The organism is Marivibrio halodurans (assembly GCF_017963645.1).
GTDB classification, from domain to species: domain Bacteria; phylum Pseudomonadota; class Alphaproteobacteria; order UBA8366; family Aestuariispiraceae; genus Marivibrio; species Marivibrio halodurans.
Map to the genome: position 1 here is coordinate 860,976 of NZ_JAGMWN010000001.1, position 56,577 is coordinate 917,552.

Consider the following 56,577-nt stretch of genomic DNA (forward strand, 5'->3'; position numbering starts at 1 on the left):
CACTACCGCGCATCTTCGGGGGAAAGGGATACAATGACCATGGCGCATGACGACTTGGAATTCACCCGCGCGCCGCGGGAGAACCTGCGAACCTATGAGCAGGTGAAGCGCACCATCGCGATGGCGGTCGTCGCCGTCGTGATCCTGCTGCTGATGATGGCCGCCTTCCTGGTGTAGCCGCCGCGTGCGGGCGCGTACGTAACCGCGGACAAAGAAAAACGCCGCCCTCCCGATGGAAGGCGGCGTTTTCATATCCGGGTTCTTGTCCGGCCGGGTATCCCGACGCGGCGGATGCCGTCAGCCGACGATCTCGGTCCCCGCGAAGAAATAGGCGATCTCGATCGCCGCGTTTTCCGGCGAATCGGAACCGTGAACCGAATTCGCCTCGACCGACTCGCCATAGAGCTTGCGGATCGTGCCCTCATCGGCATTGGCGGGGTTCGTCGCGCCCATGACCTCGCGGTTCTTCGGCACGGCGCCCTCGCCCTCCAGCACCTGGACCACGACCGGGCCCGAGGTCATGAAGGCGACCAATTCATTGAAGAAGGAGCGCTCCTTATGGACGGCGTAGAAGGTCTCCGCCTGCTCCTTGGTGAGCCAGAGCCGCTTCTGCGCGATGATGCGCAGACCCGCGTCCTCCAGCATGGCGTTGATCTTGCCGGTCAGGTTGCGCCGCGTGGCGTCCGGCTTGATGATCGACAGGGTGCGTTCGGTGGCCATCGTTCTCCGTATCCCGTCAGTCTTGCTATGATGCCGATTGGCTAGCGTTCGAAAATCGCTGAGGGATGGCGCCGGCCTAATGCCGGCCGCCCCGCCCCCCGGTTGAGCCGCGCGCCTTATAGACGCCGCGCCCCAGTGGGGCAAGCCCTGCGAGCCCGAACCGCCAACCGGCCGGGCGTGGCCGGCGGGCGCCGCGCAGGATGCTTCTCAAACCGGGGCCAAGCTGCTATCTCCCGCCGCATCATGCTGATCTTGCGCGACATCACGATGCGGGTGGGCGGCCGTGTCCTTCTGGACGGCGCATCGGCCCAAATTCCGGACGGCCACCGGGTCGGTCTCGTCGGCCGGAACGGGACCGGCAAGACGACTCTGCTTCGCCTGATCCTGGGCGAGATCGCGGCCGACGGCGGTGATATCCGCGTCGGCAACCGCGAGACCGTCGGCACCGTCGCGCAGGAAGCGCCGGCGGACGACCGCACGCCGATCGACCATGTGCTGGCTGCCGACCGGCGGCTGGCGGAACTGACCCGGGCGGCGGAGACCGAAACCGACCCCAACCGCATCGGTGAATTGCACGCGCGCCTTGCCGATCTCGGCGCGCACCGGGCGGAAGCGCGGGCGGCACGCATCCTGGCCGGGCTCGGCTTCGACGACGCGGCGCAACGCCGCCCCGTCTCCACCTATTCCGGCGGCTGGCGCATGCGCGTCGCGCTCGCCGGCGCGCTCTTCGCGGAGCCGGACATCCTGCTGCTCGACGAACCGACCAACCATCTCGACCTGGAAAGCGCGCTGTGGCTGGAGAGCTATCTGCTCAGCTATCCGCGCACGCTGATCCTGGTCAGCCACGATCGCGGGCTGCTCAATCGCATCCCGACGGAAATCCTGCATCTGAATGAGCAGCGGCTCGCCCTCTATACCGGCGGCTATGACGATTTCGAGGCGTTGCGGCGCGAGCAGCAGGCGCATCAGCGCGCTCTCGCCAACAAGCAGGAAGCCCAGCGCCAGCATATCATGAGTTTCGTCGATCGCTTCCGCTACAAGGCCTCCAAGGCCCGTCAGGCGCAATCGCGCCTGAAGATGCTGGAGCGCATGCAGCCGATCGCGCTGGCGGCGGAGGACCCGACCATCGCCTTCAACCTGCCGAAGCCCGACATCCTGCCGCCGCCGATCCTGACGCTGGAGGATGCGAGCGCCGGCTACGACCCCGCGAATCCGGTGCTGCGCGCGCTCAACCTGCGCATCGACATGGACGACCGCATCGCGCTGCTGGGCGCGAACGGCAACGGCAAGACGACGCTGCTCAAGCTCTTCGCCGGCAAGCTGAAGCCGCTCGACGGGCGGGTGCGGAAATCCTCGAAGCTGGAGGTTGGATACTTCGCTCAGAACGCGACGGAGGAGTTGGACACGCATCTCTCCGCCCTGGAGCAACTTCAAGCGCTGGAGCCGATGGCGACCGAAACCAAGTTGCGGGCGCATCTGGGCCGCTTCGGCTTTCCCCAGGCGATGGCGGATACCCGCATCGCCAAGCTGTCCGGCGGGGAGAAGGCACGTCTCGCGCTCGCCCTCATCTGCCGGCGGAGCCCGCATCTCCTGCTGATGGACGAGCCGACGAACCATCTGGACATCGACAGCCGTCAGGCGCTGATCGAGGCGCTGGCCGCCTATGAAGGCGCCGTCGTCATCGTCACCCATGACCCCTATCTGGTCGACGCGACGGCGGATCGGTTGTGGATCGTGCGCGACGGCGACTGCCGGCCCTTCGACGGCGACACCAACGACTATCGCCAGATGCTGGAGCGGGAGCGTCGCTCCGCACGCGCGGCGGAGAAATCCGCCGCCGCGAAGCCACCCTCCCCGTTGTCCGAGCCCCCCCACCCCACCCCGGAGCCTCCGAAACGGGACCGGCGCGGCCGGGCCGAGCAACGTCAGAAGGTCGCCCCGCTACGCAAGGCCGCGAAGGATCTGGAAGGCAGGCTCGAGAAGCTGTCGGCGGAAAAGGACAGGATCGACGCCCGCCTCGCCGACCCCGCCACCTATGAGGGGGAAAGCAAGGCGATCGACGAGCTAAACCGCCTCTCCGCCGATCTGGCGCGCGCGATCGAGAAGACGGAAGAGGCATGGTTCGCCGCCCAGGAGGCGCTGGAGCAGGCGAACGGCGGCGCGGCGGCGCAATAGCCACCGCCCCCCCTCACGCATCGCTCGCGGATATTGACATCCGCGCGAGACGGCCGATTGCCGCTTGGCCCGATGCGGAAGGCGCGCGAAACTCCTTCCTTCAAGAAACCCCGCCGAAGCGAGGACCCCATGACGACTGTCGCGATACCTATTCGCCTTCTGGCCGGCGTGCTGGCGCTTTCCTGCCTGATCCTCGCCCCGCCCGCCGCCCGGGCCGACAAGGTCAATCAAAGCCTGTTGGGCGGCGTTGCGATCGAGGGAACGGACCCCGTCGCCTATTTCACCGAGAGCCGCCCGGTCGAAGGGTCGAGCGATTTCAGCGTCGAATGGAACGGTGCCGAATGGCACTTCGCCAGCGCCGAGAACCGCGCCCTGTTCGAGGCCGACCCGGAGAAATACGCCCCCGCCTATGGCGGCTATTGCGCCTGGGCGGTGAGCCAGGGCAAGACGGCCGGCATCGATCCCGAGGCCTGGAAAATCGTCGATGACCGCCTCTATCTGAACTACAACGAGTCGGTTCAGAGTACTTGGGAGGAGGATATCCCCGGCAATATCCGCAAGGCGGACGAAAACTGGCCGGTGATCGAGAAGGACCTCTGACCTCCGTTCCCTTGCAAGCCGTGCGGCCGATCAGAAGGCCAGCAACGCATCCGCCTCGGCCGCTTCCTCCGCCGTCCATTGGCGCACCGGCGTCGGCGCGGCCGACCCGTCCAGCGGGATGAACGTTCCCTCCCCCGGCGCGTCGAGCGTGACGGAGCCGAACGTGTTCGTCACCGCGATCGCGCCCGCGCGGATCTGAAATCCGATATGCGAGGTGCCGGGCGGCATGCCGACGGTCAATTCACCGCCGACGAACTCCGTCCCCCGAATGCCGATGGTCGCCACCGGCGTATTGCCGGTGAACCCGCCCGGGTTGGACGCGCCGGATGCGCCCGATATGAACTTGTAGACGCCGGTCAGGAAATTCAGCGCCTGCCGGTTTGAGGCCGCCGCGCCATCCTCCGCCGAGTAAACGAATTCGTCGATGACGACCGTTGCGTTCGCGCTGAGAGTCAAACGAGAGGAATCGGTGAAACGAACGAGCACGCGCCCCGCCTCCCCGGTCTCGATCCTGTCCCCCACATAGATGACGGCGCCCCGCGCCAGGGTCTGCACCGCGCCATTGCCGCCGGCGCGGGTCACATCGCCCGCCTGACGCTCGATCACGCCGGCCACCTGCTGGGCACGCGCCGGCACCGTGCAGAGCGTCAAGACGATCGATACAAGGGCGCAAATAACCGCCGCCACCCGAACCGCACCATGCACCCGTGGCAAGAGCGCCTCCCATTTCCCACCGCGCGACGCTCCCAGCGCGCCGACACGGGTAAAGCAAGAATTCAACGCGGCCCAGGCTTTTCACCCGTATCCGCCCGGTACGACAAACCCCTCTTCCCGGAAGAAGAGGGGTTTGCGCACGGTAGATCGAATCCGCACGGAACGAAACCGACGTCCCCGCGAAAATACCCCTTTAGCCGAGCATCCGGTTCCACCAGCCCTTTCGCTTCGGCCGGTCTTCCTTCTTCTCGCTGCCGTCGGAGACGATGTACTGCTCCATCGGATCAGAAGCCGCATCCTTTTCGGAAGCGGGCTCCCGGGTGGAATCGGGGCCGGCCTCGGGAGTAGCCTCGGGAGCCGGAGCGACAGGTTCGGCCTCGGCCTCCGAAGGCGGCGTGGAGTCGGGTGATGAATCGGCGACCTGATCGTCCGTGGCGCCGACATCCCCCGCCTGTTCGGCGGCGGGCGCCGGTTCCGGCTTCGCGGCGGGCGCCTTCTTGCGCGCACGGGCTCGTTTCGCCTTCGCCTTTCCCTTCGCCTTCTTGGCGGCGGGTTCCGGTGCGTCGGCGACCGCGGCATCATCGGAGATTCCCTCGGACGCGCCGTCTCCCTCGGAACCGTCTCCTGACGAACCGTTCTTCTCGGCAGCGGGCTCGGCAGCCGCATCGGACGGGGCCGCCTTGCGGGATCGGCGACGGCGGGGTTTCGGCGCCTCCTCGGAAGCGGCGGTGAGCGCATCCCCGTTCTCTTCGGTTCCCGCGCCAGGCGTACCCACGGCCATGCCATCAGGCGGAGCGGCCCCATCGCCCGCGGCCTGGGTATCGGCATCCGTCCCGGCCACTTCCTCGCCCTCGGGTTTCGTGGCGGCGCGGCGTCCGCGCGGCCGCTTGGCGCGCGCCTTGCGCGGCTTCGGCCTTTCCTCGGACTCGCCGGCGGACTCGCTGTCCTCGCGCGGTTCGATCGACTCCGGCGTCTTGGATTCCTCCGTCACATGACTGACGGGCTCCTCACTCGCGGAGTCATCCCGCTCCATGGCATCGTCCCGGTCCGCGGCGTCGTACCGGTCCGCGCCTTCATCACCGCCGGTTTCCGAGTCCTGACGCTGATCCCCGTCCTCCGGGCGCCGGTTGCGACGACGGCCACCGCGACGGCCGCGCTTACGGCGGCGACGGCCGCGATCGCCGCCATCCTCGTCCGAAGCGCTTTCACCCCCGCCGCCACCGGAGCCGGTGTCGTCGGAATCCTCTTCCTGCGCCGCGACGGCATTGTCGTTGGAATCGCGTTGATCGCGCTCCTCCTCCTCGCGGCCGGAGCGGCGGCGGCCACCCCGTCGGGGCCGGCGTCGCCCGCCCCCTTCGTCGCCGCCGACGGGTTGCTCCCGGCTTTCCTCGACCGGATGCTCCGGGGCGTCGTCGTCCTCGCTTGCCGTGCGGGTGAGTTCGTATTTCGGCGGCAGCAGATCGGAATCGGCCTCGATCGTGACGCGCATGCCGAACTGCTGCTCCATCTCCGTCATGCTGGCGCGCTTGTGATTCAGGATATAGAGGGCGACATCGACCGGCACCCGCGCCTTCACGATGGCGGAGCGGCGGCGGAGCCCCTCCTCCTCGATGGCGCGTAGACAGATCAGGGCCGCCGTCTCGGTGGAGGCGATATAGCCGACACCGCCGCAGGTCGGGCAGGGCTGACTCATTGCCTCGATCAGGCTGGGCCGCAGACGCTGGCGCGACATTTCCATCAGGCCGAAGGCACTGATCCGCCCAACCTGGATGCGCGCGCGGTCCCGCCGCAGGCTTTCCTTCAACTTGCGTTCGACCTGACCGATATTGCGACCGTCGTCCATATCGATGAAATCGATGACGATCAGGCCGGCCAGATCGCGCAGACGGAGTTGACGGGCGACCTCTTCCGCCGCCTCCAGATTGGTCTTGAGCGCCGTCTCCTCGATATGCCGCTCACGCGTGGCGCGGCCGGAGTTGACGTCGATGGCGACCAGCGCCTCCGTCTGGTGGATGACGATCGTCCCTCCGGAACGCAACTGCACCTGGGGATCGTGGATCTGGGCCAGTTGCTGTTCCACCTGATAGCGGTGGAAGAGCGGAATGCCCTGATCGTCCTTATAACGCTGCACCTTCTTGGCGTGGCTCGGCACCAGCGCCTTCATGAAGTCCTTGGCGGTCTTGTAGGCCTCCTCGCCCGAGACCAGGACTTCCTCGATATCCTTGGAATAGAGATCGCGAATTGACCGCTTGATCAGATTCGCTTCCTCATGGATCAGTGCCGGCGCGGTCGATTGCAGCGTCTTCTGCCGGATATCGTCCCACAGCTTCAGGATATATTCGAAGTCGCGCTTGATCTCGGCCTTCGAGCGCTCGGCCCCCGCCGTGCGCAGGATGACGGCCATGCCCTCCGGCGTTTCCAGCTCCGACATCACGGTCTTGAGCCGCTTGCGATCCTGGGCGTTCGCGATCTTGCGGCTGACGCCACCGCCACGCGAAGTGTTCGGCATCAGCACGCAATAACGTCCGGCGAGGCTGAGATAGGTGGTGAGCGCGGCCCCCTTGTTGCCGCGCTCTTCCTTCACGACCTGCACCAGCATGACCTGCCGGCGCTTGATCACCTCCTGGATCTTGTATTGCCGCTTCAGACGGGGGCGGCGGCGCTGGGCCTCTTCGACGGCTTCGTCCACCGCCTCGGCGCCCCCCATGTCCTCGACCGGCTCACCGTCGGCGCCGCGCGCCTCGTCGTCACCGTGGTCCTCGTCGCCGTTATGGTGCTCCTCCACCAAATCCTCACGGTCGGAGACCGGGATCCGGTAGTAGTCCGGGTGAATTTCCCCGAAGGCGAGGAAACCGTGCCGATTGCCGCCATATTCCACGAACGCGGCCTGCAGCGAAGGTTCAACCCGCGTTACCTTCGCGAGATAGATATTCCCCTTCAGTTGCGCCTTGGTCGTGGTCTCGTAGTCGAATTCCTCAAGCTTGTTACCGTTGACGACCGTGACCCGGGTCTCCTCCGGGTGGGTCGCGTCTATCAACATTCTGCGCGTCATTAACTCCGTCCTCTGGCCCCCTGCGGACACGCGCGAACGCGCCGACATGGAGGCCGTTTCTCTGCGCGAGGCCGCTCGCCGACGGCACGCGCGCCGCGCCGCGCCGGGAAGGCGCGACGGCGTTGCGGCTCGTCGTTCGGCGAAGGCGCACGTCCGGATCGACCGAATGCCCGGGGGCGTCGGTCATCGGGAACGGCATGCGGCTCGCAATTGGCATTGCTTCAATCAGCCCAATTCAGGACGGGCCGCACGGATGGCGGGGGTTCCGCGGAAAACGGTCGAACGGACCGGGACCGCGCGCGTCAACGCCCGGCGCCGGATCCAAGGGCGCCCCATGGTCCCAATGGGACCCGGACCCCCGATGGTTCGGACATCGGTCGGGCCGCCAGTGGGGCGCCCAACCCGCCGAATTCCGTGTCGATCGCAACCGCGGCCCAAACCGGCCGGACGGTCCGACTCATCGTCTTCGTCATGTCGCCTCCGAGCCCGGAACGCCCGCGCGTCCCGTACGCGCCCGGTGGCGAAAACCATGGGCATCCCGACCGGCAGCGCCGCCCGAACCACCCTGCCCTTGCGCGCCATCCTCGAAGGCGCCGCGCGGGCCGAAATCCCCCTCGTCCGCGACACGGTCGAACGAACCCGTTCCCCCGATCCCGAACGCGCCAAGCCGGCCTTTGGCCGGCCGGCCCAGGAAACGACATAGCGCTCCCCTCGCCCTGTCGTCCCCGTTCGGCCGACCATCCGGCCGGCCCCGTCCGTCACGTCCGGACGGCAAGCATCCGGAACGGCACGCGCCACCTGCGAAGCGTCCGGACGGTTTCCCATCCGGCGGCGCCGCCGCACCGCGTCCCCACTCGATCATGCGCTCGACGACGCCGTGTGCTCGATCGACAAATCGACCAATCGCTCGGCCGGATTCAGGGGGGCGGAACGTCGCGCCATGCGCGCCAACCCGTCGCGAGCCCCATGCGCATCCGGCGACGCGGTTCCCCACAAGGATGGTGCCCTTGGGCGAATCCCCGCCGACCGGCGGGCACGGAGTCCGTGCGGTCGTACTGTAATCGTTTGCGGGCGGCCGATACAAATGATTTCATTGGCCCCCATCCGCATATCCGGTTATCGCCTCCGACGCGCTTGGGAAAGCGCCGGGGGAACCTATATCGCGCGCCACGCGCCGGATTCGCTTCGGATGCGATCGCCTTTGATCGATGCCGGCAAATCTGCCATATATCTAGTGTTTGAATTGGGAACGCGACGCAAGATGTTCTGGTCACGCCCCTTCCTCCTCCATCCTGGCGCCGGACGCGTCCGGTCGGTTCCGCGCGTCCGGGCGACTCTCGCCCTAATCGTGGGCGCCCTGCTCGCGGGTATGGCAGGCATGTCGACGCCGGGGCTCGCCCAGACGATCGTCGATGTGCGCACCGGCGTGCATGCCGACAAGACCCGTTTCGTCATCGAGCTAGACCAGGCGCAGCCCTACCGCGCCTTCGTCCTGACCGATCCCGACCGGGCCGTGATCGATTTGCCGGATGTGAAATGGTCGGGCGAGCCGGCGCACGAGGTGGGCGGCGTCGGGCTCGTCGGCAATCTTCGGTACGGCCTGTTCCGGCCCGGCATCTCGCGCGTGGTCATCGACCTCGAGGGCCCGGCGACCATCGCCAATCATTTCGCGCTCGACGCTGGCGGCGGCTCCGGTCCGCGGATCGTGGTGGATCTACGGTCGGCGACGGCCAGCGAGGTGGCGAGCGCGAAACCCGTCGAATCGGGACGCTGGGCCGACTATGCCCGGACGCTCTCCCGCTCCTCCAGCACGACGGCGAGCCTGGAGGCACCGGAAGGCGTGGGCGAGAAGCGCGTCGTCGTGATCGATCCGGGCCATGGGGGCGTCGATCCCGGCGCGATCGGTGTTTCCGGCAAGTACGAGAAGGGCATCGTCCTCGAAGCCGCCAGGACGCTTCAGAAGACACTGGAGGCGACCGGACGCTACGAGGTGGTGCTGACCCGAGACCGCGACGTCTATCTGCCGCTGCGCGAACGCTACCAAGTGGCCCATGAGGTGGATGCGGGGCTTTTCATCTCCCTCCACGCCGACAGCCACCCGAGCCGGTCGCTGCGCGGCGCCTCAGTCTATACGCTGTCCGACACGGCCTCCGACAAGGAGGCGGCGGCGTTGGCGCGGAAGGAGAACAAGTCCGATGTCATCGCGGGGGCCGATCTCAGTGGCTATACGCCGGAAGTCTCCTCGATCCTGATCGATCTGGCGCAGCAAAGCGTCAACGAGAATAGCTGGCATTTCGCCGAGATGCTGGTCGACAATCTGGCCCGCGAGATCAAGGTACTCAACAATACCCACCGCTTCGCCGGCTTCGCGGTGCTGAAGAGCCCGAACGTCCCCTCCGTTCTGGTCGAACTCGGCTATCTCTCGAACCGGCAGGACGAGCAGGTGCTGTCGAGTGAAGGCTTTCGCCAGCGAATCTCCACGGCATTGACCAAGGCCATCGACCGCTTCTTCGACCGTCAGGAACGGCTCAGCCGGTCGTGATCGAAAAACCGCGCCGACGCCTTCCGGAACAGCCATGGGATGGTCGCTTTTTCGCCGTCAATTCGCTATAGACAGGAAGCAAGGCTGATATCCTGGGCGCGAAGCCGCGCGCGGTGGCCATGCGTCCGATTTCCACGCGCTTCGCGATCGAGGTTCACTGAATGCGCGCATTGAAGTTCTTCGGGGTTCTGGTCGGCCTTTTCGTCATCGTCCTGATGCTGGGCGTCGGGGGGGCGATCTATGGCTTATGGCACTATGGCCGCGACCTGCCGGACTATAAGCAGTTGGCGGACTATCAACCGCCGACATCGACGCGGGTGCATGCGGGGGACGGACGCCTGCTGGCGGAATTCGCGACCGAAAAGCGCGTCTTCGTGCCGATCGAGGCGATGCCCCGCAAGGTCATCGAAGGCTTCATCGCCGCCGAGGATCAGAACTTCTTCCATCACGGCGGCGTGGATTTCGTGGCGCTGACGCGCGCCGTGCTGGTCAATATCCAGCATTACATGAACGACCGCCGGCCGATCGGCGCCTCGACCATCACCCAGCAGGTGGCCAAGAACTTCCTTCTGACCAACGAGGTCTCGATCGAGCGCAAGATCAAGGAGGCCATCCTCGCCTTCCGGATCGAGCGCGCGCTGTCCAAGGACCGGATCCTCGAACTTTATCTGAACGAGATCTATCTGGGCGTCGGCTCCTACGGCGTGGCGGCGGCCGCGCTCAACTATTTCGACAAGAGCCTCGACGAGTTGCGGGTGGACGAGATCGCCTATCTCGCCGCGCTTCCCAAGGCGCCCAACAACTATCACCCGACCCGCCGGACGGCGGCCGCCGTGGCGCGGCGCAACTGGGTCTTGAGCCGCATGCGCGAGGAAGGCTTCATCGACGCGGCGACGGAGCGGGAAGCCGCCGCCCGCCCGCTCGAGGTGCGCGAGCGCAGGAACGTCGACGTCTTCGCGGCCGATTATTTCCTGGAGGAGGTCCGGCGCGAGATGATCGGCCGCTTCGGCGAAAGCGGCCTCTATGAAGGCGGGCTCTTCATCCACACGACGCTCGACGCGACGTTGCAACGCTATGCGCGCGAGGCGCTGCGCGACGGGCTGGTCGCCTATGACCGCCGCCACGGCTGGCGCGGCCCGGTGACGACGATCGACATGGCGGGGCTGAACGATGGGCCGAATGCCTGGGCGCAGCCGCTCGCGGATGTCCCCAACCCGCTCGGCAATCCGGGCTGGCGGCTGGCCGTGGTGCTCTCGGTAGACCCGTCGGAGGCAACGCTCGGGCTCGTCGAACTCGACGACAGCGGGGTCGAGACCGGCACCATTCCCGTGCGCGAGCTTAACTGGGCGCGCGCCCACAACGGTTATGACGACCCGCTCGGCCCCAGCATCCAATCGGCCAAGCAGGTGCTGAACCCCGGCGATGTCGTCCTGGTCGAGAGCGTGCGCGAGGGCCGCCCGAAGGAGGAGAACGGCCCGCCGGTGGAGTATCCCGAAGGAACCTACACGCTGCGCCAGATTCCGGAGATCAGTGGCGCCGTAACCGCGATGGACCCGCATACGGGCCGCGTGCTCGCCATGTCCGGCGGGTGGAGCTTCGAGCTCAGCCAGTTCAACCGCGCGACCCAGGCGGAGCGTCAACCCGGCTCCTCCTTCAAGCCCTTCGTCTATCTGACGGCGCTAGAGAACGGCTTCACCCCGGCGACGATCATCCTCGACGCGCCCTTCGTGATCGATCAGGGGCAGGGCCTCGGCAAATGGAAGCCGGCCAATTTCAGTCACAAATTCTATGGGCCGAGCCCGATGCGCATCGGCATCGAGAAATCGCGTAACCTGATGACCGTGCGCCTCGCCCAGGCCGTCGGGATGGAGAAGATTTCGGCCACGGCGGCACGCTTCGGCATCAAGCAGGACATGGCCCCGCAACTGGCCATGGCGCTCGGCGCAGCGGCCGTGCGCCCCATCGACATGGTCAGCGCCTATTCCGCGCTGGTCAATGGCGGCAAGAAGGTCGAACCGACCCTGATCGACCGCGTGCAGGATCGACATGGCCGGATCGTCTATCGGCACGACCGCCGCGATTGCCCGAATTGCGACGCCGCCTTCTGGGACGACCAATCCGTGCCGGCGCTGCCGGATACGCGCCCGCGGATCGCCTCGGCCACCAGCGCCTATCAGATCGTGACCATGCTGGAAGGTGTGGTCCAGCGCGGCACCGGACGCAGCATCAGCACGATCGGCAAGCCACTCGCCGGCAAGACGGGCACTTCCAACGATTCCCGCGACACCTGGTTCATGGGCTTCTCGCCCGATCTCGTCTTCGGCGTGTTCGTCGGCTTCGACACCCCCAAGCCGCTTGGTCGGCAACCCTGGGGGGGACAGGAAACGGGATCGTCCGTCGCCGCCCCGATCTTCAAGGAATTCATGGAAAAGGCGCTGGCCGACAAGCCCGCGATCCCCTTCCGCACGCCACCCGGTATCCGGATGGTGCGGATCGACGCGGAAACCGGCACGCTCGCCAAGCCGTCCAGCCGCAACGTCATTACCGAGGCCTTCAAGGTGGGAACGGAACCGGGCGCCGACGCCCGCGGCACGGTATTGGACGGCGGCGGCCTGGGATCGGACGGCGATGCGACGGCCTCCGGCTCCGAATCGATCCCCGTTCCATCGACCGGCGAGGCGCCCACGGGCCTCTATTGAACCGATCCGCCTCCCCTCGGCCTACGCCGTGCGGATCGATATCACGGCCTTGCATCCATCTCCCCGGCGAATTCACGGTAGAAGTCCTGGGCACGGGCCAAAAGGTCGCGCACACGCGCGGTCTCGTCCATCTTGCTCCGCGTTTTCTCGTTGATTTTATGCCCGAAATGGGCGCGAGCCTCTTCCAACCCGAGGCCACATCCTGGGAATCCCGCGTCCAGTAGTGGGCCCAATCCTTCCTCCCGCCCCTCGAACAGGGACTCACTCGCGATCGCGAGATGAGCCCTTTCCCCCAGCGCGGTGCCCAACCCCCGCCAGAAATGTTCCGTGAAGGCGAGATACCAGCCGACATGCCGGGGTAATTCAGGGAAAAGCGCGCGGCCGTCGAAGGCGACCCCGTCCCCCTCGCCGCCCGGATCGAGACGATAGGGCAAGGAGGCGATCTGCGCCCCCGCATATTGACGTTTCGCGATCATCGAGCCGATGACCGCCTTCGGCGCGCGGCGGAGATGCAGGAACCGGGACCGCGGGAAGAGCCCCGCCAGGACCGGCGCGAAAATCGAATCCCAATGGCTGACCAGCACCGGTGTCTCGCCCCGCCGATAGGCGGCCGCCAGTTCCGCGATCCGGCAGAAAAGGAAAAGCTCGACGAAGGGACGCGCCTGCTCGGCTCCCGTCTCGCCCTCGATCAGGAAGCGCGTCATCGCCCAGCGATGTCGCGGCCCCGTTACCCAGGCATAGGAATGGAAGGGGCAATAGGGCGTCCCTTCGAGAAAATCGGACAGCGCCGTCGTTCCCGCCCGGCCGGTCGAGATCACCTGCACCGGATCGCCCGCATCCGGCGCATGCGCGGCCCGGATCGCCGCCAGGGCATCGAGCGCCCGCGCGATCTTCGGCGTGTCCTTCAAGGCCGCGACCGCATCAACCACCGCCGCGACACGCGCACCGATATCGATCGAGAAGGCATCCGTGGGCGGCGTGAACCCCGTGACGGCCAAGGGGGACTTCCGCTCCGTCAGCCTAGGTTCCGCGATCCGCCCAGGCCCCCATGGCGGCGTCGATCCGATATGCTTCGCGCGGCGCACCGCCCCCTCCCCCGGCAGGGGCAACCTCTCGGCCATCTCAGGGCTCGGCGCGCGACGGAAGCTCTCATAGGCGAGCCAATCGGGGGCAACCGTCAGCCCCGCCCGAGCGAGCAGGGCGCTCACCCCGGTCCCCTCCTCTCCATCCGTCGCCCGGAACAGAGCCTCCACCATCACGCGTTGATGCCCCGCATGCGGCGCCTCTCCTTGCGTGCGGACCAAGCGCGCCAGAAGCTCCGCCGCCTTTCCGGCTTGCCCCGCCTGAAGCATGCAGCATGCGGCATAGGCCAGCACATTCGGGCGCGACGCATCGGCCCGGATCGACACACGCCCCTGGGTCAGCAACGCGCCGTTACCGCTTTCATAAAGGGCGTACAGCAACATCGCGGCCCCCTCCTTCGGCAAAAGCGACACCGTCGGATTATCGAGCCCATCGGCAAGTACCCGGTCGAGGTCGCCCAGGACGCAAGCCGTCTGCAGGAAAATATTCAGCGCCTCCACCGGCATCTTCGCGGCGGGGCCGAAATCCGCGTGCAACGCCATCACATCATAGGGACTCTGCGTGCGAACGGCGGTCCAGAGGGGGGAGAGATCGGTCGTCATCGGACCCTCAATACCCGAATCCCGCGCCGCGCGAAATGGCGGCGGGGCCCTCTTTACGCCGACGGTCACATCGCGTATCCCCGAGCCTGTTCGGTGACGGGGTGGAACGTCGTTCGCCCGGCACCCGCTGACGAGAAGGAATTCACGAGCCATGCGTGCGGAAACCCAAGCGGTCGTCGACGAGCTGCGGCAGTCGTTGACGCTGCTGAGGAGGCATCTTTGACTGGGATGCGTCCAATAAGCGGCTGATGGAGCTGAATGCGCGGGTCGAGGACCCGACGCTCTGGGACGATCCCGAGGAGGCGCAGAAGGTGATGCGCGAGCGCGCGGCGCTCGATTCCTCCATCGGCGGGTACAAGGCCCTGGAAAAGGGCCTCGACGACAATCTGGAACTGATCGAACTGGCCGAGGCCGAGGGCGACGAGGATGTGCTCGCCGAGGCCGAGAGCGCGCTCGCCGCGCTCAAGGCGCACGCGGCCAAGCTCGAAATCGAGAGCCTTCTTTCCGGCGAGGCGGACGGGAACAACTGCTTTCTGGAGGTCCATGCGGGCGCCGGGGGCACCGAGTCGCAGGACTGGGCCTCGATGCTGCTGCGTATGTATTATCGCTGGGCCGAGAAAAAGGGCTACAAGATCGAGCTGATCGAGGAGAGCCCCGGCGAGGAAGCCGGGATCAAGTCGACGACGCTGAAGATCGCGGGCCACAACGCCTATGGCTGGCTTAAGACGGAAACCGGCGTCCACCGGCTGGTCCGGATTTCCCCCTTCGACAGCCAGGCGCGTCGGCACACGAGCTTTTCCTCCGTTACCGTCTCGCCCGAGATCGACGACAATATCGAGATCGAGATCGAGGATAAGGATCTGCGCGTCGATACCTATCGCGCGTCGGGCGCCGGCGGGCAGCACGTCAACCGAACCGATTCGGCCGTGCGCATCACCCACCTGCCCTCCGGTATCGTGGTGCAGTGTCAGAACGACCGCTCGCAGCACAAGAACCGGGCGACAGCCATGAAGATGCTGCAGTCGCGCCTCTATGAGAGCGAGTTGAAGCGACGCGAGGAAGCGGCGGCGGCGGATTACGACAACAAATCGGAAATCGGCTGGGGCCACCAGATCCGCTCCTACGTCCTACAGCCCTATCAGATGGTGAAGGATCTGCGCACGAACGTGGAAACCGGCAATCCGGACGCGGTGCTGGACGGCGATATCGACCGCTTCCTGGAAGCGGCCCTCGCCGCCAAGGTCGACGGCGGCACGGAGGACGGCGAGGTAGCGGAGGCCTGACAGCGGAGGCTTGGCGAGAGCGGTCTGGCAGGGGCGCCTCGGCAGCCCCGCCGCGCTTCCCCGCCCGTCTCCGGCTTACTTGCCGTCGATCTGATTCACGGCCTCGGCCAACAGTTCTTCCATCCGCTTACGGACGAGATGCTCCGAGGCGTCGACCCCCTTGCTGGTGAGGTCGCCGACGACCTTCTCCACGACGTCATCGTCGCCGGGACGTTGGAAATCGGCGTCGACCACCTCCAGGGCATAGGCCGCAGCCTCGTCGCCGCTCAGGCCGAGCTGTTCCGCCGCCCACAGGCCGAGCAGCTTGTTCCGGCGCGCGATGGCACGGAAATCGTGCTCCTGATCGCGGCTGAACTTCGCCTCGAAGCTTTTCTCACGGTCGTTGAAGGTGGTCATGGCTCGGGCCTCCTTATCGCTCCGGGCGGTCTATCACGGGGACGGCGTCGCGTCCGGGCCAATTCATAGCGCCGGTACAGCGCCCCTTCAACCGGCTTCACCCCACGAGGGCATACGGTTTCATGACATCATCGGGACAGACGCGCCTTGCGCTGGATCAAGCCCTGGGAGAATCGTCCCCGGTCAGTTGGTCCGCCGGTCGGCCCGGTCAGAAGACATCGCAGCGCAGCCGAACGATATCCTCCGGCATCAACGGCATCCGATCGCGGTCCATCGGGTCCAAATGATAAAGGCTTATGCCGATGACATAATCGGGCGGAGACATTCCTTCCGCTTCGCCGGCAAGCGGCATCAAAAGCCGGTGGGCTTGATAAACCGACTGGGCGCTGAGCCGTTCCCGGCTGCCGCCATAATGAATGAAGGGCGTTCCGACGATTTCCCGCCAGCGTCCGAGTATGGTCGGATGATCAGCCTTCCCAACCACTTGGCGCAATGTCATGCCGCGAATACTGTGGCCCCAGGCTTGGTTGACGCTTTCTCCCGCCAGGCGGCAGACGAAATCCCCTAGCGCGGGCTCGTAGCGATAGAGCCAGACCATCGGCAACAGGGCCGCCACGGCGAGTGGATCGAACGCCGTCTTCCGCGGTACCGGCGCACCGTCGCGTGCCGCGGCCCAGGCGTCGAGAAACGCGACCAACCGCGTATCAGCCCTATGCAGCCGGTCCAGAAAGGCTGATCGTTCGTCCATGCCACCCCACCGACACGTCCCATTGCCCCCCGGCCACCGAACCAACGACGGTGGGCAATTGTGCCAGGGCACCGCTGTTGCTATAGGGGCATGGATGGGTCCCGACCATCCGGCCGGACGCGAAACGCATCACTGACGATTGGAAAGCACAATGGCGCGCCGTAGGCAACTCTATGAAGGCAAGGCCAAGGTTCTGTTCGAGGGGCCGGAGCCCGGCACCCTCGTCGCCCACTTCAAGGACGACGCGACCGCTTTCAACAATCAGAAGCGGGGCACCATCACGGGCAAGGGGGTGCTGAACAACCGAATCAGCGAGTTCCTGATGCTGCGTCTGCATGAGATCGGCATCCCCACCCATTTCATCCGCCGGCTCAATATGCGCGAGCAATTGATTCGCGAGGTCGAGATCATCCCGATCGAGGTGGTCGTGCGCAATGTGGCCGCCGGATCGATGACCAAGCGTCTGGGCGTGCCGGAGGGAACGGCGCTGCCGCGCTCGATCGTCGAATTCTACTATAAGAACGATGAACTCGGCGATCCGATGATCACCGAGGAGCATATCACCGCCTTCGGCTGGGCGAGCCCCCAGGATATCGACGACTTCCTGGCGATGACGCTGCGGATCAACGATTTCCTGACCGGCGTCTTTCTCGGCATCGGCATCAAGCTGATCGATTTCAAGCTGGAGTTCGGCCGCATCTACGACGAGAACGGCGATGTGCGCATCGTCCTCGCCGACGAGATCAGCCCGGACAATTGCCGCCTGTGGGATATCGCGACCGGCGAGAAGATGGACAAGGACCGCTTCCGCCGCGACCTCGGCAATGTCGAGGGCGCCTATCAGGAGGTGGCCCGCCGCCTCGGCATCCTGCCCGAAGGGGCCTCTCTGGAGGCGATCGACGGCGACGCGGAATAGACGCGTGGGCGGCAAGCCCCCTTTCCTTTGGACGAGGACGCGCTAGCTCCGTCGCATCATAGGATCGATCGGACGCGCAGCCCAATGGACATGACCCTCGCCTTCCCTGTCACCGCGCTTTACGCCGGGCTTCTCGCCATTCTTCATGTGATCCTGGCGGGCCGTATCCCACCCTTGCGCTACAAGGCGAAGGTGGGAATCGGCGACGGCGGTGACCCGGCATTGACGCGTGCCATCCGTGTCCATGGCAATTTCATCGAGAACGTGCCGATCGCCCTCGTCGTCATGGCGCTGGCGGAAGCGAACGGGCTTGGCCCCTGGACGCACCTCCTCGGCGCGCCGCTGCTGATCGGCCGCGCGGCGCATGCCGTGGGCTTGGGGCGAAGCGCGGGGCCGTCCGCGCTCCGCCTGATCGGCATGGTGACCGCCTGGGGGGTCATCCTGCTGGGCGGCCTCGTCTGCCTCGCCCAGGTGCACCATCTGCTCTGAACGGGCCGCCTTTCACCCACCGTGGCGCGCGCGGCTGTCCGTCGGGGCCTCTTCCCGGTCGAACAGGCCGTAATCGCGCAACACCGCCGCGACACGCAAACGGTAATCGGCGAAAAGGCCGTCGCGTCCCCGCGCCTGCGCCGAGCGGTGGGCCTCCAAGGCACGCCAGCGCCGCACCGCCTCCTCATCCTCGAAGAAGGACAGGGAGAGGAGTTTCTCCGGGTTCGTCAGGCTCTGGAACCGCTCGACGGAGATGAACCCTTCCACCTCCTCCAAGAGGGGGCGCATCCGGGCGGCGATGGCGAGATAATCGTCGCGCCGCCCCTCGGCCGGCGTGACCTCGAAGATGACCGCGATCATGGGGCTTCTTCCTCTTTCGTGTAAGCGTGCGGGTGGGACACGCATTTCAGGAATGTCCGGTCCTCCCGCAACAGGAATTTCTCCGCCTGCGCGAACTCATAGTTCTCGCGGCCCAGCGGGTCCGCCGCGAGGCGCGCGCGATACGCCTCGTAGGCGGCCAGACTCTCGATATTATAAAGGCCGTAGGCCAGCGTGCTCGACCCTTCGTGCGGCGCGAAATAGCCGATCAGATCGGCCCCGCATCGCGGGATCGCCTGCCCCCAGGTGCGGGCATAGCGGGCGAACGCCTCCTTCTTCGTCGGATCGATATGATAGCGGATGACGCAGGTAATCATGGCGTATGTCCGTCTCCTTGATTGATGATGGACAGCCTAGCCGATTGCCCGACATCAATGCTTCGATTAACATCGAACCATGAAGGAAGGACCGGACATCGCCCGCATCGCCGCGCTGATCGGCGACCCCGCGCGCGCCAACATGTTGGGCGCGCTGATGAGCGGCAAGGCCCTGACCGCCAGCGAACTGGCGGCGGAGGCCGGAATCACCCTGCAGACCGCCAGTTCGCATCTGGCGAAGCTCGAGGGCGGCGGCCTCGTCCATCCGCGCAAGCAAGGACGGCACAAATATTTCTCCCTGACGGGATCGGACGTCGCCGCCGTGCTGGAGGGATTGATGGGCCTCGCCGCGGGTGCCGGCCATCTGCGCACGCGCACAGGCCCGAAGGACGCCGCGCTCCGCCGGGCGCGCCTGTGCTATAACCATCTGGCGGGCGACATGGGCACCCGCCTCTTCGACAGTTTGATCGCGCGCGGGCATCTGCGACGCGACGGCGGAGATTTGGTCCTGACCGAGGCCGGAGCGGTCTTCGCCCACGATTTCGGAATCGACCCGGATGGGCTGCGGACGGGCCGTGCCGCGCTCTGTCGCGAGTGCCTGGATTGGAGCGAGCGACGCTCTCACCTCGCCGGCAGTCTGGGCCGCGCCTTCATGTGCCGGTTCGAGGAATTGGGCTGGGCGCGCGCGGACAGGACCAACCGCGTCGTGACCTTCGCGCCGCATGGGGCGCGGCAATTCGCGGCCCTGATCGGATCGGCGGACGCATAACCTCTTAATCTCGCCCCCATGGAGCATGACGATGGACGCCCCTTCGCCGCATCTGACCGGTATTCTGCTCGCCTATGGCGTCTTCACCGTCGGCATCTTCAGCCCCGGCCCGAATATCCTCGCCATCATCGGCACCGCCATGTCGGAAAGCCGTCGTGCCGGAAAGGCACTTGCCCTCGGGATCGCGACCGGCTCCTTCCTGTGGAGCATGCTCGCCTGGCTCGGCCTGACCACCCTCATCGCCGCCTATGCGGACTTGATGACGACGATCCGGATCGCCGGTGCGCTCTATCTTTTCTGGCTCGGTTTCAAGGCGTTTCGATCCGCCGCCCGGTCCGGGCCGATCCCCGCCGCCGGGACGGGCGGCGCGACGACGCTCATGGGCTTGTTCCGACGCGGACTGACCATCCAGATGACCAATCCGAAGGCCGCTCTCACCTGGACGGCGACGATGTCGCTGGCCGTCACGCCGGACGCGCCGATCTGGGTCGGGGCATGCGTCGTCGTGGGGGCGACGCTGCTCTCCTTCGCCGGTCATCTCGGCTATGCCCTCGCCTTCTCCACGAAGCCCATGGTCGCGGCCTATCTGAGGGCGCGGCGGTGGATCGAGGCGGGGCTCGGCCTCTTCTTCTGGAGCGCGGGCGCGAAACTCCTTTCAGACCGCGCCTGACATTCCGACGCGTTTCCGTCGCTTTTTGGCGGTCATGCCGGGGAAGTCGTCATAGGATTGGGAAACTCCTTCGTCCGACAGCCGTCATCCGTGTCAAAGCATGGCCTTCTCCACGCCCAAAGCCGTTTTCCACCCTTTCCTCGCCATCGCCGCGATCGTCGGATCGATCACGCTGTTGCAGATCGGCAGCGGGACGCTGATCGCGCTGATGCCGCTGAAGATGGCGGCCGCCGACCTGCCGACGCGCGATATCGGTTTCGTCTCCACCGGCTACGCGGTCGGCTTCATGGGCGGATGTCTGTTCGCCACATGGTTCGTGCGCTGGATCGGCCATGTGCGCGCCTTCGCGGCGCTGGCGGCGGTGCTGGCGGCGATCACGCTGGCCTTCACCATCGGGGTCGACAGTTGGCTGTGGACCGGGCTGCGCGCGTTGATGGGCTTCTGCATGGCGGGACTGATGACGATCGCGGACAGCTGGGTCTCCGCCCAGACGCCGAAAGGCCAGCGCGGCCACGTCATGTCGGTCTATATGATCCTGAACAAGCTGGCGCTCAGCGGCGGGCCGCTCTTGCTGACCCTGGGGGAAATCGCCGGTCCCGGGTTCTTCATGGCGATTTCCGCGATCTTCTCCCTCTCCATGCTGCCGGTCGCCTTCACCCACGCGCCGCTGCCCAACCTGCCGCCCGCGGAGCGGATGGGGCTCGTCGGCGTCTATCGCACGGCGCCGGCGGCATTGGTCGGCTGCATCGCGATCGGTTTGATGAATTCGGCCGTGCTCAACCTCGCCCCGCTCTATGGCGCTCGGATCGGCCTGACACCGGCGGCCGCGGCCGGATTGCTGACGGCGTTCCAACTCGGCTCCCTTATCCTGCAATGGCCGATCGGTTGGCTCAGCGACCGGATGGACCGGCGCCGGGTCATCGTGGGCGGGGCGCTGGCGGTGGCGGCGGTTTCCTTCGCGCTCGGCATCGGCGGCGGCGCCTTCGGGCAGGGCTGGCCGCTCTTCGCGATGGTCGGCCTATGGGGTGGCTGCGGGCTTTCCATCTACGCGGTCTGCATCGCGCATGCGAGCGACCACGCGGAGCCTGACCAGATGGTCGCCCTCTGCTCCAGCCTGATCCTGGGCTGGGCCGTCGGCTCGGCGATCGGTCCGACCGCCGGGTCCTTCGCGATGGAATGGCTCGGGTCGGGTGGCCTGTTCCTCTATGCCGGCGTGGTGGCGTTGCTGATGGCGGGTTTCGTCGGCTATCGCATGACGCGCCGCCGGGCCAAGCGGCCGGAGGAACGACGGGGATTCGTCAATGTTCCGGCCTCCAGCCCCGCGATACCGCGCCTCGACCCGCGCACGCGGCGCGCCATGGCGGAAAGCGTGGACGAGGCGCTTGGCGCCGACCCGGACGGGCCGAACGGCGGAGACCAGGGAAGCGGCGACGCCGAACCACCGCGCTTCCGGCCCAGCACGCGCTGACCCGCCCGCATCACGGCGCGACCGGCATGGAAAGCGGCGGCGCCGCCCCCTCGGGTAATTCCAATTAACCGCGCCATGCTCTAGCTTCCACGCCATGGACGTCCAACGCATCCCCATCCTCCTCGGCCCGACGGCGAGCGGGAAATCCGCCCTCGCCCTGGCGGCCGCCGAGGCCTTCGACGGCACCGTCATCAACGCGGATTCCATGCAGCTCTATCGTGAGTTGCGGTTGCTGACCGCGCGGCCGAGCGTGGCGGAGGAAGCGCGCGCGCCCCACAGTCTCTACGGTATCCTGGACGGGTCCGACCCCTGCTCCGCCCATCGCTGGCGCGGCCTCGCGACGGAGGCGATCCGGGAGACGCTGGCGCATGGCCGCCTGCCGATCCTGGTCGGCGGAACCGGCTTCTATATCAAGGCGATCGCCGAGGGCCTCTCCCCCATGCCGGAAATCCCGGAGACTGTCCGCACGGCCGTGCGCCGGACGATCGAGCGGGACGGCGCGGCGGCAAGCCATGCGCGCCTCGCCGGGATCGATCCCGCAGCGGCCGACCGCATCGCGCCGGCCGACCGCCAACGCATCGCCCGCGCGCTGGAGGTCTTCGAGGCGAGCGGCCGCCCCTTGAGCGCCTGGCAGGCGGAACCGCCCGCCGGCCCGCCGCCGGGTCTGCGCTTCGCAACCGCCGCCCTGATCCCCCCGCGCGAGATGCTGGTTCCCCGCATCGAGGCCCGTTTCCACGCGATGATGGCGGAAGGCGCGCTGGCGGAGGTGGAGGCGTTGCTGGCCAAGGGCCTGCCCGCCGACGCCCCCATCATGAAGGCCGTCGGCGTCCCGGAACTGGGTGCCATCCTGACGGGCACCGCGACATGGGAGGCGGGCGTCGCCAACGCCATCACCGCCACGCGCCGCTATGCCAAGAGACAGGCGACCTGGCTGAAACGGCAAATAATTTCCGATATTTCGATAAATGAGAAATATTCGGAAAAATCAATGGATCGGTTTTTTGCATTTATTCGCTCAAATGCCTTGACCCCCTAGAACCCCGCGCCTATGGTGCGCCGCCGCAATGAGGCGGAAAGCCCCGGAAATCCGGGACTTAGCCGACCTTCACGCGGGGTCGCCTCCCCCTTCACTCGATGCTATCGTCCCGGGAGGAAGGGCAGGAACCTTTACGTTTTGGATTCGCAGGACAAGGGACTGGAACGATGGATACGACGGAAATGACGGGCGCCGCCATGGTGATCAAGGCTCTGGCCGATCAGGGCGTCGACGTCGTATTCGGCTATCCGGGCGGCGCGGTCCTGCCGATTTACGACGAGTTGTTCAAGCAGAACCGCATTCGGCATATCCTGGTCCGGCACGAACAGGGCGCCGTCCACGCGGCGGAGGGGTATGCACGCTCCACCGGCAAGCCGGGCGTGGTACTGGTGACCTCCGGTCCCGGCGCCACCAACGCGGTGACGGGCCTGACCGACGCGCTGATGGATTCGATCCCGATCGTCTGCCTGACGGGGCAGGTGCCGACGCATCTGATCGGCAACGACGCGTTCCAGGAATGCGACACGACCGGCATCACGCGCCCCTGCACCAAGCACAATTATCTGGTGAAGGACGTTAACCGGCTGGCCAGGACGCTGCACGAGGCCTTCTATGTCGCCACCACCGGCCGGCCCGGTCCGGTCGTGGTCGATATCCCGAAGGACGTGCAGTTCGGCAGCGGCACCTACGCCGCGCCCGAGGGCAAGCAGAAGCACAAGACCTATCAGCCGCAGGTCAAGCCGGATCGGGAACGGATCGACGCGGCCGTCGACATGCTGCTCTCCGCCAAGCGGCCGATCGTCTATGCCGGCGGCGGCGTGGTGAATGCCGGCCCGGCGGCGAGCCAGTTGCTGACGGAATTCGTGCGGATGACGAACTTCCCCTGCACGCTGACGCTGATGGGCCTCGGCGCCTTCCCCGCGCGGGAGCCGCAATATCTCGGCATGCTGGGCATGCACGGCACCTACGAGGCCAATTGGGCGATGCATGACTGCGACGTCATGCTGTGCATCGGCGCGCGCTTCGACGACCGGATCACGGGCAAGCTCGACGCCTTCGCGCCCGAGAGCCGCAAGATCCACATCGATATTGACCCCAGTTCGATCAACAAGAACGTGGCGGTCGATCTGCCGATCGTCGGCGATTGCGGCTATGCGCTGGAGGATCTGATCAAGGTCATGCGCGCGCGCCACAAGAAGCCGGACGAGGAGGCGCTGGCCGACTGGTGGCGCCGGATCGACGAATGGCGGGCGAAGAAGTGCCTCTCCTTCGAGACCAACGACGCGGTCATCAAGCCGCAGCAGGCGATCCGCCGCCTCTATGAGATGACCCGGGATCGCGGCGACGACGTTTACATCACGACCGAGGTCGGCCAGCATCAGATGTGGGCGGCCCAGCATTTCGGCTTCCAGAAGCCGAACCGCTGGATGACCTCCGGCGGGCTGGGCACCATGGGCTACGGCCTGCCGGCGGCGGTCGGCGTGCAGCTCGGCCATCCGGACGCGCTGGTGGTGGATATCGCGGGCGAGGCGTCGATCCTGATGAACATTCAGGAGCTTTCGACCGCCGTTCAGTACCGGCTGCCGGTCAAGGTCTTCATCCTCAACAACAAATATATGGGCATGGTCCGCCAGTGGCAGGAACTGCTGCATGGCGGGCGCTATTCCGAAAGCTATTCGGAGGCGCTGCCCGATTTCGTGAAGCTGGCGGAGGCCTATGGCCTCAAGGGCCTGCGCGCGACCAAGCCCGACGAGTTGGACGGGCTGATCGAGGAAATGCTGGCCCATGACGGGCCGGTGATGTGCGACGTGGCGGTCGATCCGACCGAGAACTGCTTCCCGATGATCCCCTCCGGGGCGGCGCATAACGACATGCTGCTCGCCCCCGTCGCCGAAGGCGAGGAGGCGATCGGCGCGGAAGGCAAGATGCTGGTGTAGGACGATGCCCGACGGAACGATTGGAAAAAGCGGCCGCGGCGGCAAAGGCGGAAAATCTTGGGGGAAACGCGCGATGGCGAAGACCGGAACGGTGGACCAGCCCGGGGCGGCCTATACCTTCGACAGCCAGGAAAAGCCGGTGCGCCGGCATACCTTCGCGGTGATCGTCGATAACGAGCCGGGCGTGCTCGCCCGCGTCATCGGCCTGTTCTCCGGCCGCGGCTACAATATCGAGAGCCTGACCGTCTCCACCGTCACCGAGGACGCGACGGTCAGCCGCATCAACATCGTCACCACCGGCACGGAGATGGTGATCGAGCAGATCAAGGCGCAGCTCCAACGCCTCGTGCCCGTGCATAATGTGCACGACCTGACGTTGGAAGGTCCGCATGTCGAGAAGGAACTGGCGCTGGTCAAGGTCAAGGCGAAGGACCATAACCGGCGCGAGAGCCTGCGGATCGCGGATGTCTATCACGCCCAGGTGGCCGACACGACGCTGGAGAGCTTCGTCTTCCTGATCCACGGCTCGACCGAGAAGGTGGACAGTTTCATCGAACTGATGGACGCCCTCGGCGAGACCGAGGTCGCGCGCTCCGGCGTCGTCGCCATCTCTCGCGGGGCGGAAATCACGCCGGTCTGACCCGCCCCCCCCCCGGCGGGAACAAGAAAGGCCCCGGACAACCTCCGGGGCCTTTCGCTATTCGTTTCGGCGGATGCCGGCGCGCCTCAGGGCGAGGCCTGCATCCGCGTCATCTCGTCCTTGAGAGCGAGCTTCTCCCTCTTGAGCTTGTGACACATCGATTCGTCCGGGTGCGGACGGATCTCCTCGCGGTGCAACATCTCATCGATCTGAGCGTGTTTCGCCTTGAGGCTTTCGATGCGATCGGTCTTGCTCATGGGATATACCCTCCGCTGGTTGCCGATGAACCGAGCGGGCCGACCCGTGGAGCCGGCGTGAACGCCGATTGGCGTTTCCTGCCGGACGCGGTCCCAATCCCCGAGCGGCGGTTGCCCGGCCTGCCACGGAGACGGCGATCGCGCCCTCAATCGGCGGGCGGTGCGCCCATGTTTTCAGCGCCGGGCCTTACGGAAGCCGACCCGATCGTCGCGTTGCTTTTCATTGCCACGCGGCCTAGTAGGATAGCCGAAGCGGCGCGAATGTGAAGGGCGAGAATATGGCAATCGACACCGTATCACGACGGATGATCGTCGGCCTGACCGGCGCGTCGGGCATCGTCTACGGGATCGAGACCCTCAAGGCGCTCCGCGCGGTCGGCGTGGAAACCCACCTGATCATGAGCAAGGCGGCGGAGATGACGCTGGCCTACGAAACCGATCTGAAGGCGCGGGACGTGCGCGCGCTCGCCGATCACAATCACGCGATCGGCGATGTCGGTGCCCCCTGCTCCAGCGGCAGTTTCGCAAATGACGGCATGATCGTCGTCCCCTGCTCGATGAAGACGCTGGCGGAAATCGCGACCGGCGTCACCCCGACGCTGCTCAGCCGCGCGGCCGACGTCACGTTGAAGGAGCGCCGCCGCCTCGTCCTGTTGACGCGGGAGACGCCGCTGACGCAGGTCCACCTCCAGAACATGCTGACGGTGACCCAGATGGGCGGCATCATCGCCCCGCCCGTCCCCGCCTTCTATGCCAATCCAAAATGCCTGGAGGACATGGTGGCGCATACCGTAGGGCGTGCGCTCGACCTCTTCGGGATCGATACGGGCGGGGTTCGCCGCTGGAAGGCGGCCGGGACGGAGATAGGCGGGGCGGAGATGGGCCCCGGAACGAACCGTTCCGGCGGCTGACACCGGCTCTTCACTTTGCAAGCCGGACATGCGTCCGATATCGTGACGCGTGAAATTCACCCGGGATGCTTTACTCAGCACCCTTTGCCCAGCATTCGGAGATATTATCCATGCGCCGCACCCGGCAGACGAAGATCGTGGCCACCCTCGGCCCCGCGACATCCAGCGCGGCGATGATCGAGAAGCTATTCATGGCGGGGGTCGACGTGTTCCGCCTGAATTTCAGCCATGGGGAGCGCGCGGACCACAAGAAGCGCTTCGATACCATCCGGCAATTGGAAAACGAGACCGGGCGTCCCATCGCCATCCTGCTGGACTTGCAGGGGCCGAAACTGCGAATCGGTACCTTCAAGGACGGACCGATCGAGTTGGAGGTCGGCGCGCGCTTCCGGTTCGACCTGGAGGATAAGCCGGGCGACGGAACGCGCGTGCGCCTGCCGCACCCGGAGATCTTCAAGGCGCTGGAGCCGGGCACCGACCTGTTGCTCGACGACGGGCGGCTGCGCCTGACGGTCGAGACCTGCGACGAAAGCCATGCCGAGTGCACCGTCGCCGTCGGGGGTGAGTTGAGCGAGCGCAAGGGAGTCAACGTCCCGGGCGTCGTGCTGCCGCTCTCCCCCCTGACGGAGAAGGACCGGGCGGATTTGGATTACGGGCTGGAACTCGGCGTCGACTGGGTCGCGCTCAGTTTCGTGCAGCGACCGGAGGACATGGCCGAGGCGGCGGAGATCGTCCAGGGCCGCGCCGGCCTGATGGCGAAGCTGGAGAAGCCGGCCGCCATCGACAAGCTGGACGAGATCGTCGACCTGTCCGACGCCATCATGGTGGCGCGCGGCGACCTGGGCGTGGAGATGCCGCCGGAGGACGTGCCCGTCCTGCAACGCGAGATCGTCCGATGCGCCCGGCGGGAGGGAAAACCCGTCGTGGTCGCGACCCAGATGCTGGATTCCATGATCGACATGCCGGTACCGACCCGGGCCGAGGCGTCCGACGTCGCGACGGCCGTCTATGACGGGGCGGACGCGGTCATGCTGTCGGCCGAGACGGCGGTCGGCGATTATCCGGTCGAAACCGTCACCATGATGAACCGCATCATCGAACGGGTTCAGAAGGACCCGTTCTATCGCGAGACGATGAACACCCAGCGCATCGCGCCGGAGGCGACGACGGCCGACGCCATTTCCGCGGCCGCGCGGCAGATCGGCGATACGATCGAGGCCAGCGCGATCGTCGCCTACACGACCAGCGGCTCCACCGCCCTGCGCATGGCGCGGGAACGGCCGGCGCGTCCGATCATCTCCCTCACCCCGCGTGAGGCGACGGCGCGTAAGATGTCGCTGGTCTGGGGCGTGCATTCGGCCCGCGCGCCGGACGCCCACGACCTTGACGACATGATGCAGACGGCCATGCATCAGGCCAGCATCGACGGTTTCGCGGGGGTCGACGACCGTATCGTCATCACCGCGGGCGTTCCCTTCGGAACGCCGGGCAAGACGAACCTGTTGCGTATCGCGCGCCTTCAGTAGAAAGATCGGACGGCGGGAACGACGGGCAGATGCCGCTCAGGCGGCGGCCGTCGCCTTGAAGCTCTCCCGCGCGGCGACCGCCGCCCACCAGGCGGTCCATCCCGGCCGCTCCGCGAAAAGATGCCGGCCCTCCGGCGTCTCCAGCAGCAGGGCGGCCATCGGGGCCGCCATGAGGTCGGCAAGGCACGGCGTCGCGCCCAGGAAGAAGGGGCCCTCCGTCGTGCCCGCCGCCACGATATCGGTGATGGCGTCGAGGACACGGGCCGCCTTCGGCACCGCCTGGGCGATCCGCGCCTCGTCCGGCGGATCGCGCTCGACCCGCTGCACATGGATATCCCACACCCAGGAGCGATAGGCGTAATTGTCCAGGATCGACTGAATCTGCACCATCCGGGCACGGGCGGCGGGCTCCGGCGGCTGCAACGCCGGTCCCTCGAACCCTTCATCCACATAGCGCAGGATCGCCACCGTCTCGTAGAGCGCGATGTCACCATGGGCGAAGGCGGGAATCCGCCCGAACGGGTGCCGACGCAGATAGTCGGCCGGCGGCCCGCCTTCGGCGAAGATATCGACGCCCTCCAGCCGATAGGGCACGCCCTTCTCCGCCAGCGCCATGCGCGCGGCGCGGACATAGACACTATAGGCGGCGCCGAAGAGAACCGTTTCCGTCATGGCTCAGAGCAACACGATGCTGGCGAGGCCGAGGAAGACGAAGAATCCGACGACATCCGTCACCGTCGTCAGGAAGACGGTGGAGGCGACGGCCGGGTCCTGTCCCATGCGTTCGATACCCAGCGGGATCAGTGTTCCCGCCAAGCCCGCGATCAACAGATTGGTGACCATCGCCCCCGCGATCACCGCGCCCAGGACCGGATTGGCGAACCAGATCCAGGCGACCACCCCCATGATGATCGCGAACAGCAGGCCGTTGATTCCGCCGACCAGGACCTCCTTCCAGACGATCTTGAAGGCATTGGCGGCGGTCAGTTCATTGACTGCCAGCGCGCGCACCGCGACCGTCAGGGTCTGCGTACCGGCATTGCCGCCCATGGAGGCGACAATCGGCATCAGCACGGCCAGCGCGACGGCCTTGCTCAACGCATCCTCGAACAGCGCGATCACCAGCGAGGCCACCACCGCCGTCCCCAGATTGACCAACAGCCAGGAGAAGCGCAGCCGCGTCGTTGAGAAGACGTCGGAGAAGAAATCGTCCGCCGACACGCCGCCCAGCTTCAGCATATCCTCCTCGGCCTCCTCGTCCATCACGTCGACCACGTCGTCGACGGTCAGGACACCGATCAGCCGCCCGCTCTCCTCCACCACCGGCGCCTCGACCAACCCGTACTGGCGGAACAGGAAGGCCACGTCCTCCTGATCCATGTCGCCGGGGATCAGCTTAGGCTCCTCCTCCATGATGGAGGAGACGGCGACCACCCGCCGCGCGCGCAGCAGCTTGGAGAGTTGCAATAGACCGACCGGCCGATAGGCCGGGCTGACGACGACGATATTGTAGAAATCGTCGGGCAGTTCGATTTCCTCGTCGCGCATATAGTCGATGGTCTGGCCGACGGTCCAGAAATTGGGGATCGTCACCACCTCGTGCCGCATCAGGCGGCCGGCGGATTCCTCCGGATAGCTGAGGCTGCGTTCGTAGAAGGCGCGGTCGGCCGCCGGCACGGCGCGCAGCACGGCCTGTTGGCGTTCCTCCGGCAGATCCTCCAGCAGGTCGACTGCGTCGTCCGATTCCAGGTCGGCGACGATGGCCGCCAGTTGCTTGACCGTCAGGACATCGACCAGATCGTCGCGCACGCCGTAATCGAGATAGGAGAAGACCTCGTAATCCAGGTCTTCCCCCAACGCGCCGACGAGGCCGACCCGCTGGTCGTGGGTCAGGCGCTCCAGAAGGTCGGCGAGATCGGCGGCATGCAGGTCATCGACCAGTTCGCGCAGACGCTCCGCCGGCTCCCCCTCGTCGACGGCGCGCGCGCAGGCATCCACCGTCTCGTCGTCGAGACCGTAAAGCTCGTCGAACGCGTCCTGATCCTCCGGTGGCTTGGCCGGCATGTCCCCGGACGTCTCGTCGGGTGGACGCTCATCCTGCTTGACGTCGGACATGGCTGGCGCCCCCGCCTTCCCCGCAATCCGCCTGCGGTGTTGCGATGCGCGCCACCGGCCGTTCAGCCGCCGGCGCGTTCCTCGTGAATTTGGGCATCGACGACCGCGAGCGCCGTCATGTTAACGATGCCGCGCGCGGTTACCGATGGAGTCAGAACATGGGCCGGCTTGGCCGCCCCGACCAGTATCGGCCCGACGGAAAGTCCGTCTCCCAGCATCTTGACGCTGTTATAGGCGATATTGGCCGCGTCCAGCGTGGGCATGATGAGCAGATTCGCGCGCCCTTCCAGCCGGGAGTCGGGGAAAATCGATTCGCGAAGCTCCGGGTCCAGCGCGGAATCCGCATGCATCTCCCCCTCGACCTCCAGGTCCGGCCGGCGCTCCCGCAGGATGGCGACCGCGTCGCGCACGCGCTTGGCGGAGGGATGATCGGAAATGCCGAAGTTCGAATGGGACAGCATCGCGATCTTGGGCGTGATGCCGAAGCGGTTCACCTCCTCCGAGGCAAGTTCCACCAGTTCCGCCAATTCCTCCGAACTCGGCTCGTAGGAAACCTGGGTGTCGGCGATGAAATAGATGCCCTTGCTGAGGATCAGCATGTTCATCGCCGACATGTCGTGGGCATCCGAACGGCGCCCGATGATATCGGCCACATGCTTATAATGCTTGGAGAATTGGCCCGTCGTGCCGCAAATCAACGCGTCCGCTTCCCCCAGATGCACCATCAGCGCGCCGATCACGGTCGTGCGCGTGCGCACCTCCTCGCGCGCGAGGTCGGGCGAAACTCCCTTGCGCCCCATCAGCCCCTGATAGGTCGTCCAGTAGGTCTTGTAGCGCGGATCGCTCTCCGGATCGCAAAGCTCCACATCCTCGTCGATGCGAAGCCGCAGGCCGAGGCGGTCGATCCGTTGCTGAACCACGCTGCGCCGCCCGATCAGGATCGGCCGGGCGATGCCGTCATCCACCACGACCTGGACCGCGCGGAGGACACGGGCCTCCTCCCCTTCCGCGAAAACGACGCGCTTGGGGTCGCGCATCGCGCGGTCGAAAACCGGCTTCATCACCGTGCCGGAGCGATAGACGAATTCCGACAGCTTCTGGCGATAGGCCTCGAAATCATCGATCGGACGGGTAGCTACACCGCTTTCCATCGCCGCCTTCGCGACCGCGGGCGCCACCTCCAGGATAAGGCGCAGATCGAACGGCTTGGGAATCAGATGCTCCCGGCCGAAACCGCCGATCTCGCCATAGGCCTTGGCGACGACCTCCGTCACCTCCTTGCGGGCAAGCGCCGCGATCGCCTTGGCGCAGGCGACCTTCATCTCCTCGTTGATCGCGGTCGCGCCGACATCCAGCGCCCCCCGGAACAGGAAGGGGAAGCACAGCACATTGTTGACCTGGTTCGGATAGTCCGAACGCCCGGTCGCCATGATCGCGTCGGGACGCACCGCTTGCGCATCCTCCGGCCAGATCTCCGGCGTCGGATTGGCGAGCGCGAAGATCAGCGGGTCCGCCGCCATCTTCTCCACCATCTCCTTCTTCAGGACGCCGGGCGCGCTCAACCCCAGGAAGACATCCGCGCCCTCGATCACCTCGGCCAGATGACGGGCCTCCGTCTCCTGGGCGTAACGCGCCTTGTAGGGGTCCATCTCGTCGACGCGGCCCTCATAGACCACGCCGGCGATGTCGCAGACCGTGATGTTCTCCCGCCGGGCGCCCATATTGACCAGCATGTCCAGACAGGCCAGCGCCGCCGCGCCCGCGCCGGAACAGACGATACGCACATCCTCGAACCGCTTTTTCACCAGTTCCAGCGCGTTGAAGACAGCGGCGGAGACGATGATCGCGGTGCCGTGCTGGTCATCGTGGAAGACGGGGATATTCATCCGCTCCTTCAGGCACCGTTCGATCTCGAAACACTCCGGCGCCTTGATGTCCTCCAGATTGACGCCGCCGAAGGTCGGCTCCAACGCCGCGACGATATCGCAGAATTTCTCGACCTCGCGCTCATCCACCTCGATGTCGAAGACGTCGATACCGGCGAATTTCTTGAAGAGGACGGCCTTGCCCTCCATCACCGGCTTGGAGGCGAGCGGCCCGATCGACCCCAGCCCCAGAACCGCCGTGCCATTGGATATGACGGCGACCAGATTGCCGCGCGCGGTGACGGTGGCGGCCTCCGCCTCATCCTCCACGATGGCGCGGCAGGCAGCCGCCACGCCCGGCGAATAGGCGAGGCTAAGGTCGCGCTGGTTCGCCATCGGCTTGGTCGCCGTAACCGACAGTTTCCCCGCCGGCGGCATGCGATGGTACTTCAGCGCCTCGTCGTCGAAATTCTCGGCCATGGCTGGTAGGCGTCCCCCCGTAACAGGCTCAGCTAGCATTGGGGCTTAAGCTATAGGGGGCGTGCGAAAAGCGAAAGACCGGGCTGCGGCAGGAACGCGACCGCGACGATAATTCCGATAAAGACGAAAAAGCCCGCCGAACGGCGGGCTTTCATCGAAGGATGGTGCCCCATCCCAAAGGGATGTCGAACCAAAACTGGAGCGCCAGTTCGACGTCAGGAGAAATGGTGCGGTCGAGAAGACTCGAACTTCCACGGGCTCTCGCCCACAGCGACCTCAACGCTGCGCGTCTACCAATTCCGCCACGACCGCATATCTTGTGACGTAGGCTCCGGATCATTGCCCATGATACGAACCATGGGCCTTGCCCCCGAGCGGTGCGATGATCTAGCAAATCGACCCCGGGCTTTCAAGCGGGGGATTGGCCCCGCCCCGCCGGTTTTTTCGAGGGATTTCGTCGATGCGGGAACGCGCCGATAAGCTCCATGACGATTCGAGCGCCGCTGGGCGTGCCCAGGGAGACACCCAGGAGGACGCCCAAGGAGACCGCCCTACGGTCGCCGGCGCGGACGCACCACGCGCGGTGGAATGGCGCGCCGGCCGCCGGCCGGTCGTCTATGAGCATGCCCTGGCCGAGATGGAGGCACGGGCGGCGGCCGTGCGCGATGCTGGCGCACCGGAACTGGTCTGGCTTCTGGAGCATCCGCCGCTCTACACGGCGGGCACCAGCGCCAAGCCCGCGGACCTGCTGACCCCCGACCGGTTCCCCGTCCACAAGACCGGGCGCGGCGGGCAATATACCTATCACGGCCCCGGCCAACGCGTGGCCTATGCGGTGATCGACCTGAAGGGGCGCGGCATCGATGTACGCGACTATGTCGACAGGCTGGAGGAATGGGTGATCCGCGCGCTCGGCCGATTCGCCGTCGTGGGGGAGCGGCGCCCGGGCCGGGTCGGTATCTGGGTCGACCGCAGCGGTCCCGGCGGCACCCCCTTCAAGGAGGACAAGATCGCCGCGATCGGCGTGCGGGTGCGCCGATGGGTCGCCTTTCACGGCCTGGCGCTCAATGTCGAGCCGGACCTGTCCCACTTCCAGGGCATCGTGCCCTGCGGCATCGGGGATGAGGGGCTGGGCGTCACCTCGCTGGTCGATCTGGGATTGCCCGTCACGATGGACGAGGTGGATCACGCCCTGGAAGACGCCTTCACGGAGGTTTTCGGCCCCTTCGACAAGCGGGAAAGCTCCGCCGGGGACACACCAAGCGGAAGCGCACCGTGACGAGGCACCGTCGGCGACCGATCGCCGCGGGGCTACTGCTGGCGCTGCTCGCCCTCGGCGCGGCAAACGCCTGCGAGCGGGTCACGTTGCAGGGTGAGGGCGGGTCCAGCTCCGACCCGAATATCGATATCGGGGTCCGATTCTAGACCGCGTAACGCGCCCACCCTAATCAAACGCGCGTCAATCCGTCGGGTGGGGGCCGTCCAGCGGATGGTCCTTACGCCGCCCTTCGATCTCGTCGCTCATCTTCCGATCCTTCCAGGGTCGTTCGTGGTCACGAGCGACCGGCCAAGTAGCCGGCCGCTTGTGATCACATATGCCCTTAAAGAAATCGCAAAAGGTGTGTCAGGAAATTGTCGCGTTTCCGACACATAGTTTAACGGACAAGCCAAACCCTTTCGGATACCGGACGAAAACGATTCGGCTCCCCCTCCCCTTTCCCAATTCGCCGGAATCAGGCCGTCGGCAGCATGTGGAAGCCCGGCGTCTCCGGCGGCTCGGCCGATGTCGTCTCGATATCGTCCACGCGGGCGAGCGGCGATCCCTCCTCGGCTGCCCTCAGCATCTGAGCGACTTGCTCCGGCGGGCCGGAGAACAGCGCCTCCACCGACCCGTCCGAGCGGTTGCGTACCCAGCCGTCCAGCCCGAGGTCGCTCGCCGTCCGCTCCGTCCAGGCACGAAACCAGACGCCCTGAACCTTACCCCGGATCATGACATGCACCGTTTCGCGGTTTTCACTCATGGCGCATTCTCCTTTTCGGTGCCCACCCGGGCGTCCATGCCATCGAGCGGCTTCATCATCGGGGTATGCACGATCCCGTTCACCATGGTGCGCGGCCCCGTCGCCGTGAAACCGAGCGATTCATAACGCGCCCGCGCGAAGTCGCTTGAATTGAGCGTGACAGCCGGAGCCTCGACATCCGCTATGAGTGCTTCCAGCAGCAGCCGCGACACCCCATTCCCTTGCCGGTCGAGCGCGACGAACATCAACCGGATATGCGCGCCGTCCCGCTCGCCATAGGCGACCGGCCGTCCATCGGACCCCTCGACCAGGAAGGCCGGACTTCCGGCCGACAGCCGCCCCGCGAGCGCGGGAGCCGTCACGAAGGCCCGGAAGGTCCGGCGCCCCGTCTCTTCCAATGTGGGAGCGACCTGCGCCTCGAAAACCGGGCGGATCAGCCGTTCGATCGCGCGGGCATCCTTCGGCGTGGCACGCCGCATGGCCGGCCCTCCGCATGGCCCTCTATTCGAATTCGAGGATCGCCTGATCGACGGCGAGGCTGTCGCCGGCTTCCGCGTGGATCTCCTTCACCACGCCATCGGCGCCGGCGCGCAGGACATTCTCCATCTTCATGGCCTCGACGACGGCGAGCTCCTCCCCCGCCTTGACGGAATCGCCGGCCTTGGCCTTCAACCGCACCAGCAGCCCCGGCATCGGCGAAAGCAGGAACTTCGACAGATCCGGCGGCTGTTTGAAGGGCATGAGGCGTTGCAGGGGCGCGTGACGCGCCTCCACCACCAGCGCACGAATCCGCGCGCCGTCATGGGTCAGAATCCAACCCGCGCCGTCCCGGTCGACCTGGAAAATACATTCCACATCGTCGATACGCGCGCGGAATAGCGGATCGCCCGGCTTCCAGTCACTCGCCACCATCAGGTCGCGATCGCCGACCGTGATCCGGTCGGCATCGGCGCCGCGACTGACGCCGACATCGTGCTCCTCCTTCTCGACCGTGCCGATAAAGACGGCATAGGCGCTCGGCTGATCCGGCTTGCCGCCTTCGAGCTGACCGGAGAGCCCACGCTCCCGCCGCTCTATCCGATCCTGGATCAGGGCCGCCACGGCGGCGAAGGGGGCCGGGTCCTCCGGTTGAAGATCGGCCTCGGTCAGGCCGTCCGGATATTCCTCCGCGATGAAGTTGGTCGTGATCTCGCCCGACTCGAAACGCGGGTGCTTCGCCACGGCCGAAAGGAAGGCCAAATTGTGCGACAGGCCGCGCACATAATAGCCGTCGAGCGCCTGACGCAGCGTCGCCAGCGCCTCCGCACGGTCCCTGCCGCCCGCGATCAGCTTGGCGATCATCGGGTCATAGTGGATCGAGATTTCGGCGCCGTCATAGCAACCGCTATCCGTACGCACCCGGCCGTCGCGCCCCGCCGGTTCGATATAGCGCGAAAGGCGGCCGGTCGAGGGCAGGAACCCGCGCTCCGGGTCCTCGGCATAGAGCCGGGCCTCGATCGCCCAACCTTCCAGCGTCACATCCTTCTGCGCGAAGGGCAGCTTCTCGCCCGCCGCGACGCGGATCATCAGTTCCACGAGGTCGAGGCCGGTGACATATTCCGTCACCGGATGCTCCACCTGAAGGCGGGTGTTCATCTCCAGGAAGTAGAAGTTGCGCTCCTTGTCGACGATGAACTCGACCGTGCCGGCGCTGCAATAATCAACCGCCTTGGCGAGCGCCACCGCCTGCTCGCCCATCTTCTCGCGCGTCGCCTGGTCGAGGAAGGGGCTCGGCGCCTCCTCCAGGACCTTCTGGTGGCGACGCTGGATGGAGCATTCGCGCTCTCCCAGATAGACGCACGTGCCGTGCTTGTCCGCCATCACCTGGATTTCGATATGGCGCGGCTGCTCGACGAATTTCTCGATGAAGACGCGATCGTCACCGAAGCTGTTGCGCCCTTCGTTCATGGCGCTCCGCAGGCCGTCGCGCGCCTCCTCGTCGTTCCAGGCCAGGCGCATGCCCTTGCCGCCGCCGCCGGCCGAGGCCTTGAGCATGACGGGATAGCCGATCTCGTTCGATATGCGGACGGCCTCCTCCGGGTCCGTCACCGGCTCCAGATGGCCGGGGACGGTGTTGACCCCCGCCTTTTCCGCCAGTTTCTTGGATTCGATCTTGTCGCCCATCGCCTCGATGGCGCCGACGGGCGGACCGATGAAGGCGATTCCGGCCTCGTCCAGCGCCTTGGCGAAAGCCTTGTTCTCGCTGAGGAAGCCATAGCCCGGATGCACCGCCTCGGCGCCGGTGTCCTTGCAGGCCTGGACGATCCGGTCGATCCGCAGATAGCTCTCGGCGCTGGCGGCGGGACCGACCAGCACGGCCTCCCCGCCCAGCTCCTTGGCGAGGCGCGTGTGCCGTGCCTCGACATCCGCCTCGGAATAGACGGCGACGGGCGTGATGCCCATCGCATGCGCCGTCCGCATGACGCGGCAGGCGATTTCCCCCCGGTTGGCGATCAGGATTTTCTTGAACATGTCGCGTTCCCTCACCCGCCGATCACAGCGGAATATTGTCGTGCTTCTTCCACGGATTCTCGAGTTGCTTGTTACGCAGCAGGCGCAGCGCCTTGGCCAGACGCCGCCGCGTTCCGTGGGGCTGGATCACATCGTCGATGAAGCCGAGCGAGCCGGCGACGAAGGGGTTCGCGAACTTCTGGCGGTATTCCTCCGTACGCCGGGCGATCTTGTCCGGGTCATCGCGGTCGGCGCGGAAGATGATCTCCACCGCGCCCTTCGGCCCCATCACCGCGATCTCTGCCGAGGGCCAGGCATAATTCACGTCGCCGCGCAGATGCTTCGACGACATCACGTCATAGGCCCCGCCATAGGCCTTGCGGGTGATCACCGTCACCTTCGGCACCGTCGCCTCCGCATAGGCGAAGAGCAGCTTCGCCCCATGTTTGATGATGCCGTTATATTCCTGCGCCGTGCCGGGCAGGAAGCCGGGCACGTCCACCAGAGTCACCAGCGGGATGTTGAAGGCGTCGCAGAAGCGCACGAAGCGCGCCGCCTTCTTGGAACTGTCGATGTCGAGACAACCGGCCAGCACCATCGGCTGATTGGCGACGACGCCGACCGGGTGGCCGTCGATCCGCGCGAAGCCGATGACGATATTGCCCGCATGATCGGGTTGAAGCTCGAAGAACTCGCCCTCGTCGGCGATCTTCGCGATCAGTTCCTTCATGTCGTAGGGCTTGTTCGGATTGTCGGGAACGAGGGTATCGAGCGACATGTCCTGCCGGTCGGCCGGATCGTCGGTCGGCCGGACCGGCGGGGCCTCGCGGTTGTTCAGCGGCAGATAGCCGAGGAACCGGCGAAGTTGCAGCAGCGCCTCCACATCGTCGGCGAAGGCAAGGTCCGCGACCCCCGACTTGCTCGTGTGCGTGATGGCGCCGCCCAGATCCTCGGCCGTCACCTCCTCGTTGGTGACGGTCTTCACCACCTCCGGCCCCGTCACGAACATGTAGGAGCTGTCCTTCACCATGAAGATGAAATCGGTCATCGCCGGCGAATAGACCGCCCCGCCCGCGCAAGGGCCCATGATGAGCGAAATTTGCGGCACCACGCCGGAGGCCAGCACGTTGCGCTGGAACACGTCCGCGTAGCCGGCGAGCGAGGCGACCCCCTCCTGGATGCGCGCGCCACCGGAATCATTGAGGCCGATGACCGGCACGCCGACCTTCATCGCCTGATCCATGATCTTGCAGATCTTGCGGGCATGCGCGGCCGAGAGCGAACCGCCGAAAACCGTGAAATCCTGACTGAAGACAAAGACCGGCCGGCCGTTGACCAGCCCGTGTCCCGTCACCACGCCATCGCCGGGCGTGCGCTGCTCGTCCATTCCGAAGTCGTGGCAATCATGTTCGACGAACATGTCCCACTCCTCGAACGACCCCTCGTCGAGGAAGAGCGCGATACGCTCGCGCGCGGTCAGCTTGCCCTTGGCGTGTTGCGCCTCGATACGCTTCTCGCCCCCGCCGAGACGGGCGGCGGCACGCTTCTCCTCGAGCTGCCGGATGATCTCCTGCATGGGTGTTTCCTCGGTGCGGCTATTGTCCTTGGGCGGCATGCCCCGAAAGCCGGCCTTCGGAAGAGCCATCGATCGGCCCCCGAAACGCCTGACCCAACGACCGTTTTATCGGGTTTGGAAGGGTCTGGCCAGACGGCCGCGCCCGCTACAGGAGCGCCAGATAGGCGGCCGCCTCGTCGATCTCGCGGGCCAGACGGTCGAGGCGTTCCCGCGCTTCGTGATCCTCGCCCCAACGTTCGGCCTGGAAGCGTTCGTCGAGGGTGGAGAGGCGGAAGGCTTCCGCCGGGGCCAACCGCCCCTCATGCACCGCGAGCGCCAGGACGAGCGAGCCCATCGCCGTCGTCATCACATGCACCGCGGCCAGCCGGAACGGGTCGAGCCGCCCGAGCGCGCGCGCGAACAGCATCAAGGCGGCATTGTCCTGGGCGACGGGCATGATGCCCTCGGTCATCACGAGCCGCGCGCCATAGGCCTCCGCCGCCCAGTCGAGGATCGGGTCCCATTCGCTCCGCTGCGCCTCGGCGAGTTCCGGCCAGTCCGCGACGCGGTAGCAGAGCAAATCGCTACCGGCATAGGTGGCCGCGTCCCCCGCGACCGCCCGTGCCTGCGGCACGACCCGGTCGAGCGCGGTCGCCGCCAGGGTCATCATCGGCATGGTCGCGGGATCGATCTTCTCCCCCTGCGCATCCCATTCCGCGGCGATGGCGACGGCCAGCGCCTCGGTCGGGACGACCAGTTGCACGCGGCTGGGCGTGCGGATCGGCTTGCCGTCCAAAAGCACGACATGACCGCCCGTTTCGGTGACGGCCGGAACATTTTCCGCCGGGGCGTGATCCGCCGATTCATAGAAGCGTTTCATGGCGCACCGGATGAAGCACAGCAGGCGCGCGCGATCAAGCGGACCGAAGAACGCGTGCATCGGGAAGGTCACGCGTGTAAAGAGGAGTCCGGTTGCTACACTCCGTTCCCGTCCAAGTATTTATGAAGCTGCACTGATGCCCCCGACCCTGCTGACATCGACCCGGTCCCGCCTGATCGCGGTCGTGTCCCTCGTCCTCGTTCTCGCCTTCCTCGGCACCAATCTCATCAGTCTTGAGATTTCCCGCCAGATCATGCGCGAAAACCTGCTGGAGACGGAACTTCCGCTTACCGGCGACAATATCTATTCCGAAATCCAAATCGATCTGGTGCGCCCGATCTTCGTCTCCTCCCTGATGGCGAACGACAGTTTCCTGCATGACTGGATTCGCGAGGGCGAACTCCACCCGAAGCCGATGATCCGCTATCTGGACACGATCCGGAAGCGCTACGACACCTTCACCGCCTTCTTCGTCTCCGAGGCGACGCGGCGCTATTATCATTTCAGCGGCGTCCCACAGGTCGTCTCGCCCGACGACCCGGAGGATATCTGGTATTTCCGCGCGCGCGAGATGGACGCTCCTTACGAAATAAACATCGATCCGAACCAGGCGCAGGACAACAAGATCACGATTTTCATCAATTATCGCGTGATGGACGATCAAGGGCATTTCCTGGGCGTGACGGGCGTCGGGCTGGAATTGGACGCGGTCGCCCGGATCGTCGAACGCTATCGGCAACTTTTCGACCGGACCGTCTATTTCGTCAACGCGGACGGTCTCGTCACGGTTCATCCGGACCAATCGCAAGTCTATCGCCAAACGCTCGGCGAGATCGACGGGCTAGAGGCGATCGCGTCGGATATCCTGGGCAAGGACCGGGGCGCCTTTCAGGTAGAGCGCGGAGACCAAACAATCCTGATGACCACGCGCTACATCCCCGAGCTCGATTGGTGGCTCGTGGTCGAAGCGACGGAATCCGACGTCATGGGCAACTATCAGGCCGGGTTCCTCTCGAACCTGCTGATCGGGCTCTGCGCGATCGTCATCACCTTGATCGCGGTCTCCCTGGCGATTAATCGCTATCAACGCCGGTTGGAGCAGATGGCGACCACGGATTCCCTCACCGGTCTCGCCAACCGGCAACTTTTCGACGATCACATGACCCGTGCGATCGGACGGGCGCGCCGGTCGGGCCGCCCGATCAGCCTGATCATGCTGGATATCGACCGCTTCAAGTCGATCAATGACCGGCACGGGCACCTCGCCGGCGACCGGGTCCTGAGCCGAATCGCGAAGCTCGCGCTTTCGACCGTCCGGCGCAGCGACATCGCCGCCCGTTGGGGCGGGGAGGAATTCGTCATCCTGATGGAGAATTGCCCGAAGGCGGAGGCCGCGCGCGTCGCGGAAAAACTGCGCGCCGCGATCGAAACGCTTCCTGTCGCCGAGACCCTCGGCAAGACGGACGCCGACACGCCGTTCCCCGACGAGGTGCTGACGGCCAGTTTCGGCGTCTCCTCCCGCATTCCCAGCCGATCGGCCGACATCGAGGACGATGCCCACGTCACCGAAGCGCTGCTCGCCGACGCGGACGCCGCCCTCTACCGCGCCAAATCGGAAGGTCGGAACCGCGTCGGTGGATAAGCGCCCGGGGCGGTGGATAGGCGGGCGGACACTGGCGCCCCCGCCCGACCCGAAACATCCGTATCCGGCCCGCGCGCTGCGCGCGCCCGTCCTCGCGCACCGTCCTCTGCAGCGTGTCCTTTCCGACCGTCCTTACTGACCGAACAGCTTGTTCAGACCGTCCGAAAGCCCCTTCACCGTACCGCCGGCGCCTTCCAGGATTTTAGACGGCGCATCCAGCACCTTCTCTCCGGCCGACTTCTCGCTTTCGGCCGCGGCCTTCTTCTCGGCCGCTTCCGCGCTCGCCATGCAGGGGTGATCGTCCGGCAGGCTGGCGGAAAGCGCCGCCACCGCCGCCGTCAGACCGCCCCCGGTTAGAAGCGCGCCGCCGATCGACAGCAACGTCTTGCCCGGGTCCGGAATGACCGAGGGGGACCCCAGCGTGCCCGTCAGCAACAGCGGGATGCTGACCACCCCGGTCTGTGGCTTCAGGCCCATGGAAAGCTCCTCGTTCTTGAGGTTGATCTCCCCATCGCCGGTCACCGTCGATACGTCGGTATCGATGAAGAGCGCGTTCGCCTCCATCAATCCGTCGGTCACCTTATAATCGACCAACGTGCAGTTCACGACCACCCATTCGCCCTGATTGCCGAACAGCACATCCGCGAGACGCGCCATTTCCGGACCCATCGCATCCTCGACCGCCTCGCGCCGCACGCGGCTATCGACGACGACCGTGCTGAAGGCACCGTTCAGGCCGGCGGCGATCTCGCGCGGGCTGTTGCCCTGTCCCTGGAGGTCGATCCGCAGGTCGAGCGGTCCTTCCAGCTTACCCTTCAGACCGGCCGCCCCGCCGAGCAGGCCGAGGTCCATGTCGTCGCCCGTGATATCGATCGACAACGGCGCCGGCGTCTTCGACGCATCCAGGCTGACCGTGCCGTTCAGGGTACCCGGCCCGACATTGGCCTTCATCGTGTCGATCGAGAAACTCCCGTCCTGCAGCGTCGCGGCGAGTTCGAAGCCGTCGAATTCCGATCCGGCCGCGATCAACTTGCCCGCCTTATAGGCGATGTCCGCATTGACCAGCTTCATCGCGTCGAGCGGCAGGGGGTCACCCGGGATCACGCGCCCGTCATCCGCGCCGGAGCCTCCAGCGGGCGATGTCCCGGCCGATGTGCCCGCCGAGCCGCCGCCGGACGACGCACCGCCGCCCGAGGACGAGTCACCCGTCAGATCGCCGGTATCGAAATGATTGGAGGAAAGCTCCGCCACGATACTCGGCACCGCCTCGCGCAGATCGGCGGTGACGGAACCCGAAAGGTCGCTGCCACCGATCTTGGCCTGGAACGGTTTCAGCGTGACGGGCTCGTCCGCGCCGGCCTTGACCGTGCCACTGACATTGACCGGCCCGATCGCCGGGACGGCCCCGCCGGTCGCCTCCCCGAGAACGCCCAGATTCGGTGAGACGAGCGTGAAGGCGAGGTCCGCGCCCGCGCCCTTGAGCGCATCGTCGACCGTGCCGTTCGCGGTCAGTCGCACCGTATCGTCGCGCCCGAAATCGAGATCGATGGTCGGGATGGAGAGCTTGTCGTCCATGCCCCCCTCTACCGACAATGTGAGGTCGAGCGGCCCCATGTCCGGCACGCCCTGCCCACCGGCATAAGTCTTGGCGAGCGTATCGAGATTGCCGACTTCCTGCGCGCGGGCGGTCACGTCGAGCTTGATTCCATTCCGCGCCAGGACATCCGCCACGCCGCCGGCCGCGGTGACGCGAATCATATCCTCCTGACCAAGCGCGAGATCGAGCCCCTCGACACCGAGCCCGTCCTCGATGCCGCCAAGTATCCTGGCCGACACATCGAGCGGGCCGAGGGACGGCACCCCCTGTCCGGCATATTCCCGCGCGATCGGGTCGAGTTGGCCGATCTGCGGACTCGTCGCCGCGACCCGGACGTCGAGACCGGAGGCATTGACCGCGTCGCCGATCGCGCCCGTGGCCGTGAGCCTGATCAGATCCTCCCGCCCGAGCGAGAAATCAAGGTCGTTGACCGCGACCTTGCCCTCCCGGCCCGGTGCCGGGAGATCACCAACCAGCCGCGCGGCGAGGTCTAGCGGGCCGAGGGACGGCACCCCCTGCCCGGTATAGGACCGCGCGATCTCGCTCAAATTGCCGATCTCGTTCGACCGAACCGCTAGGGAAACATCCAGGCCGCTGGTATTCACCACGTCGGCGACACCGCCCTTCGCCGTCACCTCGACAAGGCTGGCCTTGCCGAGCGCCGCGTCCAGGCCGGTGACCGATATACCCCGGCCGAGGTCGCCCGAAACCCGCATGGCGATATTATAAGGGCCCATGTCCGGTATGGTCTGGGCCGCGAAGCGGTCAGCGACGGGCGAGAGATTACCAATCTCCTCGCCCTCGACACCGATCTGGAGGTCGATGCCGGCGACCTTGGTGACGGAGGCGACCCGCCCGCCGACGGTGACATGGATGAAATCCGGCGCGCCGATATCGACGGTCACGTCCTCGGCCGCCAAATCTTCGTCGCTGTCTCCCTTCAGGGTCGTGCGCACCTCGAACGGGCCGACCTTCGGCGCATCGACGCCGAGCTTTCCGGCCAGTTCGGCGAGTTCCTGGCCGACCGCGCTGACGGAAAGGTCGAAGCCCCGGCCCTTGGTCGGCTCCGTGATGGCGCCCTTGGCCGCGACATCGACACCGGCCAAATCGCCGGTCACATCCACGTTCCAGGGCGTGGAGGCGTCTTGCATCGACGCCGGCGAGCCGAGCGTCCCGTTCAACAGCAGCGGCAGATCGTCGAACGCCCCCTGCATGTCGAGCGCGAGCGGGCTGTCCGCCCCCTCACCCGTCAGGGTCAGATGGTCGAGGCGGACGGTGTTCTCCGTTCCCGCCTGGGCGTTGCGAATGGTGGCGGTGATATCCTCGATCCGCACATCGCGGAGGATGGGAATGGTGATCGGGCCGCCCTCCGGCGCCTCGACCTCGCGCGGCTCGTCCGCCGGGGGTTGCTCCGTGGCCTCGCCCTCGGCGCCGGGCTTGGTGAAATCGGTGTTGGAGACGCCGGCCTCGTTGGTCTCGATCAGGGCATCGACCTGACTCAAGCGCACGCGGGTGATGTCCGGCGCGCCGAACAGCGTCGGGATCAGCCGGACCTCCGCCTCGAACGCGCCGACGGTGAGCATCTGCGGCCGGGAGCCCCAATCGGCGTTGGCGAAAGTGACGTCGCTGATCCTAAAGACGGTCTCGCTTCCGATATCCAGCACGATCGGCCCGTTGATCTTCAGCGCGCGTCCGGTCTCCTCCTGGACGGCGGCCTCGATATCCTCCTTATAGGCGTTGGCATCGATATTGAGGACATAGGCCACGGCCCCGCCAACGATCACCACAAGGACCGCCAGGACACCGATCAGGATTTTCCACGCCCGTCGCATCACTCGTCTCCCCATAGCCCGCGCAGGAGGCGCGGCAGCTCATCATAGCCGCGTGCCAGCGCATGCGCGCCGGCGCGTCTCAATTCCTCCGGCGGATGATATCCCCACCCGACACCCACCGCCTTCGCGCGGGCGCGGACCGCCATGGTCACGTCGAAGATGGTATCCCCGATCATGACCGTGTTCCAGGGCTCCGCGCCGACCTCGGCCATCGCGTCGAGCAGAATGTCGGGATTCGGTTTCCCCGGCCCGTCATCCGCCGTCTTCAATATCGTGAAATGGTGGCCGATACCGTGACGGTCCAGGGTTGATTTAAGGCCACGCCGCCCTTTTCCGGTCGCAATCGCGAGAATCACGCCCTCGCCGGCCAGTTCGTCGAGGACCTCGCGACAGCCCGGGAACAGCGGCTCGTCATGCAATCCCTCGACCCGACCGGAATGGAAGACGTCCTTGTAATGCTCCGCCAGACGGCGGTGCACGACATCGCCATGCTCGGGCACGACATTGGCGATCGCCTCGACCAGCGGCAGGCCGACCTGGTGCCGGATCGCGGCGTGATCCGGCGCGGGCAGCCCCTCCACCGCCCAGGCCGCGGTCATGGCGGCGACGATGATATGGCCGCTATCGACCAGCGTGCCGTCGCAATCGAACACGGCGAGACGAAGGGGGCGGTCTGTCATGGCGGGTCAGTCGGCCTCCTCGAACGGATCACTGGCGTCGGCGAGATCGGCGTCGAAGCCGAAGATATCGAGCGTTTCACGAAAAGGCTTGGGCGGCGCGGCCGTTATCCGCGCCCCGGCATCCGGCACGCCGGGGGGCAGCACGATCTCGCGCGCGTGGAGATGCATACGCCGCCCCGCCGCCTCCCCGTCCAGGAAGGCGCCGGAGCCGCCATATTTCCCGTCCCCCAGGATCGGCGTACCGATCGCGGCCATATGCGCGCGCAATTGGTGCGTGCGCCCCGTGCGCGGCCAAAGGGCGACGAAGGCGACCTTCGTGCCCGCATTTTCCAGCACGGCATAGTCGGTGACGGCCTGCTGTCCCCCCTCCGGGTCGGGCTCCACCCGTTCGGAACCCTTGGCACCCGCCTTGGAGAGCGGCAGCGTGATCGTCCCCGCCTTCGGCTCCGGAACACCGACGGTGATCGCCCAATAGACCTTGCGCGTGCGCCGGTCCTTGAAGGCCCGGCCGAGCTTCGCCGCCATGGTCCGATCGCGCGCCAACAGCAGCACGCCGCTGGTATCCTTGTCGAGGCGATGGACGAGGCGCGGTCGCTCCGGCGCGTCGAACTTCAGATGGACCAGCATACCGTCCAGATGACGCGTGGTCTTACTGCCGCCCTGGACGGCGAGCCCCGCCGGCTTGTTGAGAGCCAGGATGCCCGCGTTGCGGTGGATCACCAAATCCCGCGCGAAGGCCGCGTCCTTCGGGTCGGCGGCCGCGTCGTCGATGCGCGTTCCACCGGCGGTCTTTCGCCCACCCTCCGTCTTGTCCGCCGCCTGATAGGGGGGCACGCGCACGGACTGCCCGGCCTCAAGCCGGTCGGCCGCCTTGACCCGCCCACCGTCAACGCGGACCTCCCCCTTGCGCAGGGCCTTCTGCAGGCGCGCGAAGGGCATGTCGGGAAAACGCGCCTTGAACCAGCGGTCCACGCGCATGCCCGCTTCCTCGGCCCGGACGGGTACGGTCTTGACGCCCGCGCTCACGACAGCGCCCCGCCGGTCGCGAGCCGCACCAGCGCCATGCCCAGATAGAGCCCGCCGACGGCGAGCACGACGGAGCCCAGCATATAGGCGCCGGCGAGCAGCAACTGCCCCCGCTCGATCAACAGCACGACATCCAGCGAGAAGGTCGAGAAGGTGGTGAAGGCGCCCAGCATCCCGACCGCAAGGAAGGCCCGTGCCTCCGCGAAGGGGGCGCCGACGCGCGCGAAGAATTCGACCAGCACGCCCATCAGGAAGCTTCCCAGGATATTGGCGACGAAGATTCCCCACGGGAACCCGCCACCGGCGAGGCTCGACACCCAGCCGGCCAGGAAATGCCGCGCGAGCGCGCCCAGCGCGCCCCCGGCCGCGATCGCGATCACGGTCGTCATGGCCCCGGCTATAGGCCCCGGCGGATCGGCTTGCAAGGGTCGCGGGCGCCCCGTCCACGGGATGACGCATCGGAACGGTGTCAGTAGACCTTACCGCGCGCGGTGACGGGCCACAGCGCCTCCACCCGCCCATCGCGCAGGCCGACATACCAATCATGGATATTGCAGGTCGGATCGCAATGGCCGGGGACGAGGCGCAGCTTCTCGTTGATGCGCAGCACGCCGTCCGGGTCCTCGATCTCCCCATGCTCGTCCGTCGCCAGGACGTAACGCACGTCGTCGCGGCCGAAGACCGCCGGAAGGCCGCTGTCGAGCGACTGGACCTTGTGGCCCGCGTCGCAGACGGCGCGGTCCGGCTTCGCGTGGCTCATCACGGATGTCAGGATGAAGAGGGCATTCTCCCACGTCCCGGCATCCAGCCGCCGCCCCTCCGCGTCCATCACCTGCCCGTAGTCGGCGTCCATGAAGGCGTAGGAGCCGCACTGCATCTCGTTATAGATGCCGGACGCCCCCTCGAAGAGAACGCTGCCGGTGCCGGCCCCGCCGACGATATCGCACTCCAGGCCCGCTTCCTTCAGCGCCGATACCACCTCAGCGGCGATCGCGGTGACATGCGCGGCCGCGGCGCGCCGTTCCTCGAAGCGCCGCACATGCTGAAGCCCGCCGTGATAGGCCTGGATTCCGGCGAAACGCAGCCCCGGCGCCGCATCGATCGCCCGCGCGATCGCCACGGCGTCATCGGTGCCCGCCACGCCGCAGCGGCCGGACCCGCAATCGATTTCCACCAGGCATTCGATCTCCGTGCCGTGCCGATGCGCGGCGGCGGAGAGGTCGGCCACATTGTCGATATCATCGACGCAGCAGAGCGTGCGCGCGCCCAGCCTGGGCAACCGGGCGAGGCGGTCGATCTTCGCCGGGTCGCGCACCTCGTTCGAAATCAGGATATCCCGAATGCCGGCGCGCGCGAAAGCCTCCGCCTCCGAGACCTTCTGGCAGCATATGCCACAGGCCCCGCCGAGCTCGATCTGAAGGCGCGCCACATCGGACGATTTGTGCATCTTGCCGTGCGCGCGGTGACGCACGCCCATCGACCGGCAAAGCGCGCCCATGCGGCGGATATTTCGCTCCAGCGCATCGAGGTCGAGGACGAGGCACGGGGTCTGCACCTCCTCCGCCGCCATGCCGATCCGCGCCGGGACGTCGTAGCCAACCTCCAATTGGTCGAAAGTCTCAGGGACGTTCATGTCCGTTCCATCCTCCCCCCGGTCTCAGGCGGCCGCCGCCCGGACGGGCCGGTCGGCGCGATAGACCTCCTGTGCCGCGGCGACTCCCGCGCCGGGGCGGATCGGCAGGCCGAGATCGCTCATCGCCATCTCCGCCGCCGCGATCCCGCCAAGCGTCATGACGTCGGTCAGACTTCCCAGATGACCGATACGGAAAGCCTTGCCCGCCAATTGGCCGAGGCCGACCCCGAAGGCGACGCCGTATTTCGCCATGGCGTGATCCACGATGCGTCCCGCGTCGAACCCTTCCGGCGTGCGGATCGCGCTGACCGTATCGGAACAGATCTCCGGCCGCGCGGCGCAAAGCGGGAGGTTCCAGGCCGCGACCGCCGCCCGCACGCCGTCCGCGATCCGGGCATGCCGGGCGAAGACGTTGGCCAGCCCCTCCTCCAGCAGCATCGCGCTGGATACCCGCAGGCCGTTCAACAGCCCCACGGCGGGGGTATAGGGATAGCCGCCCTTGGCATAGCTCGCCGCCATATCGCGCACGTCGAGGAAGACGCGGTTCAACTCCGCCTCCTCCGTCGCCGCCATCGCCTTCGCGCTGAAGCCCAGGATGGCGAGGCCGGAGGGCAGCATGAAGCCCTTCTGACTGCCCGCGACGGCGACATCGATGCCCCAATCGTCCATGCGAAAATCCATCGAGCCGATGGAGGACACCCCGTCCACGAACAGCAACGCCGTGTGTCCCGCCCCGTCGATCGCCGCGCGCACCGCCGCAATATCCGAGGTGACGCCCGTCGCGGTCTCGTTATGGGTGGCGAGCACCGCCTTGATGGCATGGCCATTATCGTCGGCCAGCGCGTCCGCGATCCGCTCGGCCGGGATATCCTCCCCCCAGGGCACATCGATGACCAGGACGTCGAGGCCCAACCGCTCCGCCATCGCGACCCAGCGTTGGGAGAACATGCCGTTACGCACCGCCAGCACCCGGTCGCCGGAGGAGAGCGTGTTGGTCAACGCGACCTCCCATCCGGCGGTGCCGGTGGCGGTGAAAAGGAAGATTTCCGCGCTTTCGCTTCGCAGCACGGCGCGGACGTTCGCACGCGCCGGATTCAGGATTTCCGCGAAGGCGGCGGAGCGGTGATCGATCACCGGCATGTCGCAGGCCTTGCGGATCGTATCGGGAATATTGGTCGGCCCCGGGATGAAGAGGGGGTTCTGGCTGTTCATGATCGTTTCCTCCGTCCTTGGCCCAGCAATAGCCGATGCGCCCGGGCAACGCCAATACTCAGCCCCGCCCCGGAACGAGAGATACGATATGCCGCGCCACCATGAGATCGAGATGCGCGCCGCCGCCGTTCTTGAACAGCGTGACCTCCCCCGCGTCCCGTCGCCCCACGGCCCCGGCGCAGAGATCGTGGAGATCGCCCAGCAATGCGTCCCGACCGATCACCCCGGCGGCGATGGGGATCATGAATTCCCCGATATGGTCGATCGTGGTCTCCCGGCAATCGGCGAAGAGGCGCGCCTTGGCGATCAGCGCGTCGTCGGCCTCCCGCATGTCGGGGCGATAGGCGCCGACCAGATCGACATGGGTCCCGGGCCGCACCCAGTCTCCCAGCAGAACCGGCGCCGTCGCCATGGTGGCGCAGGCGACGATATCGCTTCGCCCCACGGCGGCCGGCAAATCCGACACCGCCTCCACGTCCACGGCCCCCAATCCCTCGGCCCTCAATCCCTCGGCCAGGGCGTGCGCCCGGGCGGCGGTCCGGTTCCAGATCATCACCCGCTCCAGCCCCGGCAGGACCGCGCGGTGCGCCGCGATCAGGTTGCGCGCGACGGTGCCCGCCCCGATCACGGTCAGGACCCGACTGTCCGGCCTGGCCAGAAGGCTGGCGCCCAGCGCGGAATCCGCCGCCGTCTTCCAGTCGGTGACGAGGACGCCGTCCAGGACCGCCGTCGGCGCGCCGGTCGCGTCGTCGAACAGGGTCATCAGCGCCTGGACACTCGGCCCCGGCGGGTCGGCAGCGGCATTGCCGGGGAAGACGGTCGCCGTCTTCACCCCGATGCCGAGGCCGTCGATCCAGGCGACGCGGCTCAACACCGCCTCCCCGCCCCGGGAGAGCAGACTGTCGTCGAGGCGCGGGCGCCCCTCCGCATGTCCCGCCCGCCCCGCATGTCCCGCCCGCAAGGCCGACACCACGCCCCGCCAGGTCAGCCGGTCCGACACATCCGCCGCGACGATGAAGGGAAGGGTCATCGTCCCTCTCCCATCGGCCAGGTATCGGCGATGCGATAGCCCTCGGGGAACGGGTCCTCGGGATCGAGCCAATGCTGCGTCGTGCCGGTCAGATAGGCACGCCCGGCGATTTCCGGGGCGATGGCGGGACGGCCGCCGACCGTGGCCTCGCCCAGGATGCGGCCTTCGAAGCGCGAACCGATGAGGGAGCGGGAAATCAGCCGGTCGCCCACCGCCATCTCGCCACGCGCGTGACGCACGGCCATGCGCGCGGACAAGGCGGTGCCGGTCGGCGAGCGGTCGATCTTCCCCGGCCGGATCGCGACCGCGTTGCGGATCGCGGGCACCCCATCCTCCTCCGCCGCCTCCCGATGGAACTGGCAGAAGGAGAAATGCGCCCAATCCGGATTCGTCGGGTGGGAGAAGCCGAGCTGTTCCGTCGCCGCCTCGGTGATGCGCACGCCGGTCGTCGCCAGGTCCCGCGCCTCGGAAGGGTCGAGGGCGAAGCCGAGCGTCTCCGCCTCCACCATCACGAAGCTGTCCCCGCCGAAGGCGGTATCGACCGTCACCGTGCCCAAGCCCGCGACCTCCAGCGGCACGGTCAGCCGGTCGGCGAAGGCCGGCAGGTTCGTGACCCGGACACGGGTCACGCGGCCCTCCCGGCATTCCGCCGTGACGGGGACGAGGCCGCCCGGCGCCTCCAGCGTCAGCCGCGTCTCCGGCTCCCGCATCGCGATCATGCCCGTCTCCAGCAGCACGGTCGCGACGCACAGGCTGTTGGAGCCGGACATGGGCGGGGTATCCGCCGGCTCCATGATGATGAAGCCCATATCGGCGCGCGGGTCCTTCGGCGGAACCAGCAGATTGACATGGCGGAAAACACCGCCGCGCGGCTCGTTCAACAGGAAAGCACGCAGGCCGCCATCCTCCGCGATATACCGGGATTGCGCCCACAAGGTCTCGCCCGGCGGCGGCGCGACACCGCCGACGACGACATCGCCGACCTCCCCTTCCGCATGGCATCCGACGATATGAATCTGTTTCATGCTGCGCATCGCCGCACCCTTTCTGACCGGGAAATTCGCGTGGAGATTTGGCGACCGCCTCGGGGCTTGCTAAGTTGCCGCCACCGACCTTGCCCACTCTCGAACCATAGGCGGAGGATATGACGCGCGACAACAGCGGCGCCGAAGATACCGGCATGCGAACTCTGAAGGACGGCTCGACCGACAGCGCCTCGGTCGAAACCTATTACGACGATTGGGCCGGCAGCTATAACGACACGCTGGCGACGTGGGACTATCGCGCGCCGGACGAGGCGGCGGAACGGCTCGCCCCCCATCTATCGGCGGGTTCCGCTATCCTCGATGTCGGGTGCGGTACCGGCCTTTTCGCGAAGGCGCTGAAGGCCCGGCTGGACTGCGTCCTGGATGGGGTGGACATCTCCGCCGACAGTCTCGCGATCGCGGAGGGCTCGGGCCTTTATCGCCGGGTGACCCGCCACGACCTTCAGAAGACGCCGTTGCCGGCCGCCGACGATAGCATGGATGCCGCCGCCAGCATCGGCGTCATGACCTATATCGAGGCCCCGGAGGCGCTGCTGCGCGACCTCTGCCGGATCGTGCGCCCGGGTGGCGCGATCCTCTTCACCCATCGGGTGGACCTATGGGAAAAGCAGGATTTCCAGACGATCCTGGACCGCATCGCCACGGACGGCCTGTGGCGCGCGCCGACGGTCAGCGCCCCCCGCCCCTATCTTCCCAATAATGAGGAAATGCGCGGCATCGACGTGCACCATGTGCTGGCGCGCGTCGCCGGGTAACGGCAGCGCACGGCCGCCATTGGAAAGTCGTTTAGGGAATAGTGTCGGCACGCTGCGATCCGAAGGGGGAGAGGAAACCGTTCGCCGCCGCCACCTTCCCGTCAATATGTGATCGGATAGGCACGCCGTTGAATGGCGCGAACCAAGCTCATCGCCGCGAGCGAAGAGGACTTCGTGCTCCGGGGCAGAAGACCGCAATCGAGCGTCAGCAACATCCGGCCGAAGGCACCGGCCGCGCTGACCTCATGCCGATCCTGATCAAGTCCAGGGTCGGCAATCAGGACCGCGGTCGTCTCGTCGAGACCAAGCCCCGCGAGCGCGACCATCGCGGCGACATGAGCGTTCCGCGAATAGTGCCGCACCGCATCCCGCGCCGGCCCCCGGAAATGTTCCGTCGGCTTCTCGATTTCGCCGAGATCCAACACGGTGGCCGCCCGCGTGCCCTTCCAGGCCGCCGGCGGCTTGCGCGCGGTATAGGTGACCAAATCGAGTCCGCCGACCCGCGCCGCGGACAAGGCATCGATCCCGGCGATGGAACCCGGCGCCAGCTCCAGCCGCGCCCGCCCCGCGCGGGCGGCGGTTTCCAAGCGCTCCACCAATAGCGGATCGGCCAGCGCCGCCGTCGCGAGCGACAGGATATCGAGACCCGCGGTCAGCAGCATCGGCCCATGTTCGGCAAGGCCGGCATAGCCCGAGCAATCGGCCACCAGATCGACGGCGGAGAGGTCAATCGATTCGACGGTCGTCCAGACCTTGGCCGTCGCATCGCCGCCACGGGTCAGGGTGGCGCGGGCGGCCTCCTCCCGGCCCGGCCGGGCCAGGATGCCCGCGACCCGGACATCCGGATCGGCGCCCAGCCGCTCGGCGACATAGCCTGCGACCGGGCCGTAGCCGATGAGCAATATCGATAACATGCGCCCCGCACCCGTGCCTCGCCGTATCGCGGACAGAGTGCGGCCGCGTGCCGCCGCGCGCAATTCGGGACGCCTACCGACCGTTGATCCACGCAAGGCCCCATGGGGTAATCACGCAGAGGACGGGAACCCGACCAGAACGGTCTTGCCGATCGCCCGGGCGCTTTCCTGAATCGCATGCGCGGCGCGGAGTTGCTCGGCATTGATCGGCGTCAGTTCCTGGGTTTTCGTCGCGACCAACAGCCCGTCATCCACCAACGCCGCGACCTCCGACAGCAGCCGATGCTGTTCGATCATATCCGCCGTTCCGAACATCGGACGGGTGAACATCAATTCCCAATGAACGGAAATCGCCTTGGTCTTGAGCGGCTTGATATCGAAAGCCGCCGGATCGTCGATCAGTGCCAGCCGCCCCTGCGGCGCGATGATGGTCGGGAAGATGGCCAGATTCCTATCGGAAGCGGTGAGGCTCGCGACATAGTCCACTTCCGGAACGCCAATGGCCTTGAGTTGCTCGTCGAGCGGCTCATGGTGGTTGATCACATGGTGCGCGCCCATTCGGCGAACCCAGGCCACGCTCTCCTCGCGCGAGGCGGTCGCGATCACGGTCAGGCCGGTCAGCCGCCGCGCGATCTGTATCAAGATGGAGCCCACGCCACCGGCCCCGTTGATGATCAACAGGCTGCCCTGTCCCGTCTTGCGGCCATAAGGCACGCCAAGCCGGTCGAACAGCAGTTCCCATGCCGTGATGGCGGTCAAAGGCAAGGAGGCCGCGTCCGCGAAATCGAGCGTCCGGGGCTTCAGCGCCACGATCCGTTCATCCACCAGATGATATTCCTGGTTCGTGCCGGGCCGGGTGATATCGCCGGCATAGAAGACCTCGTCACCCGGCTTGAAGAGGGTGACCTCCGGCCCGGTCTCGGCCACCACGCCGGCGGCGTCATAGCCGAAGACATGGGGCACGTCGCGCGCCGGCTCCTTGCGTCCGCGGACCTTCGTGTCCACCGGATTGACGGAGACGGCCTTCACCTCGACCAGGATGTCGCGGCCTTCCGCCTTGGGTTTGGGCAATTCGACATCGACCAACGATTCCGGATCCTCCGTCGGCCGGTATTCGTACATGCCGATGGCTTTCATCTTCTCGGTCATCCTTGCATCCTTTCAGTAACGGAATCGGGCAGTAACGGAATCGGGTCGCCTCACGCGGCCGGGTAATCGGTATAGCCGACGGCATCGCCGCCGAAGAGAGTCTCGGGGTCCAAGGTGGCAAGCGGAAGACACTCCGCCAACCGCCTTGGCAGATCCGGGTTGGCGATGAAAGGGCGGCCGAAGGCGACCAGGTCGGCCAGACCGTCCGCGATGATCCGCTCTCCACGTTCCTTGTCATATTGTCCCGCGACGATCACAGCGCCGGGAAAAAGCGCACGCAGGGAACGCCGGAAGGAGACGGGTATGGCGGGCGCGTCGTCCCAATCCGCCTCCGCGATATGGATATAGGCGAGCCCGAGAGTTCCCAATCCTTCCGACAGGCGCAGGATCGTCGCGGGCGCGTCTGGATCGTCCATGCCGCGTTGGGAGATATAGGGGGAAAGGCGGAACCCTGTGCGCTCCGGCCCCATTTCCGCCGCCACGACGCGGGCCACCGCCATGGCGAAACGCAATCGATTCTCCACCGACCCGCCATAGGCATCCGTGCGCCGGTTGGAACTTTCACGCAGGAATTGATCGATCAGATACCCGTTGGCGCCATGGATCTCGACAGCGTCGAAGCCGGCCTCCCGCGCGTTGGCGGCGGCGCGCCGGAAATCCTCGATCGTCCCCTCGATCTCGTCGATCGTCATGGCGCGCGGCTCCGGCGCCTCGACCAAACCGCCACGCCCGGCGACCGCGTCCCAGGCCCAGACCGTGGCGCCCGGCGCGATGGCCGAAGGCGCGACGGGCAAGGCGCCGCCATGGAACATCGGATGACTCATCCGCCCGACATGCCAAAGTTGCAGCGCGATCCGCCCCCCATGCGCATGAACACGTTCGGTAACGCGACGCCATCCCGCGACCTGGGCATCGGAATGGATGCCCGGGGTGAAGGAATAGCCCTGGCCTTGAGGGGATATCTGGGTCGCCTCGGTCACGATCAGCCCGGCGCCCGCGCGCTGGGCATAGTACTCGGCCATCAACGCGTTGGGGATATTGCCGGGCTGGGTGGACCGGGCGCGGGTCATCGGCGCCATGACGGTTCGGTTCGGCAGGATCATCGCACCGAGTTGGCAAGGCTCGAACAGTGAGGCCATGTAAATTTTCCTTCGGATTTCAGCGTTTCGCGGGTGTGGTTCTTGGTACAGCCACCCCGGACGGGTATGGCGCCCCGAACATATTGCCTCTGGACATTCCGTATTATCGGCCTTGATCCGAAATCATAATTCGAATAATCCGAATTATGCTGTTAGCGCAACTAACCGTCTTCCTGGCCATACTCGAACGGGGCTCCATGGTCGCGGCATCGCGGGAGTTGAGCCTCTCCCCCGCCACGGTCTCCGAGCGCCTGACCGCCCTGGAGGCGCATTACGGCGTGCGCCTTCTGCATCGCACCACGCGCTCGATCAGCCCGACCGAGGAGGGGCGCGCGCTGGTCGAGGGCGCGCAACGCCTGCTGGCGGAAGCGGCGGAAATCGACGCGCGCCTGCGGCTTGGTCGGGAACATGTCGCCGGGCCCGTGCGTCTCTCCGCCCCCTCGGATATCGGACGCAACCGGATCGCGCCCTTGCTGGACAGTTTCCAGGACAAGCACCCGGAGGTTCGTATCGACCTGCATCTGAGTGACGGCAACGTGGATCTCGCCGCGCAGGGTTTCGACATGGCGGTTCGTTACGGCGACCTTCAGGACAGTTCGCTGATGGTTCGCCGGCTGGCCGATAATGCCCGCCTGATCTGCGCCGCGCCCGCTTATCTGGAGCGTTACGGCGAACCGGAACACCCGGAGGATCTGGCCCGGCACAATTGTCTCGTCATGCGTTTCGGCGGGACGCCCGACCGCATCTGGCCCTTCGTCATCGACGGGACGACACGCCGGATCGCTGTCGGCGGCAACCGGATCGCCAATGATGGGGAGGCGGTCCGCCATTGGTGCATCGCCGGGCACGGCATCGCACGGAAGTCCGAATGGGATATCGCCGACGACCTGCGCGCCGGCCGGCTCGTCCCGATCCTGCGCGCCTTCGAGGCCCCGGCGATCGGCCTGCAGGTTGTCTATCCCAAGGGGCGGGTCGCGGTTCGCCGGATCGCGATGCTGATCGACACACTCGCGGACGCGTTCTCCCATGGACGCTACGTTGAGGAGGAAGGGGCTTGAGGCCACGGACGCGACACCCGATCGCGAGGGCGCGGACCTCCCGGCTCGCGGAAACCACTAACCGGCGCATGCCCGGGTGACATTACCGGCGCGGGAAACCGGCGCGCCCTATCACGCGCCAGGAACACACGGCCCACGTGCGAGAAAACACGGGACGTGGCGACGATTCAGGCAACAGCCCCTATTCGTCCCTCCGGGAAAGGACACGATCGAGCGTCTCGATAAGCTGCGCCGGGCTGAACGGCTTTTCCAGGATCGCGCTCGCGCCGAATGTCTCGGCATAGCGCAGCACATCCATGTTCTTCGCGACACCGCCGCCCGACAGCGCCACGATCGGCACGCCGGCCTTGGTCTTGCGCAATTGGACGATCAACTCCAGCCCGTCCATCTTCGGCATCACGATGTCCGTGACGACGACATCGAACTGACGGTCCCGCAACTCCCGCACGGCGACATAGCCGTCCTTCGCCGTCGTCACGTCATATCCGACGCCTTCCAGGGTCCTGGCGACCAGACTGAGAACGTCCGGC

At 66.4% G+C, this 56,577-nt stretch carries 51 protein-coding genes and 1 tRNA gene (1 of these 52 cut by a window edge); 22 read left to right on the top strand and 30 right to left on the bottom strand.

What is annotated here, in order from left to right:
* Positions 1 to 39 precede the first annotated feature (39 nt).
* Positions 40 to 177: a hypothetical protein gene (locus KAJ83_RS03860; RefSeq protein ID WP_210680674.1), complete on the top strand. Its 138-nt coding sequence runs from the start codon at positions 40 to 42 to the stop codon at positions 175 to 177.
* Positions 178 to 297: 120 nt separating this feature from the next.
* On the opposite strand, the gene ndk is transcribed toward KAJ83_RS03860, so the two are convergent.
* The gene (gene ndk / locus KAJ83_RS03865) at positions 298 to 720 is read right to left on the bottom strand and encodes a nucleoside-diphosphate kinase (protein WP_210680675.1); all 423 of its coding nucleotides are present in this window, start codon (positions 718 to 720) and stop codon (positions 298 to 300) included.
* 243 nt (positions 721 to 963) lie between these two features.
* Between ndk and KAJ83_RS03870 the strand changes: the two genes are divergently transcribed.
* A complete protein-coding gene (locus KAJ83_RS03870) occupies positions 964 to 2,895 on the top strand; it encodes an ABC-F family ATP-binding cassette domain-containing protein (protein ID WP_210680676.1) in 1,932 nt (643 codons plus the stop codon).
* A 129-nt stretch (positions 2,896 to 3,024) separates the two neighbouring features.
* Positions 3,025 to 3,495: a YHS domain-containing (seleno)protein gene (locus KAJ83_RS03875; protein ID WP_210680677.1), complete on the top strand. Its 471-nt coding sequence runs from the start codon at positions 3,025 to 3,027 to the stop codon at positions 3,493 to 3,495.
* Positions 3,496 to 3,525: 30 nt separating this feature from the next.
* Here the strand turns inward: KAJ83_RS03875 and KAJ83_RS03880 are convergent, their stop codons facing one another.
* Both KAJ83_RS03880 and KAJ83_RS03885 read right to left on the bottom strand, forming a co-directional pair.
* Positions 3,526 to 4,146 (bottom strand): FecR family protein, encoded by a 621-nt coding sequence (locus KAJ83_RS03880; RefSeq protein WP_210680678.1) that lies wholly within the window; start codon positions 4,144 to 4,146, stop codon positions 3,526 to 3,528.
* A gap of 256 nt (positions 4,147 to 4,402) precedes the next feature.
* On the bottom strand, positions 4,403 to 7,261 hold the full coding sequence (locus KAJ83_RS03885) for a ribonuclease E/G (protein ID WP_210680679.1): 2,859 nt from the start codon (positions 7,259 to 7,261) through the stop codon (positions 4,403 to 4,405).
* A 529-nt stretch (positions 7,262 to 7,790) separates the two neighbouring features.
* On the opposite strand from KAJ83_RS03885, the gene KAJ83_RS03890 reads away from it, so the two are divergent.
* The 3 genes from KAJ83_RS03890 to KAJ83_RS03900 all read left to right on the top strand — a co-directional run bounded on the left by KAJ83_RS03890 (position 7,791) and on the right by KAJ83_RS03900 (position 12,502).
* Positions 7,791 to 7,964 (top strand): hypothetical protein, encoded by a 174-nt coding sequence (locus KAJ83_RS03890; protein WP_210680680.1) that lies wholly within the window; start codon positions 7,791 to 7,793, stop codon positions 7,962 to 7,964.
* Positions 7,965 to 8,639: 675 nt separating this feature from the next.
* Positions 8,640 to 9,803 (top strand): N-acetylmuramoyl-L-alanine amidase, encoded by a 1,164-nt coding sequence (locus KAJ83_RS03895; RefSeq protein ID WP_210680681.1) that lies wholly within the window; start codon positions 8,640 to 8,642, stop codon positions 9,801 to 9,803.
* 161 nt (positions 9,804 to 9,964) lie between these two features.
* Positions 9,965 to 12,502: a penicillin-binding protein 1A gene (locus KAJ83_RS03900; RefSeq protein WP_210680682.1), complete on the top strand. Its 2,538-nt coding sequence runs from the start codon at positions 9,965 to 9,967 to the stop codon at positions 12,500 to 12,502.
* A gap of 41 nt (positions 12,503 to 12,543) precedes the next feature.
* On the opposite strand, the gene KAJ83_RS03905 is transcribed toward KAJ83_RS03900, so the two are convergent.
* The gene (locus tag KAJ83_RS03905; protein ID WP_210680683.1) at positions 12,544 to 14,187 is read right to left on the bottom strand and encodes a hypothetical protein; all 1,644 of its coding nucleotides are present in this window, start codon (positions 14,185 to 14,187) and stop codon (positions 12,544 to 12,546) included.
* A gap of 151 nt (positions 14,188 to 14,338) precedes the next feature.
* Between KAJ83_RS03905 and prfB the strand changes: the two genes are divergently transcribed.
* A protein-coding gene (prfB, locus tag KAJ83_RS03910) for a peptide chain release factor 2 (protein ID WP_210680684.1) occupies positions 14,339 to 15,470 on the top strand; the annotation gives its coding sequence in 2 pieces (ribosomal slippage) (positions 14,339 to 14,407 and positions 14,409 to 15,470; 1,131 coding nt in all).
* A 75-nt stretch (positions 15,471 to 15,545) separates the two neighbouring features.
* On the opposite strand, the gene KAJ83_RS03915 is transcribed toward prfB, so the two are convergent.
* Positions 15,546 to 15,866, bottom strand: a complete 321-nt coding sequence (locus KAJ83_RS03915) for a DUF1476 domain-containing protein (RefSeq protein WP_210680685.1) — start codon at positions 15,864 to 15,866, stop codon at positions 15,546 to 15,548.
* A 208-nt stretch (positions 15,867 to 16,074) separates the two neighbouring features.
* On the bottom strand, positions 16,075 to 16,614 hold the full coding sequence (locus KAJ83_RS03920) for a PAS domain-containing protein (protein WP_210680686.1): 540 nt from the start codon (positions 16,612 to 16,614) through the stop codon (positions 16,075 to 16,077).
* Between the two features lie 151 nt (positions 16,615 to 16,765).
* Here KAJ83_RS03920 and purC point away from each other — a divergent pair, with 151 nt between their 5' ends.
* Positions 16,766 to 17,530 carry a phosphoribosylaminoimidazolesuccinocarboxamide synthase gene (gene purC, locus KAJ83_RS03925; RefSeq protein ID WP_210680687.1) on the top strand — a complete coding sequence of 255 codons (765 nt, stop codon included), beginning with the start codon at positions 16,766 to 16,768 and terminating at the stop codon, positions 17,528 to 17,530.
* 84 nt (positions 17,531 to 17,614) lie between these two features.
* Positions 17,615 to 18,019, top strand: coding sequence for an MAPEG family protein (locus tag KAJ83_RS03930; protein WP_210680688.1), 405 nt, complete (start codon positions 17,615 to 17,617; stop codon positions 18,017 to 18,019).
* A gap of 12 nt (positions 18,020 to 18,031) precedes the next feature.
* Here the strand turns inward: KAJ83_RS03930 and KAJ83_RS03935 are convergent, their stop codons facing one another.
* Complete coding sequence (locus tag KAJ83_RS03935) at positions 18,032 to 18,379, bottom strand: antibiotic biosynthesis monooxygenase family protein (RefSeq protein ID WP_210680689.1); 348 nt, start codon at positions 18,377 to 18,379, stop codon at positions 18,032 to 18,034.
* Positions 18,376 to 18,714 carry an NIPSNAP family protein gene (locus tag KAJ83_RS03940; RefSeq protein WP_210680690.1) on the bottom strand — a complete coding sequence of 113 codons (339 nt, stop codon included), beginning with the start codon at positions 18,712 to 18,714 and terminating at the stop codon, positions 18,376 to 18,378. Before KAJ83_RS03940 ends, KAJ83_RS03935 begins: the two co-directional genes overlap by 4 nt.
* A 79-nt stretch (positions 18,715 to 18,793) precedes the next feature.
* Here KAJ83_RS03940 and KAJ83_RS03945 point away from each other — a divergent pair, with 79 nt between their 5' ends.
* The 6 genes from KAJ83_RS03945 (at position 18,794) to ilvN (ending at position 25,234) form a co-directional block, all read left to right on the top strand.
* On the top strand, positions 18,794 to 19,483 hold the full coding sequence (locus KAJ83_RS03945; protein ID WP_210680691.1) for an ArsR/SmtB family transcription factor: 690 nt from the start codon (positions 18,794 to 18,796) through the stop codon (positions 19,481 to 19,483).
* Between the two features lie 31 nt (positions 19,484 to 19,514).
* The gene (locus tag KAJ83_RS03950; protein ID WP_210680692.1) at positions 19,515 to 20,153 is read left to right on the top strand and encodes a LysE family transporter; all 639 of its coding nucleotides are present in this window, start codon (positions 19,515 to 19,517) and stop codon (positions 20,151 to 20,153) included.
* A gap of 100 nt (positions 20,154 to 20,253) precedes the next feature.
* Entirely contained in the window at positions 20,254 to 21,621 is a 1,368-nt protein-coding gene (locus KAJ83_RS03955; RefSeq protein WP_210680693.1) for an MFS transporter, read from the top strand.
* Between the two features lie 94 nt (positions 21,622 to 21,715).
* Entirely contained in the window at positions 21,716 to 22,657 is a 942-nt protein-coding gene (miaA, locus tag KAJ83_RS03960; RefSeq protein ID WP_210680694.1) for a tRNA (adenosine(37)-N6)-dimethylallyltransferase MiaA, read from the top strand.
* Between the two features lie 167 nt (positions 22,658 to 22,824).
* On the top strand, positions 22,825 to 24,594 hold the full coding sequence (locus KAJ83_RS03965) for an acetolactate synthase 3 large subunit (RefSeq protein ID WP_210680695.1): 1,770 nt from the start codon (positions 22,825 to 22,827) through the stop codon (positions 24,592 to 24,594).
* 73 nt (positions 24,595 to 24,667) lie between these two features.
* Entirely contained in the window at positions 24,668 to 25,234 is a 567-nt protein-coding gene (gene ilvN / locus KAJ83_RS03970; protein ID WP_210680696.1) for an acetolactate synthase small subunit, read from the top strand.
* Positions 25,235 to 25,320: 86 nt separating this feature from the next.
* Here ilvN and KAJ83_RS03975 read toward each other — a convergent pair whose 3' ends face one another.
* On the bottom strand, positions 25,321 to 25,491 hold the full coding sequence (locus KAJ83_RS03975) for a YdcH family protein (RefSeq protein WP_210680697.1): 171 nt from the start codon (positions 25,489 to 25,491) through the stop codon (positions 25,321 to 25,323).
* Positions 25,492 to 25,769: 278 nt separating this feature from the next.
* Between KAJ83_RS03975 and KAJ83_RS03980 the strand changes: the two genes are divergently transcribed.
* Together KAJ83_RS03980 and pyk are read left to right on the top strand one after the other, a co-directional pair.
* The gene (locus KAJ83_RS03980) at positions 25,770 to 26,402 is read left to right on the top strand and encodes a UbiX family flavin prenyltransferase (RefSeq protein ID WP_210680698.1); all 633 of its coding nucleotides are present in this window, start codon (positions 25,770 to 25,772) and stop codon (positions 26,400 to 26,402) included.
* Between the two features lie 110 nt (positions 26,403 to 26,512).
* Positions 26,513 to 27,928, top strand: coding sequence for a pyruvate kinase (gene pyk / locus KAJ83_RS03985; protein WP_210680699.1), 1,416 nt, complete (start codon positions 26,513 to 26,515; stop codon positions 27,926 to 27,928).
* 36 nt (positions 27,929 to 27,964) lie between these two features.
* Here the strand turns inward: pyk and KAJ83_RS03990 are convergent, their stop codons facing one another.
* The 4 genes from KAJ83_RS03990 to KAJ83_RS04005 all read right to left on the bottom strand — a co-directional run bounded on the left by KAJ83_RS03990 (position 27,965) and on the right by KAJ83_RS04005 (position 32,700).
* Positions 27,965 to 28,600: a glutathione S-transferase family protein gene (locus tag KAJ83_RS03990; RefSeq protein WP_210680700.1), complete on the bottom strand. Its 636-nt coding sequence runs from the start codon at positions 28,598 to 28,600 to the stop codon at positions 27,965 to 27,967.
* Between the two features lie 3 nt (positions 28,601 to 28,603).
* Positions 28,604 to 30,043, bottom strand: coding sequence for a magnesium transporter (mgtE, locus tag KAJ83_RS03995; protein ID WP_210680701.1), 1,440 nt, complete (start codon positions 30,041 to 30,043; stop codon positions 28,604 to 28,606).
* Between the two features lie 62 nt (positions 30,044 to 30,105).
* Positions 30,106 to 32,388 carry an NADP-dependent malic enzyme gene (locus tag KAJ83_RS04000; RefSeq protein WP_210680702.1) on the bottom strand — a complete coding sequence of 761 codons (2,283 nt, stop codon included), beginning with the start codon at positions 32,386 to 32,388 and terminating at the stop codon, positions 30,106 to 30,108.
* Positions 32,389 to 32,613: 225 nt separating this feature from the next.
* Positions 32,614 to 32,700 (bottom strand) — tRNA-Leu (locus KAJ83_RS04005).
* Between the two features lie 271 nt (positions 32,701 to 32,971).
* Here KAJ83_RS04005 and lipB point away from each other — a divergent pair.
* On the top strand, positions 32,972 to 33,667 hold the full coding sequence (gene lipB, locus KAJ83_RS04010; RefSeq protein WP_210680832.1) for a lipoyl(octanoyl) transferase LipB: 696 nt from the start codon (positions 32,972 to 32,974) through the stop codon (positions 33,665 to 33,667).
* Positions 33,664 to 33,813, top strand: coding sequence for a hypothetical protein (locus KAJ83_RS04015; protein WP_210680703.1), 150 nt, complete (start codon positions 33,664 to 33,666; stop codon positions 33,811 to 33,813). The genes lipB and KAJ83_RS04015 overlap by 4 nt, the downstream gene beginning before the upstream one ends.
* A 308-nt stretch (positions 33,814 to 34,121) precedes the next feature.
* Here KAJ83_RS04015 and KAJ83_RS04020 read toward each other — a convergent pair whose 3' ends face one another.
* From KAJ83_RS04020 to KAJ83_RS04040, 5 genes are all read right to left on the bottom strand, one after another.
* A complete protein-coding gene (locus tag KAJ83_RS04020; RefSeq protein ID WP_210680704.1) occupies positions 34,122 to 34,409 on the bottom strand; it encodes an acylphosphatase in 288 nt (95 codons plus the stop codon).
* Positions 34,406 to 34,888, bottom strand: a complete 483-nt coding sequence (locus tag KAJ83_RS04025) for a GNAT family N-acetyltransferase (RefSeq protein WP_210680705.1) — start codon at positions 34,886 to 34,888, stop codon at positions 34,406 to 34,408. Before KAJ83_RS04025 ends, KAJ83_RS04020 begins: the two co-directional genes overlap by 4 nt.
* A gap of 22 nt (positions 34,889 to 34,910) precedes the next feature.
* Positions 34,911 to 36,920 carry an acetyl-CoA carboxylase biotin carboxylase subunit gene (locus KAJ83_RS04030; RefSeq protein ID WP_210680706.1) on the bottom strand — a complete coding sequence of 670 codons (2,010 nt, stop codon included), beginning with the start codon at positions 36,918 to 36,920 and terminating at the stop codon, positions 34,911 to 34,913.
* A 22-nt stretch (positions 36,921 to 36,942) separates the two neighbouring features.
* A complete protein-coding gene (locus KAJ83_RS04035) occupies positions 36,943 to 38,475 on the bottom strand; it encodes an acyl-CoA carboxylase subunit beta (RefSeq protein WP_210680833.1) in 1,533 nt (510 codons plus the stop codon).
* A 145-nt stretch (positions 38,476 to 38,620) separates the two neighbouring features.
* On the bottom strand, positions 38,621 to 39,394 hold the full coding sequence (locus KAJ83_RS04040) for an ATP12 family chaperone protein (RefSeq protein ID WP_210680707.1): 774 nt from the start codon (positions 39,392 to 39,394) through the stop codon (positions 38,621 to 38,623).
* Between the two features lie 76 nt (positions 39,395 to 39,470).
* Between KAJ83_RS04040 and KAJ83_RS04045 the strand changes: the two genes are divergently transcribed.
* Positions 39,471 to 40,976 (top strand): sensor domain-containing diguanylate cyclase, encoded by a 1,506-nt coding sequence (locus KAJ83_RS04045; protein ID WP_210680708.1) that lies wholly within the window; start codon positions 39,471 to 39,473, stop codon positions 40,974 to 40,976.
* A gap of 132 nt (positions 40,977 to 41,108) precedes the next feature.
* On the opposite strand, the gene KAJ83_RS04050 is transcribed toward KAJ83_RS04045, so the two are convergent.
* The 8 genes from KAJ83_RS04050 to KAJ83_RS04085 all read right to left on the bottom strand — a co-directional run bounded on the left by KAJ83_RS04050 (position 41,109) and on the right by KAJ83_RS04085 (position 51,020).
* Positions 41,109 to 44,405 (bottom strand): AsmA family protein, encoded by a 3,297-nt coding sequence (locus KAJ83_RS04050; RefSeq protein WP_210680709.1) that lies wholly within the window; start codon positions 44,403 to 44,405, stop codon positions 41,109 to 41,111.
* Positions 44,405 to 45,085, bottom strand: a complete 681-nt coding sequence (locus KAJ83_RS04055; RefSeq protein WP_210680710.1) for an HAD-IA family hydrolase — start codon at positions 45,083 to 45,085, stop codon at positions 44,405 to 44,407. The genes KAJ83_RS04050 and KAJ83_RS04055 overlap by 1 nt, the downstream gene beginning before the upstream one ends.
* A 6-nt stretch (positions 45,086 to 45,091) precedes the next feature.
* Positions 45,092 to 46,111 carry an RluA family pseudouridine synthase gene (locus KAJ83_RS04060; RefSeq protein ID WP_343221930.1) on the bottom strand — a complete coding sequence of 340 codons (1,020 nt, stop codon included), beginning with the start codon at positions 46,109 to 46,111 and terminating at the stop codon, positions 45,092 to 45,094.
* Complete coding sequence (crcB, locus tag KAJ83_RS04065; RefSeq protein WP_210680711.1) at positions 46,108 to 46,500, bottom strand: fluoride efflux transporter CrcB; 393 nt, start codon at positions 46,498 to 46,500, stop codon at positions 46,108 to 46,110. Before crcB ends, KAJ83_RS04060 begins: the two co-directional genes overlap by 4 nt.
* Positions 46,501 to 46,580: 80 nt before the next feature.
* Positions 46,581 to 47,744, bottom strand: coding sequence for a 3-hydroxy-D-aspartate aldolase BhcC (gene bhcC, locus KAJ83_RS04070; protein WP_246484184.1), 1,164 nt, complete (start codon positions 47,742 to 47,744; stop codon positions 46,581 to 46,583).
* A 24-nt stretch (positions 47,745 to 47,768) separates the two neighbouring features.
* A complete protein-coding gene (gene bhcA / locus KAJ83_RS04075) occupies positions 47,769 to 48,956 on the bottom strand; it encodes an L-aspartate--glyoxylate aminotransferase BhcA (protein WP_210680712.1) in 1,188 nt (395 codons plus the stop codon).
* Positions 48,957 to 49,014: 58 nt separating this feature from the next.
* Positions 49,015 to 49,986, bottom strand: a complete 972-nt coding sequence (locus KAJ83_RS04080; RefSeq protein WP_210680713.1) for an ornithine cyclodeaminase family protein — start codon at positions 49,984 to 49,986, stop codon at positions 49,015 to 49,017.
* Positions 49,983 to 51,020, bottom strand: a complete 1,038-nt coding sequence (locus KAJ83_RS04085; RefSeq protein WP_210680714.1) for a trans-3-hydroxy-L-proline dehydratase — start codon at positions 51,018 to 51,020, stop codon at positions 49,983 to 49,985. The genes KAJ83_RS04080 and KAJ83_RS04085 overlap by 4 nt, the downstream gene beginning before the upstream one ends.
* A gap of 146 nt (positions 51,021 to 51,166) precedes the next feature.
* Between KAJ83_RS04085 and KAJ83_RS04090 the strand changes: the two genes are divergently transcribed.
* Positions 51,167 to 51,787 (top strand): class I SAM-dependent DNA methyltransferase, encoded by a 621-nt coding sequence (locus KAJ83_RS04090; RefSeq protein WP_246484185.1) that lies wholly within the window; start codon positions 51,167 to 51,169, stop codon positions 51,785 to 51,787.
* Between the two features lie 101 nt (positions 51,788 to 51,888).
* Here KAJ83_RS04090 and KAJ83_RS04095 read toward each other — a convergent pair whose 3' ends face one another.
* The 3 genes from KAJ83_RS04095 to KAJ83_RS04105 all read right to left on the bottom strand — a co-directional run bounded on the left by KAJ83_RS04095 (position 51,889) and on the right by KAJ83_RS04105 (position 54,989).
* Positions 51,889 to 52,701, bottom strand: a complete 813-nt coding sequence (locus KAJ83_RS04095) for an aspartate dehydrogenase (protein WP_210680716.1) — start codon at positions 52,699 to 52,701, stop codon at positions 51,889 to 51,891.
* A 111-nt stretch (positions 52,702 to 52,812) separates the two neighbouring features.
* Positions 52,813 to 53,850 (bottom strand): zinc-binding alcohol dehydrogenase family protein, encoded by a 1,038-nt coding sequence (locus KAJ83_RS04100; protein ID WP_425515458.1) that lies wholly within the window; start codon positions 53,848 to 53,850, stop codon positions 52,813 to 52,815.
* A gap of 50 nt (positions 53,851 to 53,900) precedes the next feature.
* The gene (locus tag KAJ83_RS04105; RefSeq protein WP_210680717.1) at positions 53,901 to 54,989 is read right to left on the bottom strand and encodes an alkene reductase; all 1,089 of its coding nucleotides are present in this window, start codon (positions 54,987 to 54,989) and stop codon (positions 53,901 to 53,903) included.
* 146 nt (positions 54,990 to 55,135) lie between these two features.
* Here KAJ83_RS04105 and KAJ83_RS04110 point away from each other — a divergent pair, with 146 nt between their 5' ends.
* The gene (locus KAJ83_RS04110; RefSeq protein ID WP_210680718.1) at positions 55,136 to 56,047 is read left to right on the top strand and encodes a LysR family transcriptional regulator; all 912 of its coding nucleotides are present in this window, start codon (positions 55,136 to 55,138) and stop codon (positions 56,045 to 56,047) included.
* A gap of 181 nt (positions 56,048 to 56,228) precedes the next feature.
* On the opposite strand, the gene KAJ83_RS04115 is transcribed toward KAJ83_RS04110, so the two are convergent.
* Positions 56,229 to 56,577, bottom strand: partial view of a response regulator gene (locus KAJ83_RS04115; protein WP_210680719.1) — the 3' portion only. The gene runs 41 nt beyond the window's last position; only the last 349 of its 390 coding nucleotides appear in the window; the start codon falls outside the window, past its right edge — the gene reads right to left on this strand; its stop codon occupies positions 56,229 to 56,231.

Bases quoted from the DNA above. Each gene is read 5' to 3' on its own strand.
- KAJ83_RS04040 (WP_210680707.1), bottom strand. From the start codon at position 39,394: ATGCACGCGTTCTTCGGTCCGCTTGATCGCGCGCGCCTGCTGTGCTTC.
- KAJ83_RS03885 (WP_210680679.1), bottom strand. From the start codon at position 7,261: ATGACGCGCAGAATGTTGATAGACGCGACCCACCCGGAGGAGACCCGG.
- ilvN (WP_210680696.1), top strand. From the start codon at position 24,668: ATGGCGAAGACCGGAACGGTGGACCAGCCCGGGGCGGCCTATACCTTC.
- KAJ83_RS03950 (WP_210680692.1), top strand. From the start codon at position 19,515: ATGGACGCCCCTTCGCCGCATCTGACCGGTATTCTGCTCGCCTATGGC.
- KAJ83_RS03990 (WP_210680700.1), bottom strand. From the start codon at position 28,600: ATGACGGAAACGGTTCTCTTCGGCGCCGCCTATAGTGTCTATGTCCGC.
- KAJ83_RS03980 (WP_210680698.1), top strand. From the start codon at position 25,770: ATGGCAATCGACACCGTATCACGACGGATGATCGTCGGCCTGACCGGC.
- KAJ83_RS03895 (WP_210680681.1), top strand. From the start codon at position 8,640: ATGTCGACGCCGGGGCTCGCCCAGACGATCGTCGATGTGCGCACCGGC.
- bhcC (WP_246484184.1), bottom strand. From the start codon at position 47,744: ATGAACGTCCCTGAGACTTTCGACCAATTGGAGGTTGGCTACGACGTC.
- ndk (WP_210680675.1), bottom strand. From the start codon at position 720: ATGGCCACCGAACGCACCCTGTCGATCATCAAGCCGGACGCCACGCGG.
- KAJ83_RS04030 (WP_210680706.1), bottom strand. From the start codon at position 36,920: ATGTTCAAGAAAATCCTGATCGCCAACCGGGGGGAAATCGCCTGCCGC.
- KAJ83_RS04090 (WP_246484185.1), top strand. From the start codon at position 51,167: ATGCGAACTCTGAAGGACGGCTCGACCGACAGCGCCTCGGTCGAAACC.
- KAJ83_RS04095 (WP_210680716.1), bottom strand. From the start codon at position 52,701: ATGTTATCGATATTGCTCATCGGCTACGGCCCGGTCGCAGGCTATGTC.
- KAJ83_RS03860 (WP_210680674.1), top strand. From the start codon at position 40: ATGGCGCATGACGACTTGGAATTCACCCGCGCGCCGCGGGAGAACCTG.
- KAJ83_RS03920 (WP_210680686.1), bottom strand. From the start codon at position 16,614: ATGGACGAACGATCAGCCTTTCTGGACCGGCTGCATAGGGCTGATACG.
- KAJ83_RS04035 (WP_210680833.1), bottom strand. From the start codon at position 38,475: ATGCAGGAGATCATCCGGCAGCTCGAGGAGAAGCGTGCCGCCGCCCGT.
- KAJ83_RS03890 (WP_210680680.1), top strand. From the start codon at position 7,791: ATGGGCATCCCGACCGGCAGCGCCGCCCGAACCACCCTGCCCTTGCGC.
- KAJ83_RS04045 (WP_210680708.1), top strand. From the start codon at position 39,471: ATGCCCCCGACCCTGCTGACATCGACCCGGTCCCGCCTGATCGCGGTC.
- KAJ83_RS03975 (WP_210680697.1), bottom strand. From the start codon at position 25,491: ATGAGCAAGACCGATCGCATCGAAAGCCTCAAGGCGAAACACGCTCAG.
- KAJ83_RS04020 (WP_210680704.1), bottom strand. From the start codon at position 34,409: ATGAGTGAAAACCGCGAAACGGTGCATGTCATGATCCGGGGTAAGGTT.
- KAJ83_RS04055 (WP_210680710.1), bottom strand. From the start codon at position 45,085: ATGACAGACCGCCCCCTTCGTCTCGCCGTGTTCGATTGCGACGGCACG.
- KAJ83_RS04105 (WP_210680717.1), bottom strand. From the start codon at position 54,989: ATGGCCTCACTGTTCGAGCCTTGCCAACTCGGTGCGATGATCCTGCCG.
- KAJ83_RS04110 (WP_210680718.1), top strand. From the start codon at position 55,136: ATGCTGTTAGCGCAACTAACCGTCTTCCTGGCCATACTCGAACGGGGC.
- KAJ83_RS03915 (WP_210680685.1), bottom strand. From the start codon at position 15,866: ATGACCACCTTCAACGACCGTGAGAAAAGCTTCGAGGCGAAGTTCAGC.
- KAJ83_RS03900 (WP_210680682.1), top strand. From the start codon at position 9,965: ATGCGCGCATTGAAGTTCTTCGGGGTTCTGGTCGGCCTTTTCGTCATC.
- KAJ83_RS03935 (WP_210680689.1), bottom strand. From the start codon at position 18,379: ATGATCGCGGTCATCTTCGAGGTCACGCCGGCCGAGGGGCGGCGCGAC.
- KAJ83_RS04050 (WP_210680709.1), bottom strand. From the start codon at position 44,405: ATGCGACGGGCGTGGAAAATCCTGATCGGTGTCCTGGCGGTCCTTGTG.
- KAJ83_RS04080 (WP_210680713.1), bottom strand. From the start codon at position 49,986: ATGACCCTTCCCTTCATCGTCGCGGCGGATGTGTCGGACCGGCTGACC.
- KAJ83_RS03870 (WP_210680676.1), top strand. From the start codon at position 964: ATGCTGATCTTGCGCGACATCACGATGCGGGTGGGCGGCCGTGTCCTT.
- bhcA (WP_210680712.1), bottom strand. From the start codon at position 48,956: ATGAACAGCCAGAACCCCCTCTTCATCCCGGGGCCGACCAATATTCCC.
- KAJ83_RS03905 (WP_210680683.1), bottom strand. From the start codon at position 14,187: ATGACGACCGATCTCTCCCCCCTCTGGACCGCCGTTCGCACGCAGAGT.
- crcB (WP_210680711.1), bottom strand. From the start codon at position 46,500: ATGACGACCGTGATCGCGATCGCGGCCGGGGGCGCGCTGGGCGCGCTC.
- mgtE (WP_210680701.1), bottom strand. From the start codon at position 30,043: ATGTCCGACGTCAAGCAGGATGAGCGTCCACCCGACGAGACGTCCGGG.
- KAJ83_RS04000 (WP_210680702.1), bottom strand. From the start codon at position 32,388: ATGGCCGAGAATTTCGACGACGAGGCGCTGAAGTACCATCGCATGCCG.
- purC (WP_210680687.1), top strand. From the start codon at position 16,766: ATGGCGCGCCGTAGGCAACTCTATGAAGGCAAGGCCAAGGTTCTGTTC.
- pyk (WP_210680699.1), top strand. From the start codon at position 26,513: ATGCGCCGCACCCGGCAGACGAAGATCGTGGCCACCCTCGGCCCCGCG.
- KAJ83_RS03875 (WP_210680677.1), top strand. From the start codon at position 3,025: ATGACGACTGTCGCGATACCTATTCGCCTTCTGGCCGGCGTGCTGGCG.
- KAJ83_RS03930 (WP_210680688.1), top strand. From the start codon at position 17,615: ATGGACATGACCCTCGCCTTCCCTGTCACCGCGCTTTACGCCGGGCTT.
- miaA (WP_210680694.1), top strand. From the start codon at position 21,716: ATGGACGTCCAACGCATCCCCATCCTCCTCGGCCCGACGGCGAGCGGG.
- KAJ83_RS04100 (WP_425515458.1), bottom strand. From the start codon at position 53,850: ATGACCGAGAAGATGAAAGCCATCGGCATGTACGAATACCGGCCGACG.
- KAJ83_RS03945 (WP_210680691.1), top strand. From the start codon at position 18,794: ATGAAGGAAGGACCGGACATCGCCCGCATCGCCGCGCTGATCGGCGAC.
- KAJ83_RS03955 (WP_210680693.1), top strand. From the start codon at position 20,254: ATGGCCTTCTCCACGCCCAAAGCCGTTTTCCACCCTTTCCTCGCCATC.
- KAJ83_RS03965 (WP_210680695.1), top strand. From the start codon at position 22,825: ATGGATACGACGGAAATGACGGGCGCCGCCATGGTGATCAAGGCTCTG.
- KAJ83_RS04085 (WP_210680714.1), bottom strand. From the start codon at position 51,020: ATGCGCAGCATGAAACAGATTCATATCGTCGGATGCCATGCGGAAGGG.
- KAJ83_RS04025 (WP_210680705.1), bottom strand. From the start codon at position 34,888: ATGCGGCGTGCCACGCCGAAGGATGCCCGCGCGATCGAACGGCTGATC.
- KAJ83_RS03940 (WP_210680690.1), bottom strand. From the start codon at position 18,714: ATGATTACCTGCGTCATCCGCTATCATATCGATCCGACGAAGAAGGAG.